The following is a 56,103-nucleotide window of genomic DNA, read 5'->3' on the forward strand; positions in this document are numbered from 1 at the left end:
TTGGGGATGAACTCCTTGGCCTGCCTATCATAACGCAATACTACAGGCATAAACACCTCTCCTGCGAGCATCCCCAAAAACGACAAACCCGCCGATAAAAATCGACGGGTTTGTCAGTAGTCTGAGGCCCGGCGCTCCAAACGCCGGGCCTTTCCATTGCCGGATGACAGCGATCTTAGTTGGTGCCCTGCAGGTTGACCTGGAAGAACAGCGTCTCGCCCGAGGAGTCGTCGACGCCGTCGTTGTCGGTCACGGCGTAGGCCTTGCCGCTCTTGTCGAAGGTGAAACCTTCGAGCTTGTCGACGACATATCCGTTGGTGGCCGACTTCAGGTCCGGGATGAAGTCGTGGACTTCCTGCTTGGCAACGACCGGCAGCTCGCCACCGATCGGGGCAGCCTTGAGGTCGGCGATGGCGACGCGGTAGAGCTTCTTCAGCTTGGCGGCATCGCCGATCTGGTTGTCACGCTCGATGATATAGACGTATTCGCCATGCGCGGTGATCTCGGAAAGACCGACCCAGCCGCTTTCCGCCTTTTCGAGCGGATAGTGCACGGCGCCCCACTCCTTCGAAGCAGGCTTGTACGATACGAGCTTGACGAAGCCCTTCTCGCTCTTGCCCCATTCGCGCTGGACGGCCATCCACAGCGTCAGATCCTCGCCCGTGCCGATTGCGGTGATGCCTTCGAAACCGAAGCGGGTCTCGCCCTTCAAAAGCTCGGCCGGAAGAGCGATTTCCTGCTTGATCTCGCCCTTGGCGTTGACGTTGTAGAGAGCATGCGGGACGAGCTTCTCGCTGTTGCCTTCCGACGCCAGCCAGTAGCCACCCTTGCCGTCCAGCGTGATGCCTTCGATGTCGAGCTTCTGGGCCGGCTGGCCGTCACGCTTGACGCGCAGGACATCGGTGATTTCGGCCGGCTTCCTGGTGGCGTCGATGGTGAAGATCGACGGCTGGTTGCCATAGACCGAGTCGCTGACGGCGTAGAGGATGCCGTCCTTCTCGGCGTCGCCGACGAGACCGGAGAGCGCGCCCCAGCCGATCGGAGCGCCGTCGACGATTGCCGACTGCAGCATCGGATAGGCCTTCTCGCCTTCGGCGAACTCATACAGCATCACGTGCGAGCGGGCACCGCCATCCTCGACGAGATCCACTTCGTTGGCGGTTGCCAGCAGGTTGCGGCCCGGAATGGCAACGGCGCCTTCCGGCGAAATGCCCGAGGGCAGCAGCTGGGTCAGGACGGGCTCGGCGCCGGTATCCTTGTAGACACCGACGATGGAGGCGCGCTCGGCCAGCACGAAGAAATACCTCTGGCCGCCGAACGTGCCGACTTCCAGGCCTTCCGGCTCGGCGCCCTTGGCCTTCGACCGCTTTTCCGGATAGTGGCCGAGCTGCGCGATGGCGTGCTCGAAGGTGTTGCCGGCTTCGTACAGGACCTTGCCGGTCTTGTCGAAGATGGTGAAGCCGCGCGAGCCGCCTTCATAGTCGCCTTCGTTGGCGACGACGATACGATCGTTGTCGAGCCACTTGACGGCGTCAGGCTCGCGCTTGCGGCCTTCCTGCTTGTCGGTGAACTTCAGTGCGCCATCGGTCTTGGTGTCGATGCCTTCCAGATCGACCGTGCCGGCCGAGAAGTGGCTCTTCACGTCGCCGGTCTTGCCGTCGATGATGACGATGTGGTTGTTTTCCTGCAGCGTCAGGGCGATTTCGCCGTTGTCGTTGATGGACACGAATTCGGGTTCCGGATCTTCCGGAGCGATTTCGGTCAGGCCGGTCAGCGTGACGTGCTTGATCGACGCGCAATCGGCAACGCCGTCCTTGACCTGGACGATGACGAGGTCACCGGCCGGCATCTGCGGCAGGATGCCGTCGTTGAGATCTTCGTCACGCTCGTTCTCGATGGCGATGGCTGCGAAGGTCTTGTCGTGCGACAGGGCGATCGAGTCCGGCTGGCCGCCGAGCTCGCAGCTTGCCTCTTCCTTCTGCGTCGCGATGTCGACGATGGAGAGCTTCCCGGACGGCTTCTGCTTGCTTTCGGAGGTGTTGACGGCAACGAGCGCCTTGGCGCCGGCGACGGTCACGGAGGTCGGCTCGCCGCCCATCTTCAGCGAACCGGCAGCCTTCGGGGCCTTTGCGTCGGTGATGTCGATGAAGCCGATCGACTTGAACGGGCTGTCGGAATAGATCAGCATGTTGCCGTCTTCGGTGGCCGTGATGATTTCAGCCGACGTGACGGATGCCTTGTCGGCATCGGCCGGGATGTTGTTGGCGACGGCAAAGGAAGAAATACGGTTGAAAACCTGCTCGGCGCTTGCCGGAACGGCGACCGATGCCAGGAGCGCGGCCGTCAGGGCTGCGTGGGAAAAACGGATCGTCATAGGGAAACCTCCTGTTTCCGTGAAAGGGAACGGGAGGCTTGTGCGCGATGCAGATGACAGGCGGATGACAATCGCGCAACGATGCCGCATGAACGGAAAAAGGCCCGACGCTGCCGGCCGGGCCTCCTTGACGATCCAGGGTTGGCTGGCAGTCGGCCCGCATGGCCGCCACCGCCCCCACCTTGAAATACCTTAGCTGTTGACAGCGTCCTTCAGGCCCTTGCCGGCCGTGAACTTCGGCACGTTGCGCGCCGGGATGTCGACTTCGGCGCCGGTCGAGGGATTGCGGCCCTTCGAAGCTTCGCGACGGGAAACGGTAAAGCTGCCGAAACCCGCGAGACGGAGATCGCCGCCCTTCTTGAGTTCCGCCTGCACGGTTTCGAAAACAGCATCGATGGCGGAAGTCGCGTCAGCCTTGGTCAGTCCTGCCTTTTCGGCGACTGCGGCTACGAGTTCATTCTTGTTCATGTTTCCACCCCTTTCTGATTGGTTGAAACGTCTTGGGTATCAGGGCGCGCAGAATAGCCAAGCATCGGCGCGCCGCAACTCTAAAGCCCCGCAAAACCCTGAAAAGCAAGCACATCCGGTTATTTTTCACAAAAAAAGGCCGGCAAAAATGCCGGCCTTCCGGGGTTTTGATGCCATTTTGGCATTAGTGTGGCCAAATGCCCGTCAATGCGCGATTAGCTGGCCGTCATCGGCGCCTTCGACGGTGGCGATGACGGGCGTCTCGACGACGCCGTCCCACTCGATCGGCTCGGGCATACGGGTCAGGGCATGCTGGAGAACTTCACCCATGCGCGACACGGGAATGATCTCCATGCTGTTCTTGACGTTGTCCGGAATGTCGGCCAGGTCCTTGGCGTTCTCTTCCGGGATCAGCACCTTCTTGATGCCGCCGCGCAGTGCGGCAAGCAGCTTTTCCTTCAGGCCACCGATCGGCAGGACACGACCGCGGAGCGTGATTTCGCCGGTCATCGCCACGTCCTTCGAAACCGGGATGCCGGTCATGATCGAGACGATGGCGGTTGCCATGGCGACACCGGCCGACGGACCGTCCTTCGGCGTCGCACCTTCCGGCACGTGCACATGGATGTCCGACTTGTCGAAGCGCGGTGGCTCGATCCCGAAATCGACGGCGCGGGAGCGGACATAGGATGCCGCAGCCGAGATCGATTCCTTCATCACGTCCTTCAGGTTGCCGGTCACGGTCATGCGACCCTTGCCCGGCATCATGACGCCTTCGATGGTCAAAAGCTCGCCGCCGACTTCCGTCCAGGCGAGACCGGTGACGACACCGACCTGATCCTCGCGCTCGGCTTCGCCGTGGCGGAAGCGCGGAACGCCGAGATAGTCGTGGATGTTCGCCGCCGTGACCTCGACCGACTTCGTCTTGCCCTTGATGATCTCCGTCACCGCCTTGCGGGCGAGCTTCATCAGTTCGCGTTCGAAGCTGCGGACGCCGGCCTCACGGGTGTACTGCTGGATGACCGCCATGAGCGCGTCGTCGCTGACCGAAAATTCATGCGGCTGCAGCGCGTGCTCCTTGATGGCCTTCGGCAGCAGGTGCCGCTTGGCGATTTCCTTCTTCTCTTCTTCGGTGTAGCCGGCAATACGGATGATCTCCATGCGGTCCATCAGGGGCGCCGGGATGTTCAGCGTATTGGCCGTCGTCACGAACATGACGTCCGACAGGTCGTATTCGACTTCCAGGTAGTGGTCCATGAAGGTCGAGTTCTGTTCCGGATCCAGCACCTCCAGCAGAGCGGACGACGGGTCGCCACGGAAGTCCATGCCCATCTTGTCGATCTCGTCGAGCAGGAAGAGCGGGTTGGACTTCTTCGCCTTCTTCATCGACTGGACGACCTTGCCGGGCATCGAGCCGATATAGGTGCGGCGATGGCCGCGGATTTCGGCTTCGTCACGAACGCCGCCAAGTGCCATGCGGACATACTCACGGCCGGTCGCCTTGGCGATCGACTTGGCGAGCGAGGTCTTGCCGACGCCCGGAGGGCCGACGAGGCACAGGATCGGGCCCTTGATCTTCGTCGCACGCGCCTGGACGGCGAGATATTCGACGATACGCTCCTTGACCTTGTCGAGACCGAAATGATCCAGCTCAAGCACCTTCTCGGCGGCATTGAGGTTGGTCTTGATCTTCGACTTCTTGCCCCACGGAATGCCGAGCAGCCAGTCGAGGTAGTTGCGCACGACCGTGGCTTCCGCCGACATCGGGCTCATGCTGCGCAGCTTCTTCAGCTCCGCATCGGCCTTTTCGCGGGCTTCCTTGGAGAGCTTGGTCTTGGCGATGCGCTCTTCCAGTTCGGCCATCTCGTCACGGCCGTCCTCGCCGTCGCCGAGCTCCTTCTGGATCGCCTTCATCTGCTCGTTCAGGTAATATTCGCGCTGGGTCTTCTCCATCTGGCGCTTGACACGCGAGCGGATGCGCTTCTCGACCTGCAGGACGGAGATTTCGCCTTCCATGAAACCGAGCGCCTTTTCCAGGCGGCCCTTGATGCTGGTGGTTTCCAGCATTTCCTGCTTCTCGGTGATCTTGATGGAGAGATGCGAGGCGACCGTGTCGGCGAGCTTCGAATAATCCTCGATCTGGCTGGCGGCGCCAACCACTTCCGGAGAGATCTTCTTGTTGAGCTTCACATAGCTCTCGAACTCGGAAACGACCGAACGGGCCAGCGCCTCGATCTCGACCGGATCGTCTTCCGGCTCTTCGAGAACCTGTGCATGAGCTTCGTAAAACTCTTCGCGTTCGCTGTAACCCTCGATGGTGGCGCGGGCGCGGCCTTCGACGAGGACCTTGACGGTGCCGTCGGGCAGCTTCAGCAATTGCAGGACGTTGGCGACCGTGCCGATCTTGTAGATTTCGGAAGGCGACGGATCGTCGTCACTCGCATTGATCTGCGTCACGAGCATGATCTGCTTGTCGGATCCCATCACCTCTTCGAGAGCGCGAATCGACTTCTCGCGGCCGACGAACAGCGGCACGATCATGTGCGGGAACACTACGATGTCGCGCAGCGGCAAGACCGGATAGGCGGCGCTTTCCTTGGCGACAGACGCTTTTTTCGTCATTATCATTTCCTTTCCATAGACCCGTTTCCGGGCTGCTTTGCCGAATGGTCGAAACCTCACCGGCAAAATTCTGTCCGCTTACAGGTGGAGTGCAGCTGCCCTGTTTTCAAGGCTCGCCCGACCCCTCGTCCGGTCTTTGTGACAGTCATTTTACAATGGGAACGCAAATTACAAATTACGCATAAAACCTGTCGCGTGGCTTACGGGAACGACTGAAAGACAAACAATTTTAGCCTTTCCTCATAAAAAGCGGAAATCCCTGCACTTCAACCGCCTGACTCGACGCAGGCCCGCGAGTCTAGCATCTCAGAAAAGCGAGCACCACGAAAAGGACGGAAGCATCAAAGAAAAAGGGCCTGCACAGGCAGACCCTTTCGGTTTCTCGTTCGATGCCGGGCGCGCAGGCGCCGCGATCAGGCCGAAGCGTTGGCCTTTTCTTCGAGGCGCTCCGCATAGATGTACAGCGGACGGGCATTGCCGCGCACGACATCCTCGGAGATCACAACTTCGCGCACGCCTTCCAGTTCCGGCAGTTCGAACATGGTGTCGAGCAGGATCTTTTCCATGATCGAGCGCAGGCCGCGCGCGCCGGTCTTGCGGATAATCGCCTTCTTGGCGATTTCGCGCAAGGCATCCTCGTGGAAGGTCAGCTCAACGTCTTCCATCTCGAACAGGCGCTGGTACTGCTTGACGAGCGCGTTCTTCGGCTCGGACAGGATCTGGATCAGCGCATCCTCGTCGAGGTCTTCGAGCGTCGCCAGAACCGGCAGACGGCCGATGAATTCCGGGATGAGGCCGAACTTGACCAGGTCTTCCGGCTCCAATTCGCGCAGCACTTCGCCGACGCGGCGATCTTCCGGTGACTTCACCGTAGCACCAAAGCCGATCGAAGTCTTCTCGCCACGGGCGGAGATGATCTTGTCGAGGCCGGCAAAGGCGCCGCCGCAGATGAACAGGATGTTCGTCGTATCCACCTGCAGGAATTCCTGCTGCGGATGCTTGCGGCCGCCCTGCGGCGGAACCGAAGCGACGGTGCCTTCCATGATCTTCAGCAGCGCCTGCTGCACGCCTTCGCCCGACACGTCGCGGGTGATCGACGGGTTGTCGGACTTGCGCGAGATCTTGTCGACTTCGTCGATGTAGACGATGCCGCGCTGCGCCCGCTCGACATTGTAGTCGGCAGCCTGCAGCAGCTTCAGGATGATGTTCTCGACGTCTTCGCCGACATAACCGGCTTCGGTCAGCGTCGTCGCGTCGGCCATGGTGAACGGCACGTCGATGATGCGGGCGAGCGTCTGGGCGAGATAGGTCTTGCCGCAGCCGGTCGGGCCGACGAGCATGATGTTCGACTTCGCCAACTCGACATCGCCGCCCTTGGAGGCATGGGCGAGACGCTTGTAGTGGTTGTGCACCGCCACGGAGAGAATGCGCTTGGCCTGCTTTTGGCCGATGACGTATTCATCGAGGACCTTGATGATGTCCTGGGGCGTGGGGACGCCGTCGCGGGACTTGACCATCGAGGACTTGTTTTCCTCACGGATGATATCCATGCACAATTCGACGCATTCATCGCAGATGAAGACTGTCGGTCCGGCGATCAGTTTCCGGACTTCGTGCTGGCTCTTGCCGCAGAATGAACAATAGAGGGTATTCTTCGAGTCCCCTCCGTTGTTGCCGCTGACCTTGCTCATATCACTTTCCTTCCAGCACGCCGTCGTTTCGCCTGTCGCGAAACGCGGTCCACTCTATCGCTTGCCGGCGAAACCTCGTTCCAAGCCGCCGGCAGAGCTATCAGGGAGACTGTTCGTCGGACCGGGCAACACCGCACGACCCATATCCAGCGACAATCAGCACCCACCGAATACGATGCTATGTCATAAAAATTCAACATAGCATTAATAGGTACTATTACAGCCCTTCCCGCCAGTTTAAACCCACCCATTCATCACAAATGGGATAGAACTGTGGCGGGCGGGACGCATTTCACATGCAATACTCAGGCCGAATCGCCTTCGAGTTCGACGCGTGACGTCAGAACCTTGTCGATCAAACCCCACTTCAGCGCCTCGTCGGCATCCATGAAATGGTCGCGATCGAGAGTCTGGTCGACTTCGTCGTAAGTGCGGCCGGTGTGCTTCACATAAACTTCATTGAGGCGGCGCTTCATCTTGAGGATGTCGCGGGCGTGGCGTTCGATATCCGAGGCCTGGCCCTGGAAGCCGCCGGAGGGCTGGTGCACCATCACCCGCGCGTTCGGCGTCGCAAACCGCATGTCCTTGTGGCCGGCGGCGAGAAGCAGCGAACCCATGGATGCGGCCTGGCCGATGCAGAGCGTCGAGACGGCAGGCTTGATGAACTGCATCGTGTCGTAGATCGCCATGCCAGCGGTGACGACCCCGCCCGGGGAATTGATGTAGAGCGCGATTTCCTTCTTGGGGTTTTCGGCCTCGAGGAACAGCAACTGGGCGCAGACGAGCGTCGCCATGTGATCCTCGACCGGGCCGGTGAGGAAGATGATGCGCTCTTTCAGCAGGCGAGAATAGATATCGTACGACCGTTCGCCGCGGTTCGTCTGCTCAACAACCATTGGCACCAGTGCCATGGCGGTATCGACTGGATTGCTCATGTCCATCCTTTGTATGCTCTTTCCCGCAGCGGCCCGCCGCAAAAGGAATCATTTGGAAACTATGTCAACCCTTACATAGAGTGTCCACGCACCGCACTTCAAGACGGAGCCGTCTTTATCGTTAAACCCCACCCCGGCCGGCCTGCCGGTGCAGGCGACGCATGCGCGCTTTGTGGCAGGCGCGACATTAATTCCCAGTTATGGCAAGGGATACCCCCATGTTTTCGTGGTGGTAAGGTGAAGGATGTATGAAGCGGCGGCTGCCGCCGTACCATCCCGGCGAAGGCGTCTTGACAAGCGTCAGGACAAAACTCCCGAACATTCAAAAAATCAGCGTCTTATCGCAACAGGAATTTAAGCACTGGCAGCGTACTGCTAGTCCGAACCGCACGCCAAGGGAGGCCCAGGACGGTGATAGACGTGAAGACCGGCCTGATATTTTGGTCGGTAGAATCCCTCGCCCTTTCCGCGATCCTGTTGTTCGCGTGGCTCCATGACCGTGGCGCCAGGGCCTACATTCTCTGGAGCGCCGCATTCACGGCGCATGCCGTCGGCGTGCTGCTTATCGCCGCGCGGGGGCAGATTCCGGATTTCCTTTCGATCGAGATCGGCAACGCTCTGGCCCTGGCGTCCTATTCCTTCGGCGTCTCCGGTATACGCAGCATCGACGGCCGGGCCATTCGGCCGATCGTGGCGCTGCCGACAGCCATCTGGATCGCCGGCATGTTCGTTCCCGTCATCCGCGAAAACCTGGGTTACCGCGTCAGCCTGTACAGTATCGCTTGCGCCAGCGGCTGCCTTTTGCTGATGCTTTCCTTGTTGCCGCCCGGCATTGGCACGCCGCGGACGAGACGCTCCCTCGCCAGTGTCTTCGCGCTGCAGGGGGCCATCTCCGTGATCGCCAGCATCGAGATGTCGCTCCGCCCGGCACTCACGCTGCAGGAAATCAGCACCGCGCCGCTTACCGGCTTCACTGCCGCCTTGAGCGTCGTGCTCAGCGTGATGTTCGGTGCCAAGATGTTGATCGAGCGCTCCGAGCAGCGGCTTCGCGACCTTGCCGCCGCCGACATGCTCACCGGGGTGCTGAACCGGCGCGGCTTCTTCGACCGCTTCACCTCCATCAAGGCGGAAGCCGAACGCGGCAACCGGCAACTTTCGCTGCTGCTTTTCGATCTCGACCATTTCAAGCAGATCAACGACCGCCACGGCCATCAGGCTGGCGACGAGGTCCTGATCGCCTTCTCGCGGCTGGTGACCCGCAGGCTGGCCGGACGCGGCGCTTTCGGACGGCTCGGCGGCGAAGAATTCGCGGCTGTCATGCCGATCGATGACGTGGCGGAAGCGAAACAACTGGCCGAAAACATCCGTGCCGAATTCGACGCCTCGCCGGTCCCCTGCATCGGCGGTGGCGTTTCCGCCACCGTCAGCACCGGCCTGATGTCCTGCGACGCGCAGGACGCAACGATAGACCGGATGATCCGCGACGCCGACAAGGCGCTATACGGTGCCAAGAATGCCGGCCGTAACCGCGTGGTCCTCGCCTCCGGCGCCGCCCCAGACATGGGAGAACCGCCGATGGACACGGATGCCCAGGTGGCCGCGCTGCAGCGGGTCGCGAAGGCAGCAAACAACACCAAGGTTTCCAGGCGGCGGACACGTTCCTCTTTAACCGGGCGTTGAAATCCGCTAGGGATGGCGATCATGTCGATATCCCCCTCCCTTCTCTCCATCGATCCCGCCACGCGACACGTTTCGCTCGACGGCCGGGACCCCGCATTCTATTCCGACCCGAACCGGGTCTATGCGGCATTGCATGCGCAATGTCCCACCTTCTATTGGCAACAGCAGCGCAAATGGTTCTTCACCGGCTACGACCATGTGAACGCCCTTCTGCGAGACCGGAGTTTCGGCCGGCAGATCCTGCATATCGCCACGCGTGAAGACCTCGGCATGCCGGCGCCGCTACCCCACACACGGCACTTCGATGCCGCCGAAGCCTATTCGCTGCTGGAACTGGAGCCGCCGGACCACACCCGCCTGCGCACGCTGGTCAACCGTGCCTTCGTGTCGCGGCATGTGGAAAGGATGAAGCCGGAAATCGCAGCGCTTTCGCACACCCTGATCGACCGCTTCGAGAAGGACGGCGAAGTCGAGCTGCTCTCGGCCTTCGCCGACGTCATCCCGGTGACGATGATCGCCCGGATGATCGGCATTCCCGAAGAGATGGGGCCGCAGTTGCTGAAGTGGTCGCATGCCTATGTGCGCATGTACATGTTCGGGCGCACCGAGGCGGATGAATACGCCGCCGACCAGGCTGCCAAGGAATTTGCCGACTATGTGCGCAGCATGATCGCCAAGCGCCGCGCCGATCCGCAGGACGACCTGCTCAGCCACATGATCCATACGGAGCACAAGGGGCAATATCTCACCGACGACGAGTTGATCTCGACGACGATCGTGCTGCTGAATGCCGGCCACGAGGCGACGGTGCACCAGATCGGCAATTCCGTCAAAGTCATCCTCGACAGCGATTATGATCCGGCAAAACTGTTTGCCGACGAACAGAGCACCGAGCGCACCGTGGAAGAATCGCTGCGGATCTGCGCCCCGGTGCACATCTTCCAGCGTTATGCCCTCGAAGACGTGGAACTGGATGGCATCAGCTTCAAGCGCGGCGACACGGCGAGCCTGATCCTCGCCGCCGCCAATCTCGATCCGCAGAAATTTTCCGATCCGCTGACCTTCAAGCCGGACCGCAAGGAAGCGCCGAACCTGTCCTTCGGCGCCGGCATCCATTTCTGCATTGGCGCGCCGCTCGCCCGGCTCGAGCTGAACATCGCCCTGCCGATCCTGTTCGAACGCCTGCCGGGGCTGAAACTGGCGGGTACGCCGACGGTCAAGGACGTCTATCATTTCCACGGCCTCGACCGGCTCGACCTTCGCTGGTAAGGCGGGCCCGAGCTCGGAAACCTCACCGCGAACGTGACCGGCTCTACAGCCGGATGACGTAGTCCTTGCGAGTCGTTTCAATGACTTCCCAGGTTCCCTTGAAGCCGGGCTTGACGATGAGGCGGCTGCCTGCCTTGAGGTGGATCGGCTCGCCGCCCTCCTCGGTCAGCACCGAATGGCCTTCCATGACGTGGAAATACTCCCATTCGTCATAAGAGACATGCCATTTGCCGGGGGTCGCCTCCCAGATACCGGCATAGACGCCGCCTTCCGCTTCGTCGATGTTCCAGGTGCGGAACTGCGGCGTGCCGGAGATCACTTTTTCCGGCGCCGGCGCACCGGCTTCGACGGCAACGCCGGCGAGGTCGAAAGTCAGGAACGTGGTCATGAAAACTCCATCGGGATGAGGCGGGCGGGATGAGGCGGGCGGGATAAGGCGGGCGGAACTGCTTCGCGGATCCGCCCGCGATTGGGGATCAGAGCTTGCCGAGGGACTGCTCCAGGTCGGCGATGATGTCGGCGGCATCCTCGATGCCGATCGACAGGCGCACCACGTCGGGGCCGGCGCCGGCGGAGGTCTGCTGGTCCTCGGTCAACTGGCGATGGGTCGTGGAGGCCGGATGGATGACCAGCGACCGCGTGTCGCCGATGTTGGCAAGGTGCGAGAACAGTTGCAGGCCCTCGACCAGCTTCTTGCCGGCCTCGTAACCGCCCTTGACACCGAAGGTGAAGACGGAACCGGCGCCGTTCGGCGAATAACGCTGCTGCAGGGCGTGGTTGGGATCGTCTTCGAGACCGGCATAATTGACCCAGGCCACCTGCGGATTGCCTTTCAGCCATTTGGCTACGGCGAGCGCATTGTCGCAATGGCGCTGCATGCGCAAGGGAAGCGTCTCGATGCCGGTCAGCAGCAGGAAAGCGTTGAACGGCGAGATCGACGGCCCGAAATCGCGCAGGCCCAGCACCCGGCAGGCGATGGCGAAGGCGAAGTTGCCGAAGGTGGCATGCAGCACCATGCCGGCATATTCCGGGCGCGGTTCCGACAGCATCGGATAGTTGCCGGATTTCGACCAGTCGAAGGTGCCGCCATCGACGATGATGCCGCCCATGGAATTGCCGTGGCCGCCCATGAACTTGGTCAGCGAATGCACGACGATGTCGGCGCCGTGTTCCAGCGGACGGATGAGATAAGGGCTTGCCATGGTGTTGTCGACGATCAGCGGAATGCCGTGCCTGCGCGCCACCTCGGCGATCGCCGCGATATCGACGAAGGTGCCGCCGGGATTGGCGAGGCTCTCGATGAAGATGCCGCGGGTGCGCTCGTCGATCTGGCTTTCGAAATTGGCCGGATCGGCGGGGTCGGCCCAGCGCACCTGCCAGCCGAAATTCTTGAAGGCATGGCCGAACTGGTTGATCGAGCCGCCGTAGAGCCTTCGCGCCGCGATAAAATTGTCGCCCGGCTGCATGATCGTGTGGAAGACGAGCAACTGCGCGGCATGGCCGGAGGCGACGGCAAGCGCCGCCGTGCCGCCTTCGAGCGCCGCAACGCGCTCTTCCAGCACCGCCTGCGTCGGGTTCATGATCCGGGTGTAGATGTTGCCGAACTGCTGCAGGCCGAACAGCGCCGCCGCATGGTCGGCGTCGTTGAAGACGAAGGACGTGGTCTGATAGATCGGCGTCGTCCGCGCGCCGGTCGTGGGATCGGGCTGGGCGCCGGCATGGATGGCGAGCGTGCTGAAACCCGGACTGTCTTTCGGCATGGAATCCTCCCTTTTTGTCGGGCGGATATTAGCCAATTCGATCCGGATGTGAATCGCTAAGTTGCCGGCATCCGCCGCCGCTTCCCCGTCAGTTCACGAGGCGCGGATATTCGATGGCCGGGCAGCGGTTCATGACCACCTGCAGGCCGGCAGCTTCCGCCTTTGCGGCGGCAACGTCATCACGGACGCTCAATTGCCCCCAGATGACTTTCGGTTTCTGCGGCAGCGCCAGCACGTCGTCGACGATCGCCGGCAAGTATTCCGCCGCCCGGAAGACATCCACCATGTCGACCGGTCCGGGAATATCGGCGAGCGTCGCATAGACGGTCTGGCCGAGGATTTCCTTGCCGGCCTGCCCCGGATTGACGGGGATGACCTTGTACCCGCGGCCGAGCAGGAACTTCATGACCCCGTAGCTCGGGCGCTCGGCATTCGGCGATGCGCCGAGCAAGGCAATCGTCTTCACCGACGTCAGAATGCCGCTGATATAATTATCGTCATAACGATCATGGTTCATGAAACTTTTTCCTCGCCGCCTTCGTTGAGTCGCAACCTTGTGGAGATATAAGTGCCTCCCCCCGGGAAAAGGACCCGTCCAATGAAAAAAATCGCCGTTGCCAGGGCGTTTGCCGTCGCCGTCTCCGCTCTCTCCGTCTCGGAACAGGCGCATGCGATTTCCCGTTACAATTCACTGTCGATGAGTTGCGCCGAGGCGCGGGCGACGGTGCAGCGCGAGGGTGCGGCGATCCTGCGTTATCCGTCGAAGCGTGTCGCCGGCATGACGCTTTACGATCGCGCCGTGCGCAACAGCGCCCAATGCGGCAACTACGAGTTCGCCGACCTGAAATCCCTGCCGACGTCGGACGATCCCAAATGCGTGATACGCGTCTGCGTTCCGAAGACCGACGATGACTGGTGGCTGCGCCCCTGAGTTGAAAGTTCTATGTAAGTCCTGTGTTTGTATCCTTATTGTTCCCTGCATTATTAGAATCATCTTATGGTTGCCCTCAGGAAATTAGATCGACTTATGGATGTATTTTCATTTTGATTCTAAGGTAGCGTGCAGCGAATCGCCCCCTGGCCCGGCAGTAAAACTGGTGGTTCGGCGAGATCCTTAGAAATCCGATTGCGCCCGTACAGATTTTAGGCCAAACCTGCGCCGATTTTCGGCTTCCGGGCGTTCGCCCCCTTGAGGTTTTCCCTCCATGTCTGCGGACGTCATCGTTCTTGTGCTGTTCGGCGCATTGTTGCACGCGACGTGGAATGCCATCGTCAAGGCTGGTAGCGACAAGTCGCTGGGCGCTGCGATGATCTCGGCCGGCGCCGGCGTCTCGGCATTGCCGTTCGTGTTTTTCCTGCCGCTTCCGAATGCAGCGGCGGTGCCGTTCATCCTCGCATCCGCCGTGCTGCAGTTCGCCTATTTCCAGCTTGTGGCTGCCGCTTACAAGGCCGGCGATATAGGCCTCGTCTATCCGCTGATGCGCGGCGTCGCACCCTTGATCGTCGCCGCCACCAGTGGGCTGATCCTGAAGGAACATCTGAGCCTCGGCACCTATGTCGGCATCGCGACGATTTCCGCCGGCATCCTGACGCTCGCCTTCGAAGCACGCGCCGGCGGCCGGACGGCGATCCTGCTGGCTCTCGCCAATGCCGTCGTCATCGCCACCTATACCTTCGTCGACGGCATCGGCGCCCGCGCCGCCGGGAACGCGGTGTCCTATACGTTGTGGATGTCGCTGCTGCCGCCGGTGCTGCTGTTCGCCTGGGCCTTCTCCCGGCGCGGCGTCGGCCCGGTGCTGATCTATGTGCGCTTCAACTGGGGGCGCGGCCTGCTGGGCGGCGCCGGCTCCATCGCCTCCTACGGGCTTGCCCTGTGGGCAATGACCAAGGCGCCGGTCGCCACCGTCGCGGCGCTGCGCGAAACCGCGATCCTGTTCGCCATCGTCATCTCCGTCGTCTTCCTGAAGGAGAAGGCGAGCATCTGGCGCTACGTCGCCGCCGGCGTCATCGCCTGCGGCGTGCTGATCATGCGGCTCGGCTGATCATTCGCCTTTCCATTCCGGGTGCCGCTTTTCGAGGAAGGCACCGATGCCTTCTTCCGCATCCCGGGCCAGCATGTTCTCGACCATGACGCTGGCGGCGTAGTCGTAGGCCTCCTCCAGCGGCATGTCGATCTGGCGGTAAAAGGCCTCCTTGCCGATCTTCAGCGTCAGCGGCGACTTGCCGGCGATCACCGAGGCATATTTGTTCACCACCTGCGTCAGGTACTGCTTCGGCACGATGCGGTTGACGAGGCCGAAATCCTTGGCGGTGGAGGCGTCGATCGTCTCGCCGGTCAACAGCATCTCCATCGCCTGCTTGCGATGGGCGGCACGCGACACGGCCACCATCGGCGTCGAGCAGAACAGGCCGATATTGACGCCCGGCGTGCAGAAGGCCGAGGTGTCGGTGCAGATCGCCAGGTCGCAGGAGGCGACGAGCTGGCACCCCGCCGCCGTCGCCAGCCCGTCGATCTCGGCGATCACGGGTTTCGGCAGGTGGGTGATCTTCAGCATCAGCGCGGCGCACAGGCGCATCGTCCGTTCGAAGAAGGCACGACCGCGATCGGCATCGTCGCGATGCGCCGTCATCTCCTTGAGGTCATGACCGGCCGAAAACAGTTTTCCCGCAGCGGCGATGATCACCACCCGGACCTGCCTGTCGGCGCCGGCACGGTCGAGTTCGGCGGACAGGGTTTCCATCAGCGCGATCGACAGGACGTTGGCCGGCGGATTGTTGAGCGTCAGCCGCAGGATGCCATCGGCAAGATCGGCCGTCACCAGCGCCCCGATCGTTTCCGATGCACCATCCTTCTTGAACGAAACAACTTCGGCCATACCGTCTTCCTCCTTGAGCTTTGCCTTTCTTACTGCCATGGAAAGCCGAAAGGAAGCCAGAACGGAGCCGCGGCATGATACCGGTGATGACCATCGACGAACTCCACGCCTTCCTGGAGACGGATTTTCCGCAGATCCACACGGACGGTCGCGTCTTCACCATCATCGCTATCGAGCCCGGTGTCGTGCGCATGCGTTTCGACCCGGCCGAACGCCACCTGCGCCCCGGCGGCACGGTGTCCGGCCCGGCCCTGTTCACGCTTGCCGACGTCGCCGCCTATGCCGCCGTGCTCGCCCATATCGGCCCGGTGGCGCTGGCGGTGACGACAAACCTCAACATCAATTTCCTGCGCCTGCCGAAGCCGGAACCCGTCACCTGCGCATGCCGCATCCTCAAACTCGGCAAACGTCTGGCCGTACTGGATGCCTCGATCTACCAGCAAGATGCCGGCAAACTGGTGGCACATGCCACCGCCACCTATTCGATTCCGCCGCGATAATTTGTGGTATCAATATACCATACATTCAAGCCATTGATTTTACTTGTTTAATTTTTCGACATGCAAAATCGGCAAGCTTGACGGTTCCAAGCCGCACCAGTATAAGCCGCGATGAATTGCTAACCCTCGCCTTCGGGCGTCGTCGCATTCGTTTTGGATCGGTTCTTCCCTCCAATCAAGCAACAAGAAACGCCCCTCGCCTCGCGGTGACGGGGTCCAGATAGAGAGTAACACAATGGCTACCTTCGTTCAGAAGCCCGCTGAGGTGGAAAAGAAGTGGATCATCATCGACGCCGAAGGCCTCGTTGTCGGTCGCCTCGCCACCATCATTGCCAACCGTCTGCGCGGCAAGCATAAGGCAACCTACACCCCCCACGTCGACGACGGCGACAACGTCATCGTCATCAACGCGGAAAAGGTTGCTCTGACCGGCAACAAGTATGCCGACAAGAAGTACTACTGGCACACCGGTTATCCGGGTGGCATCAAGGAGCGCACGGCTCGCCAGATCATCGAAGGCCGCTTCCCGGAGCGCGTCATCGAGAAGGCCGTCGAGCGCATGATTCCGCGCGGCCCGCTCGGCCGTCGCCAGATGAAGAACCTGCGTGTCTACGCCGGCACCAATCATCCGCATGAAGCCCAGCAGCCCGCCGTCCTCGACGTCGCCAAGCTGAACACCAAGAACGTAAGGAGCGCCTGATCATGGCCGATCTTTCTTCCCTGAAGGACCTTGCCTCGACCGAGACTGCCGCTCCGGCTCACGTCCGCAAGGTTGATGCACAGGGCCGTTCCTATGCGACCGGCAAGCGCAAGAACGCCGTCGCCCGCGTCTGGGTCAAGCCGGGTTCCGGCAAGATCACGGTCAACGGCAAGGAATTCGCCGCTTACTTCGCACGCCCGGTGCTGCAGATGATCCTGCGCCAGCCGATCGTCGCTGTTGCCCGTGACGGCCAGTTCGACATCGACGCGACCGTTGCCGGCGGCGGCCTTTCCGGCCAGGCCGGTGCCGTTCGTCACGGCATCTCCAAGGCACTGACCTACTTCGAGCCGGGCCTGCGCTCGGTGCTGAAGAAGGGCGGCTTCCTGACCCGCGACAGCCGCGTCGTCGAACGCAAGAAGTACGGCAAGGCCAAGGCCCGTCGTTCGTTCCAGTTCTCGAAGCGTTAATCGCTTCAAGACTATGGACTATCGAAAAGGCGGGGCTCGGCTCCGCCTTTTTGTTTTGGGCACCGCCGCTTGCGTGTCCTGCATCGCTCGCTTAACAAATCTCCGACCATTCGTTTCGAAGAGAGTGAGAAGCCTGATGGCCAAGACCATTGATCACGCCTTCACCGCCAAGACGCTGACCTCGGCGGCCACGGACCCCACCTATGCCGGCACGCTGTCCTTCATGCGGCGGAAATATTCCAAGCAGGTGAAGGGCACGGATGCCGTGATCTGGGGCATACCCTTCGATGCCGCCACCTCCAACCGTCCCGGCGCCCGTTTCGGGCCGCAGGCGATCCGCCGTGCTTCGGCGATCTTCGACAACGATCCGCAATATCCGTTTTCGCGCGACCTGTTCGAGGCGATGTCGGTGGTCGACTACGGCGACTGCCTGCTCGACTACGGCAACCACTGGAAGACGCCCGCGACGATCGAGAAGGAGACGGCCAGGCTGCTCTCCGGCACCGATTTCCTGCTGACGCTCGGCGGCGATCATTTCATCACCTGGCCGCTGCTGAAAGCGCATGCGGCCAAGCACGGTCCCCTCGCCCTGGTGCAATTCGATGCCCATCAGGATACATGGTTCGATGACGCCAAGCGCATCGACCACGGCTCCTTCGTCGCCCGCGCCGTGCGTGACGGCATCATCGATCCGGCCCGCTCGATCCAGATCGGTATCCGCACCCATGCTCCGGAAAATTTCGGGGTGAGGATCGTCTACGGCCACGAGGTCGAGGACATGTCGGCTGCCGATATCGCCGCGACGATCCTGTCGCACACGGCGGGTGCGCCCGCCTACCTCACCTTCGATATCGACTGCCTCGATCCGGCCTTCGCGCCGGGAACCGGCACGCCGGTCGCGGGCGGGCCGTCCAGTGCCAAGATCCTCTCGGTGCTGCAGCGGTTGAAGCAGCTCGATATCCGCGGCGCCGACGTGGTGGAGGTGGCACCGGCCTACGACCACGCCGACATCACCGCCATTGCCGGGGCGACGGTGGCGATGTATATGCTCGGCCTGCGCGCCGAGCGGCTGGCCCGCTTCCGGTGACAGCGTTAAGAAAATGAATCAGAGGCTTGTTATCCTGATTCCGGAACCTTTCCCAAACCCTTGAAAAGGCAGGAGCTCATATGAAACCGAAGATCTTCATCGATGGCGAACACGGAACCACGGGCCTGCAGATCCGCACGCGCATGGCCGACCGCCGCGATGTCGAACTTCTGTCGATCCCGGAAGCCGAGCGCCGCAATGCCGCCTTGCGGGAAGACCTGCTGAACAGCGCCGACATCGCCATCCTCTGCCTGCCCGACGACGCGGCGAAAGAGGCCGTCGGCATGTTGTCGGGCAACAACAAGGTGCGGATCATCGACACGTCGACGGCGCATCGTGTCGATCCGGACTGGGCCTACGGGTTTGCCGAAATGGACAAGGCGCAACCGGCGAAGATCCGTGCGGCCCGGCTGGTCGCCAATCCCGGCTGCTATCCGACCGGCGCCATCGGCCTCCTCCGGCCGCTGCGTGCCGCCGGCCTGCTGCCGGCCGGCTATCCGGTGACGGTCAACGCCGTGTCCGGTTATACCGGCGGCGGCAAGCAGATGATCGCCCAGATGGAAGACCCGGCAAACCCGGACGCGATATCCTCGCCGCATTTCCTCTACGGCCTGCCCTTGAAGCACAAGCATGTTCCGGAGATGACGACGCACGGGCTTCTGAACCGAGCGCCGCTGTTTTCCCCTTCCGTCGGGCGTTTCCCGCAGGGCATGATCGTGCAGGTTCCACTGTTTGCCGGTGATCTCGGCGAGGATGCCACGCTCGAAAAGCTGCATGCTGCCCTTGCCGACCATTATGCCGGCCAGAACATCGTCACCGTCGTGCCGCTGGCCGAAAGCGCCGCGATGCCGCGCGTCGATGCCGTCGAACTGGCGGGCAAGGATACGATGAAACTTTTCGTCTTCGGCACGCCGGGCGGCGCGCACATCAACCTCGTCGCCCTGCTCGACAATCTCGGCAAGGGTGCGTCGGGTGCGGCCGTGCAGAACATGGACCTGATGCTGTCGGCGTAATACGAAGGCGGCCGCGACGGGGCCGCCTTTTTCTCTCACGAGCGCGGATATTCCCCGTAAAAGCCGCGCCAATGTGCGACGGCAAAGCCCAGAACCAGCAGCGCCCCGCCCTGATGCAGCAAGGCCCAGTGCAGCGGCACCTGCATCACCAGCGTGACGATGCCGATTGCGGCCTGTGCTGTCACCAGCAGGAACAGCACGACGGAGCGGCGGGCATGCGTCGTCTGCGGCGCGGCCCGCAGAGAGCCGATCATGTGCAGCAGCACCAGCGCGAACAGCACATAGGCGCCGAGGCGATGGACGTATTGCACCGTCTTCGGGTTTTCGAACAGGTTGATGAAAGCAGGTTTCTGGATGAACAGGTCACCCGGAACGATGGCGCCATCCATCAGCGGCCAGGTATTGTAAGCGAAGCCGGCATCGAGGCCGGCCACCAGCGCGCCGAGATAGATCTGGAACATGGCAAAACAGGCAATAACCATCGCCATCGTCCGTGAACCGCCGGTCGGTGCCCGGTCGGCGCTGTGCGGTGAAAGCCCGCGCATGATCCACATGCAGCCGGCAAAGATCAGGCAGGCGATGACCAGATGCGTCGCCAGCCGGTACTGGCTGACATCGGTGCGCACGGCAAGCCCGGACGACACCATCCACCAGCCGATGAACCCCTGGAAACCGCCCAGCGCCAGAAGGCCGACCAGCGGCCAGCGCAGCCGGCGCTCGATGCGCCCCGTTGCCCAGAAGAAGATCAGCGGCAGGGCGAAGACGACGCCGATGCCGCGTGCGAGCAGCCGGTGCGACCATTCCCACCAGAAGATCGTCTTGAACTCGTCGACCGTCATGCCCTTGTTGATTTCCTGGTACTGGGGAATACGCTGGTAGAGCGTGAATTCCTCGTCCCATTCCTCAGCCGACAGAGGCGGAATGACGCCGTGGATCGGTTTCCATTCGGTGATCGACAGGCCGGACTCGGTCAGCCGCGTCGCGCCGCCGACCAGCACAAGACAGAAGAGCGTCATCAGCACGACACCGAGCCAGATGCGCACGGCCAGGCGGCCGCGCGGCTGCCGTGCGTTGACGTCCAGAATGGGGCTTTCGTTTGCCGGATGTGAGACTGCCATGATCTTCCTCGTTTCTGGCGGTTGATTTGCCTGACCCGCCTGTGCAAAACAAGGCCCAAGCCTTTGCGGCATCCCGTCGCGGCCGGTTTCGGGCGCTTCAATGGCCGCCGTTCCTGACGAAAGATAGACCATGCCCCTTCGCCTGCGCAAATTCATCGGCACAATCCTGCTGATCGTGCTGGTTCTCGGTTACGCCCTGCTGGCGACGACCTTTGCCTCGCTGCTGCTCGGCCGGTCGCCGTGGTGGGTGCACCTTCTCTATTTCACGCTCACCGGCTTGTTGTGGATTCTTCCCGCCATGGTCCTGATCAAGTGGATGGCGGGGCCGATCAAGAAATAGACCTCTTTAACCGTGCGATAACTGCATTATGCGGAAAAGACGGCCTGGCCGGTCGGCTTAAACCATTTTTCCGGCATCCCTGCCTAGCATCGCGCCACAAGCGCCAACGCCAGGGATGTCCGCCGTGCAGCCAGACAGGATCGACCTATCGCCCATGGGATCGCAAGAAAGCACCATGCCGGCTGCGCCGCAGGGCGCGAGCGGACCGACGCTGCCGATGATAGTCGAGGTCCACCACCGCATGGAGCCGCTGGAGCGTGAATGGCGCAGCCTAGAACGCAACAACGGCAACTCGCTTCACCAAGGGTATGACTGGTGCGCGGCCTGGATCAAAACCCACGACACGCAACCGGCCATCGTCCGCGCCACCGATGGCGACAAGACGCTTTTCATCCTGCCGCTCGAAATCGTCCGCCACAACATGGTGCGCACGGCGCAATTCATCGCCGGCCGTTTCAGCAACATCAACACCGGCCTGTTTTCGCCCGAGTTCCGAAGCCTCACGGATGAAATCACAATGCGGTCGATCGGCGGCCGGCTGATCGAAAGCCTCAGGGACAAGGCGGATATCGTCACCTTGCGGAATGTGCCGCTGCTGTGGCGCGACGAGCCCCACCCGTTTCGATACCTGCCGTCGATCGTCAACCAGAACCACGCCTTCCAGCTGCCGTTGCTCGAGACCTTCACGGCGACGATCGCGCAGTTGAATGCCAAGCGGCGGCGCAAGAAATTTCGCTCACAGGTCAAGCGGCTGGAGGTCTCGGGTGGTTTCGACCACATCGTCGCCCGAACGCCGGTGGAACGCAGCGCACTGATGGAATTGTTCTTTCAACAGAAAGCGGTGCGGTTCAAGGCGCTCGGCCTGCCCAATGTTTTTCACGCGCCGGAAACGCAGGCCTTCTTCCACCTGCTGCTGGAAACGGATGGCGGTGGCCGGGACACGCCGCTGCAACTGCATGCGATCAGGCTGAAAGGCGAGCATGAGGGAAAGATTGCCGCCATTGCCGGCCTGTCGCGCAAGGGCGATCACATCATCTGCCAGTTCGGCTCGATCGACGAAAGCGTGGCGGCCGAGGCGAGTCCGGGCGAACTGCTGTTCTGGCTGATGATCGAGCAGGCCTGCGCCGAAGACGCTACCCTGTTCGATTTCGGCATCGGCGACCAGGGCTATAAACGCAGCTGGTGCCCGGTGGAAACGGTGCAGCACGATATCCTGCTACCGATCAGCGCCGTCGGGCGGTTTGCGGTGGTGGCGCAACGCGGCGTCACGCGGACCAAGGCCGCCATCAAGGGCAATCCGCGCGTCTATGCGCTGTTGCAGCGGCTGCGTGCCAAGACAGGCCCTTCGGAAAGCACCGACGACTGAGGCTGGTCAGGCGGCCTCAGGCCGCCTTGTTCTGACGTCCCGCCTGCGGCAGTTCGCCCGACAGGAAGACGAGGTCGCCGAAACCGGCCTTTTCGAAATCGCCGACGACCGTCATCATCAGGTCCTCGGTCGGCTGCGGGATCGACAGGATGATCTCCGCCTTCCGGGAGCCCAGCAGACGCGCCACTGCCGGCGCCGGAGCAGGGCCGCATTCGACGAGGACGAGATCGTAGACCTCGGACAGCGAGTCGATCACCATCGACAGCCGGTCGGCTGCCCGCATGGCCTTGCGGATGTCGGCGCCGCCCTGCGGGATCAGGTGCACTTTCGAGGCGCGGTCCGAATGGATCGTGTCGGCGAAAGCCACCTCTCCCGTCAACAGGTTGGTGATGCCGGCCAGGCCGGTCGACGACGCCATCAACCGCGTCGGCCATGCCGAGCCGGTCAAATCGATCAGGATGACGCTCTGGCCGCTCTCGGAAATCTTGCGGGCAAGATGCACGGTCGCTTCCGAGCCGTCGTCGCCCGTCGGCGAGATGCTGACGGCGATCAGCGGCATGCGCTCAGCCAGGAACGCTGCAACGGTATCCAGGGAATATTCGTTTTCCGTTGCGGTCGCCGCGGCAGGTTCATCCGCTGTCTCGGGTGCTACCGGCTGCAAGGCGAGCAGGCTCTGCGCGACATTGGTCGTTGGCGCCGGGTTTTCACGCCTGACAGCCGGTTTTTCCCCGGCCTGCGCCGGTTGCACCGGTTCTTCTGCCACGATCACGTCTTCCTGCCTCGCCGTGACGACGGTTGCGGTCGCACCGGTGACGACAGGTCGCAATGCCCGGCCGCTGAAAAGCTCCATCAGCATGATGACCACGGCGCTGACGACGAGCGCCGCCATGGCCGCGACGATGACGATCGGGACAACTTTCGGGAAATACGGTTCCTGCGGCAGGATCGCACGCGAGATGATGCGCGCATCCGCCGGGCTGGACCCCTTGTCGATGCGGGAAGCCGCCTCGCGGTAGCGGGAGAGATAGGTTTCGAGCAGCTGACGCTGGGCAGCAGCCTCGCGTTCCAGCGACTTCAGCTCCACTTCTTCTCCGCCGGCCCGGGCGGTATCCGCCTTGGCGACGTTCAGCTGCTGCAGCAGCTGCTGTTCGCGCAGCTGCGACACGCGTGCTTCGTTTTCCAGGCTGGAGAGGATTTTCTGTGTTTCCCGCTCGCGCTGCGCGCGGATATCGGCCAGTTGCGCCCGCAGGCCCTTCAGGCGCGGATGCCCCTCGAGCATCGAGGTCGACAGATCGGAAATCTGCGCCTGCACCGCCGATTCGCTTTCCTTCAGCCGCTGGATCATCTGGGAACCGACGACATCGGTCAGCGTGTCCAGAGAACGGCCGTCCTTCAACGCGGCACGCACGCTCTGCGCCCGCGCTTCCGCCGTCGCACGCTCGCCGCGCACCCGGGCCAATTCAGCGGAAATGTCGGTAAGCTGCCGGTTGGCGAAAGTGCCGCCCTGCTCCTCGCCGACCAGCAGCAGGTCGCGGGAGGCGCGGTAGTCGGCGACCTTCTTTTCGGCGTCGCGAACCTTTTCGCGCAGGTTGGCGATTTCCGGCTCCAGCCAGCGCGTCGCGTCGGAATTGGAATCGAGCTTGGCGCCGCTCTGCAACGCCAGATAGACGTCGACGATCGCGTTCGGCACCTCTGCCGCCAGCTTCGGATCCTTGGAGGTGAACTGGATACCGATCACCCGGGATTTTTCCACCTGGTAGACGACGAGCTTCTCGGTGAATTCCTTGATGACGCGTTCTTCCGGCAGCAGGTCCAGCGGGTTCTTCTTCAGCCCGAAGAGCACCATGACATCGGAAAGGATGGAAGGATTGACGGTCGGATCGAACTCCTCGCGCTCATAGAGCTTCATGTCACGCGCCACCTGCTTGATCAGGTCGACGGATTGCAGCACCTGCACCTGGCTGGCGATGTTCAATTCGTCGAGCAGCGGCTGGTTTTCCGGCGTGGCGCCCTTTTCGGCGCCGGTATAGGCCGGCGTGCGCTGTTCGATGAGAATGCGCGTCTCGCTGCGGTAGGTCGGCGAGATCAATTGCGCGGCGCCGAACGCCAGCGCGGCGGCGGCGGCGGTGATGAGCAGCACCCTGCCCTTTCTCTGCCAGATCGCGCCGAACAACTGGCCGAGATCGATATCCACATCCTGCTGGTGATTGTTTACGCTCGCCATACCCGCACTCCGAATACTCGTTTGAAACAAGCGTAAAGGAACATGGTAACCCAACCGTTAAGAGCAAAAACGATGGGACCGGGCCGCGACCGCTGCTTTTTTCGAATTCCCCGCCCGGCATTTACCGAGCATTAACCCTAACGGATCGATAACAGCGACATACGAACCGAGTTGGAGCGGCCGACGGATGTCATTCGCGAAGTCAAAACATGTCATGGCACTGGTGTTCGCTGCATCCGCAGCGATCCTGCCGGGCTGCTCGACGTACAAACCGGCACCGAAGGCCTTTCACGAAGTGACGATCCAGCCCTACACGCTGGATGCCGGCGACCGACTGCGCGTCACCGTGTTCGAACAGGAAGGACTGACCAACACCTATACCGTCGACCAGGCCGGCTACATCGCCTTCCCGCTGGTCGGACAGATCCCGGCGCGCGGCCGCACGCTTCAGCAGCTGGAGGGCCTGCTCGCCCAGAAGCTGAAGCAGGGTTATCTGCGGGATCCGGACATCTCGGTAGAGGTGGATCGCTACCGGTCCGTCTTCGTCATGGGCGAAGTGGGACAGGCCGGGCAATATTCCTACGTGCCGGGCATGACCGTCCAGAACGCCATCGCCATGGCGGGCGGCTACAGCCCCCGCGCCTATCAGGGGAATGCAGATATAACACGAAGAATAAACGGAGAAATTCTGACCGGCCGGGTCCCGATCTCGGACCCGCTGATGGCCGGTGACACCATCTATGTCCGAGAGCGGTTCTTCTGACCGTCCATGCAGACCCCCCATCGCCCGCTACGCATCCTCCACTGCTTCAGGTCCCCCGTCGGCGGAATTTTCCGCCACGTGCGCGATCTTGCGGAAGAGCACAGCAAGGCAGGCCACGAGGTCGGGATCCTCTGCGACAGCTCGACGGGCGGCAGCTACGAAGATCGGCTTTTCGATCAGATCCGGCCCTATCTGGCGCTCGGGCTGACACGGCTGCCGATCCAGCGTTCGGTAACGCCCTCGGACATTGCTGCGCTCTGGCACAGCTACAAGGAGATCAAAAGTTTGCGGCCTGATGTTTTGCACGGGCACGGCGCCAAGGGTGGCGCTGTTGCCCGCATCATCGGCTCAGCCCTGCGGGTGAACAGGTATAGCGTAGCCCGCCTCTATTCGCCGCACGGCGGCAGCATGCATTTCGACCGGCGTTCGCTCGCCGGCCAGTTCGTGCTGCGCCTGGAGCGGTTCCAGGAAAGACTGACCGACGCCCTGGTCTTCGTCTGCAACTACGAGCAGAAGACCTATGAAGCGAAGGTCGGCAAGCCGCGCCCGGTGGCGCGGATGATCTATAACGGCATCGCCGACAGCGAGTTCGAGACCGTTCCGACCCGATCGGATTGCGTCGATCTCCTTTATATCGGCATGTTGCGAGACCTGAAGGGGCCGGACGTCTTCGTCGAAGCCTTCGCCGGGGCGGAGCGGCTTGTCGGCCGGCCGCTTTCCGCGCTGCTGGTCGGCGACGGCCCGGATCGCGACCGGTACGAACAATTGATCGTCCAGAGCGGCCTCGGCCGGCGTATCCATATTCTGCCGGCGATGAAGGCGCGCGATGCGTTCACGATGTCGCGCATCGTCGTCGTGCCGTCGCGGGCCGAATCCATGCCCTATATCGTGCTGGAGGCGCTGGCCGGCGGCAAGACCGTCATCGCCTCACGTGTCGGCGGCATTCCGGAAGTGCTGGGAGTGGAAAGCCAGGCACTCGCCGCGCCCGGCGACCCCGGCGATCTCGCCCGCATCATGGCGACGGCGCTGACCACGCCGGGCTGGCATGATGCCGTCATGCCGCGGCCGGAAGCCTTCAAGGCGGCCTTTTCCGCCAAGGTGATGGCGGAAAACGTGCTGAAACTGTACGGCGAGTTGCTCGGGGACGATCAGCCTTCACCCCACTGACGGCTCAGCGTAAGCGTTTTTTAGGGCCTTTCTGGTATTCGCTATTCACTCGAGGGCAGGGTGAACGCGATGAACCATTTTCACAGACCGGAAAACTTCGACCTTGAAGCCGTCCGGCGGAAGGTTTCCGAGATCCAGTCACGCGATCGCGCCGCGGCGACTGACGACGAAAATTCCGGAAGTCCCGAACTGAATTCGTTCGCCCGGCGCATCGCCGCCCAGTTCCGCGAAACCAGCTATTCGCCCAGCATGATCCTCGGGCAGATCAGGTTGCTGGAGTTTCTCGTGCTTTTCGCGATCGGCCTGGGCGTGCACACCTTCTACTGGGGCCGCGATGTCCTGGGGTCGCCGGTTTCGCTGGGCGTGATGGCGCTCGGGACCGCGCTTGCCGTGCTCCTGCTGCAGATCGTCGATGCCTACCAGGTGCAATCCTTGCGCGGGCCGCTGCGCGCCCTGCCACGCATCCTCGGCGCCTGGGCGATCTCGTTTGCCTTGATGGCGTTGGCGCTGTTCCTGCTGAAATCCGGCGACCAGTATTCGCGTCTCTGGTTCGTGACCTGGTTCGGTGTCGGTGCGGTCTATCTCATCGTCGAGCGCAAATTGCTTGGCGACGCTTTTTGTCGCTGGGGCCGCAACGGCATCATGGAGCGGCGCGCCGTCATCATCGGCGGCGGCGATCCGGCGAAAAACCTCATCCGGGCGCTGGAACAGCAGCCGGACAACGATATCCGCATCTGCGGCATCTTCGACGACCGCGACGACAGCCGCTCGCCGTCGATGGTCGCCGGATACCCCAAGCTCGGCACCATCGCCGAACTGGTGGAGTTCGCCCGGCTGGCAAGCATCGACATGCTGATCATCTCGCTGCCGCTCAGCGCCGAAGGCCGCATCCTGCAGATGCTGCGCAAACTCTGGGTGCTGCCGGTCGATATCCGCCTGGCGGCGCATGCCAACAAGCTGCGTTTCCGGCCACGCTCCTATTCGCATGTCGGCGCCGTGCCGATGCTGGACATCTTCGACAAGCCGATCCGCGACTGGGATTCCGTCGCCAAGCGCATCTTCGACATCACCTTCAGCCTGATCGCGCTCGCGCTGCTCTGGCCGGTGATGATCGGCGCGGCGATTGCCGTGAAGGCGACCTCCAAGGGGCCGGTCTTCTTCATCCAGAAGCGCCACGGCTTCAACAACGAGATCATCAACGTCTTCAAGTTCCGCTCGATGTACACGGACATGGGCGATCCGACCGCCCGCAAGGCCGTCACCAAGGGCGACCCGCGCGTCACGCCGGTCGGACGTTTCATCCGCAAATCCTCGATTGACGAATTGCCTCAGCTCTTCAACGTGCTGCGCGGCGAACTGTCGCTCGTCGGCCCGCGTCCGCATGCGGTGCTGGCCCAGACGCACGACCGGCTGTTCGTCGATGTCGTCGAGGGCTATTTCGCCCGCCACCGCGTCAAGCCGGGCGTCACCGGCTGGGCACAGATCAACGGCTGGCGCGGCGAAGTCGACAATGACGACAAGATCAAGTTCCGCACGGCCTATGATCTCTACTACATCGAGAACTGGTCGCTGCTGTTCGACCTGAAAATCCTGTTCCTGACGCCGATCCGGCTGCTCAACACGGAAAATGCCTATTGAGCGCGATCGTTCACCAGAATGTCGTTCTTCGGCCGCAGCTTGCGACCCTGCGGCTGCTCGGTTCGGCGCTGACGACCTTCGGCGTCTTCCTGTCCGGCTTCGTGATTTCGGAACCTGCGCCCTACGAAGTGGTGATGGTGGTGCTCGTCGCCATCAGCTTCCTCTGCGGACTGAAGATCTCCCGCAGCGTCGGGCCGCTGCTCGCCCTTCTGCTGCTCTTCAATGTCGGCGGCATCTTCTCGCTAACGGTCATGTCCGATCTCAACGACGGGCCGATGTATCTGGCCGTGTCGCTGTTTCTGGCGCTGACATCGGTCTTCTATGCCGCGGCGATCGAAGACAACGCGTCACGGTTGCGGCTGATCTTCCGGGCCTGGGTAGCGGCGGCGGTGATCACCTCCGCGCTCGGCATCCTCGGCTATTTCCATGCGGTGCCCGGCTTCGAGGTCTTCACGCTCTATGACCGCGCCAAGGGTGCCTTCCAGGATCCCAACGTCTTCGGGCCGTTCCTGATCGCCCCCTCCCTCTACCTGATGCACGGGCTGCTCAACGACAGGATCTCGAAATCCCCCCTGAAGATCGCCGGACTGCTGGTCATCGCGCTCGGGGTGTTTCTCTCCTTCTCGCGTGCGGCCTGGGCGCTGTTTCTGTTTTCGGCCTGCGCCCTGGTGTTCATCATGCTCCTGAAGGAGCGTACCGGCGCCTTCCGCCTGAAGATCCTGGTCCTGTCGCTCGCCGCGGTGCTGATACTGGTCGCAGCGCTGATCGGCGCCCTGCAATCGGAAAAAGTGTCGAGCCTGTTTTCCAGCCGCGCGCAGCTGGAGCAGGATTACGATGCCGGCCATCTCGGGCGCTTCGATCGCCACCGCATCGGCTTCCTGATGTCCATGGAGGCACCGCTCGGCATCGGCCCGATGGTCTTCAGCCAGATCTTTCCCGAAGACGAGCACAACATCTGGCTGAAATCGCTCACCACCTACGGCTGGCTCGGCTTCGTCACCTATGTGTCGATGATGATCTGGACCCTGTCGATGGGTTTCCGCAACATGCTGCGCCACCGGCCATGGCAACCCTACCTGATGATCGCCTGGATCGTCATCGTCGGCCACGTCGCCATCGGCAATGTCATCGATACCGATCACTGGCGGCATTTCTATCTGCTGCTCGGCATCGTCTGGGGCTGTGGCGCACTCGAAAACCGATATCAAAGAACGGTACGGCAATCATGATGCAAAGGGTCTCTCCCAACCGTCTTTCCATTCTGCAGGTGCTGGAGCCAAGTGGCGGCGGATCCGGACGGCATTTCATCGACCTGTGCGGCGCGTTGAAGGAGCGCGGCCATCGCGTCACCGCGGTCTATTCGCCGCTGCGTGCCGAGGATCGTTTTCTCGATGAGTTGCAGGCGCTGGGCCTTCCCGCTGTCCATGCCATAAGCATGAGGCGCGCGCCGGGATTGTCGGATCTCCACAGCTGGCAGCAGCTTGCCGGCATCCTCCGCCGCGAAGGACCGTTCGACGTCGTCCATGCGCACAGCTCGAAGGCAGGCGCGCTCAGCCGCATCCGCCTGCCGGGGTCGCATGTACCGCGTGTTTATACGCCGCACGCCTTCCGCACCATGGATCCGACGCTCGGCCGGGCCGGCCGGCTCGTCTTCGGCGGGATCGAATCCCTGCTCGGCCGCCATCTCTCCGACTGCATCATCTGCGTCTCGCAGGATGAATACGACCATGCCGTTTCGCTCGGCATCCCGTCCAGGCGGCTGCGGACCGTCATCAACGGCACGACCCCTCCCCCGGAGGGCCGGCGCGGCGACCTGCTGCAGCGCTTCGACATTCCGCAGGAGGCCCTGGTCTTCGGCTTTATCGGCCGCCTCTCGCAGCAGAAGGCGCCGGAGCGGCTGATCGAGGCCTTTGCCAGGATGGCCGGGGCCTTGCCGGCCGCCCATCTGCTGATGATCGGCTTCGGAGAGCTGGAAACGGAGGTGCGCGCCATGATCGCCGCCAGCGGCTTTGCCGACCGTATCCGCCTGACCAGCGAGATTACCGGACGGGATGCAATTTCCTGTTTCGACGTGCTGGTGATGCCGAGCCGCTACGAGGCGATGTCCTACGTCATGCTGGAGGCCGCCGCTGCCGGCAAGCCGATGATCCTCAGCCGTGTCGGAGGCGCCGGCCGCGTGCTCGAAGACGGGCGCAACGGCATCCTCATCGAAAACAACGACGACCCTACGGCGCTGGCGCAGGCGATGGCCAGCTTTGCCGACGGCGAGCGCCGTCGCGCCTTCGCCGAGGAAGCGGACACCCGCAAGGACCGCTATGCCCTCAAGACGATGGTCGACGGCATCGAAGCGATCTATTGCAACCTTATCGATCCGAAAGGCGCACGCCGGACATTGAACACGTCCATCGGCGCACTAGCTTTCGAATCATGACCACACCAGCACAGATCCGCGCTGCCCGTGCCATGCTCGGGCTCACCATCGGCGAAGTTGCAGCCATAACCGGCCTCTCGGAAGCTTCGGTCGAAGAGGCCGAACGGCCAGGCGGCAGTGGCGACCCCGCAGTCCTGCGCATCCTCACCGATGCACTGGAAGGCAGGGGCGTGCTGTTCCTGTCGGCGGGCGACGAGGAAGGCGGCGGCCCCGGCATCCGGCTGAAGCGTCCGCCGCATGCCGACGACGGAACCCGGCCGGAAAATCTCAACGCCGCCAACGACGACTGAAGCGCGCCCGCAAAGCGATCCCCGGACGCTGCTTTCGCTTCATGCCGGCCGGCGCGGGCTCGATGGGCGCTTCAACCCCCACAATTGCATCAATTCCAGCGGCGCCGAAATATCCGTTTCCAGAATGAAGCGGTCGGATTTTACGCCTTTACGGCGATCGGCCGTTCGCACCGGCAGGCCGTGCCCCATGCCGTGGATCCGATAAAAGCTCAAAGCCGGCCGTCCAGCGGCGCTCCAGCGGCGGATTTCCCCCCATGAGCGGCTGATGGTGGTGCCGTCCTCCAGCTTGAGGCCGCGAACGTCGAGCCATTGATCGCGGCAAGCCACGGCGTTGACGGGACTGACGACCCTGTCGTTATCACCCTGCCAGATGGAGAGATCGGGCCAGCGCCGCGGCTGCGGCGAAACCGCCCTGACGAGGTCACCCCATTCCTGCGGGGTGCGGTTGGCGCCGGAATTCATCACCGAAAGGGCGGTCATCGCATCCCGGGCGGAACCGACCGGCAGGCCCGCGACGATCGCGCCGGCGGCAAAACTCTCCGGATAGGTCGCCAGCAGCGCGTTGGCCATCGCCCCGCCCGCCGACAACCCGACGATATAGACCCGCGCGGCATCGAGCCGGTATTCGGCACAGGCATGGTCGATCATCTGCCGGATCGACAGCAGTTCGCCGCGGTCACGGGCGACGGCGCTCGGGCGGAACCAGTTGAAACAGAAGTTGGGGTTGTTGCTGTGCGTCTGCTGCGGATAAAGAACGGCAAACCGCCGCTCCGCCGCCAGCCTGGCAAAACCGCTCGCATCGTCGAAACCCTGCGCCGTCTGCAGGCAACCGTGCAGCACCACCACCAGCGGCGCGCGGGCCGGCAATTGCGACGGACGGTAGAAGTGCATGGCCAGCCGGCCCGGATTGCTGCCGAAGCCGTCGATCTCGACCAGTTTTCTCGGCGTGACGCTACGCGCCCGGTGCACACGCTTCGGTTTGATTGCCGGCCGGGTCGCGCGCACGGCCTTCTCGATCAGGCGGCGAAGCTGCTTCTGGCGTTTGAACAGGCGGGAGAGCGAAATCGGCAATTTCAGCGTCATCGATGGTTCCTTCACACATTCGGTATCGACGCTCGCTCCTGCGGCCTCCCAACCACCCATCGATGCAATTCTGCTTAGTTCAATAGCGTGGCAAAGCCTTGACAGCCACTCACGATTTCCGGCGCAACGGCGTTGTGGATCGGTTCGATGCAGCCACGGACAGCGTGAAATCGTAAGGCACATCGTCCGGATGCAGACTGTCGATACCAGCGACCGGCATGGAAAAACGGCGGGCTGCGCCCGCCGTCTCATTAAGGAATTTCAATCGCTTAGTACGGCGAATTGCAGCGATGGCGACGACCGTCGTTACCGAGATAGGTGTCGGTGCGAACACTGTACGAACGATAGCGGTTAGCGCACCATTCCTGATGCGAACCGCCGTCGTTCCGGCCATTTGCGATGGCGCCGCCGATAATCGCTCCGGCGCCGAAGGCTGCCAGCGGATACCAGTAACCATCGCTGTGGCGGCGATAGCCGCGGCGGCGTTCGCGATAGCCGCGATGCCCTCTCCAGTGGCCACGGCGCTCATTGTACTGAACACCCTGAACATCCGAGCCGGTACTAAAGGATTTGACGGCGATCGGCGCCGCTTCGACCGGAAGCAGCGAAGTCAGGCCGATGACGGCGCCCATGGCGCAGGTGGTGAAGAATTTCATGATATAACCTTTCACGAGACCTTTCCGTTTCTCAGGAGTGACGGAAACGTCATATTTCCTTGTGTTTACAGCGGAGCTTTGGCGCATGCCGGCGGTGCTGCAGACCAGTGTTAACGTCGTCTGGAAGGGATTGTTCCTTGCCTTGTTGATGCCTGCAGCATATCGATCACCACAGCGCTACCGGTTTGCGCGACGATCTTCAGTTCTGCTGCTTGGTACCGGCGCTCTTGCCGTCGGAGCTTCTGGAACGTTCCTCGAAACGGTCGGCGCCCTTTGCGAGGGCCGACCCCTTCTCCGCCTCGACCTTGCGCTCCTCGGCGGCGGCTTCTTTCCGAAGACCCCTGGCGCCTTCCTTGCCCTGCGGTGTTGGTGCATTCTCGATACCCATGGCTGTTCCTCCGTGAAATAAACGGACAAACAGCCGGGACCGCGGATTTGTTCCGCCGGCAGGCGACATCACGCTGCCGATTCGACGAGGGGGATACGTATCACGATGAAGATATTGAAGAAAATGGTCGGAATGGCGGGATTCGAACCCACGACCCCTTGACCCCCAGTCTTGTTGAGTACGTTTTATAGCCATTCCTCGCGTTGCACAATACGCCCACAAGCCGCATGTTTCCAGCACTGTCTAACCGATGCCCGCTTGACTGATTAAATCGCTCGCCTACTATGCTGGCTATATTCTGGCTACAAAGGAATGGGCATGGCTAAAATTCGTATCACCGCGGCGACTGTGACAAGCCTTATGGAAAGTCCCTCACCGCCCAAGACGACTTTTTATTTCGATGCCGATCTTGCCGGCTTCGGCCTCTACAGAACCTCTGGTGGGACCGGCACGTATTTCGCCGAATTTCGCCCAATCGCTGGCGGATCAAAGAAGAGAATCAAACTTGGCCGCGTTGGAACCCTCAAGCCTAGCGAAGCTCGCGAAGCGGCGCGGAAAGCCATCGCCCACGCGGGCCTTGGGAAAGATCTTTCCAAAGATCGCTCGGACGCACGCGCTAGCTTAACGGTAAAGGATCTGGCTTCTAGATATATCGAGGAGTTTGTCGCGACGAATAAGAAGGAGTCGTCGGCGGAATTCTATCGGATGATGCTCCGGAAGCATATCGAGCCCCATATCGGCACGAGCAAAGCTTCAGTGCTTACGCGCGTTGAAGTGCAGCGAGCGCACTCCGCCATGTCCAAGGTCGCTCGCATATCCGCGAATCGCTCCATGAAGCTCCTCGGCGCCGCGTTTGTCTGGGGGGCAAAGAATGGATTGGTGCCAGAAAATTTCAATCCTGCATCAGGCGTTGATTTGAACAGGGAACAAGGTCGCGAGCGTTTTTTAACGCAGGACGAAATGGCTCAACTTGGTGAGGCGATGCGAGAAGCTGAGACTGTCGGCTTCCCTGCCAAAGTAACCGAAGCCAAGCACGCACCGAAGGGGCAGCTGCATGTTATGCATCCGTCCATCACCGGCGCCATCCGACTTTATATGCTGACTGGCATGCGGCTCCGAGAGGTTCTTCATCTGCGATGGGACGACGTCGATGTAGATCGCGGCTTCTTGTTTCTGCCCGATTCAAAAACTGGCCGAAAAACAGTGGTGCTTTCTGCTGCGGCCACCGAAGTCTTGAAGGCCATCCCGAAAGTCGGCGTGTATGTCATTGCGGGTGAAAGTGCCGGTCTCGATAATGAGAGGCCAAGAGCTGACCTTAAGCGGCCCTGGGCGGCAATAACTAAGCGGGCCGGCCTGGATGGGCTACGCATACACGATCTGAGGCATTCGTTCGCGTCAGTCGGGGCCTGGTCGGGGCTGGGGTTGCCAGTGATTGGAAAGCTACTCGGTCATGCTGATGCGAAGACAACCGCTCGATACGCGCACGTTGACGCTGAGTCTTCGCGGCGGGCGGCAGACGCCATAGCGTCCCAAATCGCTATTGCGATGGGAGAAAAATAATGGCTCCCTTGCCGAAACCGATGAGTAGAGCAGCATTTGTTATCGAAGCTGCGATAGCTGAAGGCCGGACAGCCGAGGCGCTGCAAAAGCTCGTTCATGCTCTCCGCCAAGATCAAGACGACAAGGCGGTCAGACGATTGGCCGCGGATTGGATCGAACGCATAGGCCTTCCACCTGGCGCCCCGAAGGCATTGCGCCAGGGAGCGCCAGCACTTCGGGAAGAATGGCTAGAAATCGCAGACATGGTCGCCGGCCTTCAGGCGCAGAGCAAAACTTACACGGAGGCTGTGCAAGAGACTGCTGCGCATTTTGGTTATTCTGAGCGCCACGTCCAGGCCTGCGTTGCCGACTGGAAATCGGCTGTAAGCCAAAGTCAAACAGACTAGCCGCACGAAGTTCGAACTTCGTGCGGCTGATAACTAGGTCGGGTTTGGCTATCTACCGTCATGCAACAACGAACATGGAGGTAAGATGGCAAACTATCGAGTAAAGCAGGCTGCGGAATACATCGGCGTATCGAAATCCCTGCTCGACAAACTAAGGTGCTATGGGGGTGGGCCGGCCTATGCCAAACTCGGATCGAGCGTGATTTATTCGACAATCGACCTCGATGCGTGGGTCGCATCGAAACGAGTTGCGGCGAACAGCAATGAAGCAGCCGCACGCGCATGACCATGCTGGCCCCTCTTTTTGAAATTCCGGTCGCTGCGAACCAGAATTCAGCAAGCTTAAATCCACATTCAAAATCTGCAGAATTTCAATTCGAGCGACCTGATTGGGCGCTTTTCCGTTCCATCGGAACCCTCTCGCAAAAGGCTGGAGTGCCAACAAAACTCTTGCGTCGTCTGGTCCTGAAAGAGCTTGTCGATAATGCCTTGGACGCAGGCGGCGACTCGATGATTGGGCAGAAGGGCGAAACCTACTTCATAGTAGACACAGGTCCGGGCATCGATGGAGGCCCGCAAGACATCGCCCGTATGTTCTCGATCAATCGTCCCATGGTCTCCTCGAAGCTCTGGAGACTGCCGAAGCGCGGCGCCCTTGGTAACGGTCTACGCGTCGTCGCCGGCGCCGTACTTTCATCTGGCGGTAGGCTAGTCGTCACCACCCGGAACACGCGACATGTGCTGACCCCTCGCGAAGATGGCGGCACGGACGTCATGCCGGAACAGGTGGATTTCCCCGTCGGCACGATGATCGAGATTGAATTTGGCTCGGACATGCCGGCCGATCCTCTTGCTATGCGCTGGGGCGAGGATGCAATCCGCATGGCATCCGGCGAAACTTACATCGGGAAGCCTTCACCCTTCTGGTATGACGCTGACCATTTTTTTGAACTGCTTCAGGCAGGCAAAGATCGGCCCGTCCGGGAACTGGTGGCTCAGCTCGACGGTTGTACGGGAGCCAAGGCGGGTCAGATATCGGAAGCATTCAAAGGAATGTCCTGTCAGGCTCTCGACCGTGACCAAGCTGTCGCCTTGCTCGGCGCTGCACGGGCGCATGCAAAGCCGGTTTCGGCCCGTCGACTTGGATCAGTCGGCAAGTCGTCATTCCTACCAGAATGGTACGCCTCCGAAAGCGGCAGCGTGCAGATCGGCGTTCGGAATCCAAAAGCCGAAATTCCGTTTGTGATCGAGGCATGGTGCGACTTTCACGGAAGCAGAGATGACGATGTTAGCATCAGTTCATAGCCTGGCTTGACGGCAAGATGGAGGAGCATGGCGTTTGCAAGGTCGTTCCGCCCGTCGACGTCGTCCGGGAAACCTTGAAGGCCGATATGGAGGAAAACATCCGGACGGCCCTCACACTCGAGATCCTTTTCAATGCGGGCCTGGAAGATAAGGTTACGGCAGCGTCTGACCAACTCGTTCTGCCAGATGACGATGAGATCCAGACCCAGTTGCCGGCTTACCTCGACGAGCACCCTGTTGATCACTGGACGGACTGGGTATCGCGGACCGCCAAGGACATCGCAGCTTAAAATTCGAGGATTTCGCATCGCGAAATAAGCAAGCTGAAGAACTGACTGAAAATCTCAGAATTTCAATATCAGCTCCGATTGGATACATCCATGCGCATCAGATCAGCGCGGCCGGTGCATTTCGCGCCATCGCCGCGGGGATTTCGCACGCTCGCGAAGTTTAACATCCAAATCAATGACGACGTCATGGTCTGCGACTGCACGCTCGTGCAGGCGCCAGACGGGCGCATTATCCTTTATGGGCCAGGGCGCGAGGGAAACACCCTTTCCTGCTCGCCTGAGACCCGCCGTGAAATCGTTGAGATGGCGCTCGCCGCCGTGGAGTTGAAAAATGAACGTGCAGCCGCAGCCTGAACCCGTCTATCTCAACCCGCACGCCGTCGCGAAAGCGATCGGTGGTAAGGTCATCACCGGCACCAACAAGGTCGTCGCACATGCCCCAGGCCACAAGAAGGGCTCGCCCGAGATTTCCATCACCGTCGATCCGTCCGCTCCTCGCGGGCTACTGGTCAATTGTTTCAGCGGCGAAGATCCGGTGGCTATGAAGGACTGGGTTCTTGAGCGTTGCGGCGAGCCAGCCTTTACGCCCGGTCAGAAAGCCGAGGAACCGATCGCGCATGCCGGCCTGCTGAAATCCAAGGATACCCCGAAAGCGTTCTACGACGGTCACCTGACGCGACAGGGCTATTCGACCGTGGCGGAATACGACTATGCCACGCCTGATGGCGAGATCCTTTTTCAGGTGCTGCGCTACGAGGGCGCGGGTCTTAGCAAGACGTTCCTACAGCGGCAGCCTGACGGCAAGGGCGGCTGGCTCTCCGGCCGTCCGGATCCAATCATCTATCGCTGGCCGGAAGTTGCTTCACGGCCTGGCGAGCCGGTTTATGTCGTCGAAGGTGAGAAGGACGTCGACACGTTGATCATCGCTGGCCTGCTTGCAACGACCGCGCCTAATGGCTCATGGCCGACGGACCTATCATCCTTGAAAGGTCGAACGGTCTTCGTCATTCCAGACAACGATGCCCCCGGTGCTGAGAAGGCCGACAAGGTGATCGCGCTCCTGCAGGGCATCGCCACGGTCAAGCGCGTCGTGCTTCCGGGGCTGCCGGACAAAGGCGACGTGACCGACTGGCTGGCGGCCGGCAACGCGGTTGAGCAGTTGCAGGCTCTCGCCAAGGCCGCGATGCCTGCACCGGCCAATGATAACCGTCCCGCTGGTCCCGAACTCATCCACAGTGGTGATTTCGTGAGGGGATTCGTTCCGCCCGACTACGCGGTCGACGGCATCATGCAGTCAGGGTTTCTGTATTCGCTCACCGGCCAGACCGGGTCCGGAAAGACGGCCGTGGCGCTGCTGCTTGCCCTCTGCACCGCTCTCGGATCGCCGTTTGCAGGGCGTGAGACCAAGGGCGGCAGGGTGTTCTACTTCGCCGGCGAGAACCCCGACGATGTCACAATGAGGTGGATCGGCCTCCTTCACGAACACGCTCTCGATGCAGACGAACTCGATGTGCACTTTATCCGTGGCGTGTTCTCGGTGTCGGAATTCCTCGGCCATATAACCGAGCGTGCCCGCGATCTTGGTGGCGTCGATCTCATCGTCGTGGATACCACGGCCGCCTACTTCACCGGTTCCGATGAAAACTCGAACGTGGAGATGGGGAACTATGCCCGCCAGCTCCGGGAACTTGCCAAGATGGAGTGGCGGCCAGCCGTGCTGGCGGCCAGCCATCCGGTCAAGAATGCCGGTGCCGATAACCTGCTGCCTCGAGGTGGCGGTGCCTTCCTGAATGAAGTCGACGGCAACCTCACCCTGGCGAAACGTGGCGAGATGTCGGTGCTGCATTGGCAAGGGAAACATCGCGGGCCGGATTTCCTGCCACTGACCTTCGACTTGAAGACCATCAACGCCCCAGCGCTGGTGGACAGCAAGGGGCGGCCGATCCCGACCGTCATGGCGGCACCAGTCGGCGACGATGAGGTGGCGCAGCGTGCCGATTCCGACAACGGCGACGACAAGGTCATGCTCCTCGCCATCCGGCAGAACGGCAATCGGTCTCTGCGGGACCTTGCTGAATTCCATGGCTGGACGAACACAAAGGGGGAGCCCGACAAGAAGCGGGCGCAGAACTCCACCGATCGGCTGAAACGGGCGCAATACGTCTTGTACGAGCTGCAGCAATGGAAGCTGACCAAGAAGGGAGAGGAAGCAGCGTCATCAGCCGCCGCCGATCTCCACGAGCAGCGAAAGTGGGCGGGTGTCGTCCAGGGCATGGCCGAGAAGGCTGGTCGAAAACAACGCCGTACTGGCTCAGATCGTACCGCGAGGGAATGAGGGCGGTACGGCATTCAGAAAAACATATGAATATCAATGACTTGTAATCGTACCGGGCCATTTTCGTAACAAAACCAAACCAAATTACTTGGACAGAGGGGGGACTTCGTCCCCTCCTGTCCAATGGTCGAAATCATACCGTACCGTACTTACCCTTTCTCTAGGGGGGTGGCTTTCATGGTACGGCATTGATTGAGCAATATTATCAATTAGATACGCCGTACCGCATCAGGATTTTGACGGTACGGGTACGGACATGAAGGGAGCACACCATGATGCAGATCGTACCAACAGCCCCAGGCTATTCGGCTCTTGTCCTCGAGGCCGACTTCGCTGCCGAGTTGCCTATCGTAGCATGGGAGCACTCGGCCGGCGCCACGCTTCCTCTCGTCATCGGCCATCTGCCCGGGGGCGAGACGTCGTTCGATGCAGTTAAGCTGCCCGATGGCCGTGTCTACGATTGCTGGAAGAGGGAGATGTATCGCGATCAGGTTGAGTGGACCCGCGTCGTCGGCGAGTCGAAGGGTCTTAGCATTTTTGGCACGACGGAGGCAGCATGATCACCATCGGAAACGCCAGATTCGCATCCAGCGCCACCCATACCGGCGAACCGTGGCACGGCTGGCCGATCTCGAAGACCCTTCAGCCCTACCGTCCCAAACCGGCCAACGACAACAAGCCTGAGCGCTTCCGCGGCGGCTATCCGGCACTGTCCTGGCTCGCCGAACAGGACCCAGACGCAGTCGTGGCCATCGCCACCATCATGGCCGACTTCCGCCCCGTCTATCGGGATAAGGACGATCAGGGTGACGACTTGGACAGCAGCGACGATCGCATGCGCATCCATCCGGATCCAGACGACCTCGTGGAAGCAGCCAGCGATGGGCGGGCTATCGGCCCCAAGGGCAGGCTAGCTGCCCGTACCGGTGCATTGCGGTCCGGCTTCCCGGCAACGGAGAAGCAATACCGTCTCGGTGGCACCCGCTACCGTCTCGGCCGCGCCGTGTTCACAGTGGACTCCTCTGAAACGCAGCAGGGCCTGCTAACTTACTGGCTCGACGAGAAAGGCACCGTCCAGATTCCACGCGAACAGAGTTCCCAGCGGAAGGGCAGCCGAATTCCCATCGTCTGGGCCGTCGAGCGCTACATGCGATTCCGGAACGACCGTCCGCGCAACGATCGCGATGCGGCGATGGAGAAGCTCTACGACTCCGAGTGCCTGGCGTTCCACCTTCGTCGTCGCGGCACGCCACTGCCTGCACAAGTGTACGGCCCGGCCGGCCATTCTCGCATTGATATCTCGGAAGAGAAGGCGACGCTGCGCGCCTGGCTGGCGGAGCAGACGGACGGCCACGCTTTCACTCGCCTTCCGGATGGCGTTGCTAGCTCAACGACTTGGCTCGGCCGCGTCGGTGGCAACAAGCAAGGCCTTTCGGTTCCGGAAATCTGGCGTGAGCCGGAGGCCGCGCCAGAACTACCGGTTGATGTCTTGCTGACAATCGAGACCATGCTCGCGCGCGGTGACCTGACTGACGTCGCCGAGGCCCACAGGGTCGAGACCACGCGTCCCGATCGTGTTGGCAAGCGTCTGGTACTCAAGGCTGGAAATGCCGCGCTGGCCCTGATGCCGGCCAACGACAACAAAAAAACGAAAAAAGTTGCGGCATGAGTCCATATCGTGGCGCGCCGTTCGCTTTCTGTATGAAGAGATAGTTTCCCAATCGCCGCCGGTTTATCCTTTGTCTGGCGGTGGTCTCCCTGTTGGCGCTGCACAGCGACGCGGGGCCAGTTTCTGAAATTCTGGGGTTTAACACCAACGCTACCCAGAACTCCTGGCCGTCCTTCGGGACGGTCATTTTTTATCACCACAATCGTGACGCCCATCGCCCGTCACCAAACGAAAGGAGGCCGAATGACCTTCGCCACCAGCGACCTAGCAGGCCTCCTCGGCCTCTCGGAAGCTGCCATTCGCCAATGGCTTTGCCGCGCACCAGCATTCCATATCGGGGCAGTTCGCGGTCACGCGCGCATCTACAACCGTGTCGAGGCCCTCTGCATCGCCATCGCAGCCGAACTCTTCCGCCATCGTCTCGGTCGACCGCATGAGGTTCTACCCATCGCCCGCCAGATCGCTGCGTCCGGCGCCGACGCCATCTGGGTTTATCGCCCGCAAGGCGGCCCGATCACCACCGCTACCGACCAACCCGCCGATACTGCCGTACATCTTCCGCTCGCGGAACTGCGGCGCCGGCTCTCGAAGCAATGAAAGGAATCCCGTTGGGAAAACTGATCAATAAAATCCTCGGCAAGCAGTCGTCCAGCGACATTGCCGCCGCAATCACCAAAGCCCAGGCCGAGCTAGAGGCTGCCGAAGCGGCCGTCGCTGCCGCGGAAGAGCAATACGACGCCCACTTGCTGACCGCCGACAAGAAGTCATTGCGCGGTTTTCTGGACGCGAAGACGGAAGCGGGCATTGATGTAGACCAGGCGCGCGCTCGCATCCAGCGTCTCGAGCGGGACCACGAGGCCGCCGTTGAGTCCGAAGCCGAGTCCGAGCGCCAGGCCGCCTACGATCGTGCGAAGGAACTGGCGGCTACTGCCCGGAAAAAGCTCGGAGACTATGAGAAGGCGGCCATGGCGATCCGCGACGTTCTGCGCGCCATCGCCGAAGCCGACGTGGCCGTCGAAGCCGCGAACGCCGATCTGCCCGACGGCGCGGCCCGCATCGAGAAGCCGGAGGAATGCCGGTCTTCGCCAAATTTATATAAGAAAGTCCTGAAGGAAGAGGTCGTCGAACTCTGGGCCGGTATCGGCGACCAGTCCCGGCCCGTCGAGCATCAACACCGTGTACGTGTTGAGCATGTCGGCAAGCGCGTCCGAAGCCGATGGAGCGAGGAAGACTTCGACGAGGGCGGCTGGGAGAAGGGCTACTACGCCACAGACGGCGGCGGGACGATCGAGGTGGTGAAACGCCGGTTCATCAAGCGCACGTACCTTCCGGACGACACGGGCCAGTATGCTGTTTCTCTGGCGAGCGCCGTCAGCCTGCCGCCAGCCATCGTAGGTGGTCCCGTGTTCTTCGAGCCGGGCAGCTACCATGCCCCCGGTCTCCTAGCGAAACTGGATCAGCCCCTGCCACCCTGTCGTATCCGTGCGGAGCGCAAGCCTGAGATCGAATATGTGCTTGCCCCCAAGGAGGTTGCCCTTGCGTCTTGATCTGTTTGGCGTCGTCGGGGAGGACTTTACCCCGACGACCGTCCGCGCCGCGCTGCCGTACAGCGGGGACATCACGGTCACCATAAACAGTGGTGGCGGCATCGCCGTCGATGGCAGCGCCATATACAACATCCTTGCCGCTCACCGCGGCAAGGTTGCGGTCGAAATTATCGGCATTGCAGCTTCGGCCGCAAGCCTGATTGCCATGGCCGGTCACACCATCACAATGCTGGACGGATCGATTTTAATGATCCACGAGCCGCAGAACATCACGGTCGGCGACTCGGCGGCGCATCAGAAGACGGTGGAGCAATTGGAAGCACACGCGGTTGCATATGCCAAGGTGTATGCCAAGCGCGCCAGAATTTCCGAGGCAGCGGCCCGCCAGGTCATGAAGGCCGAGACCTGGTATACGCCGGACGAAGCAGTAGCCGCGGGATTCGCAACCGCCGTGGTGGACCGCCGCGCCGTGCCTTTCGCCTCCGTTGATAAGCGATATGAGGCGCGGATGCACGCCGTGCATGCTCGCGCCGCAGCCTCGCCTCGTGGCCTGAAGAAGGTTGCGGACGCCAAGGCGTCGTGGGCTCGGGTTGTCGCCTCTATGAATAAATCGATGGGCTACGCGCCTGCCGTGAAGCCGGAGGAGGCGAAGCCGAGAGTCGAGCTGACCGGTTGGTCGAAGGTCATCGAGGAGCACAACTCGTTCGTCCGACGGCACCGGTAGGCCCCCATCATAGGGACCGTACACCGCAAAACAGTACCAGCGGGTACGCAGCCGCGAAATCTCCGACATTGCGCAGTCAAAAAACAGGTTGACAGTGCGGACAGGTAACAAATTGGAGTAAAATCTATGGTTGCACAGTTTCTGTCGCAAACAGACTACGCCGAACATCAGCATGTTAGCAAGCAAATGGTAACCCATTGGAAAAAAAAGGGTTTAGTGTCTTTTGGAGTAAATGGGCTTGTCAATGTCCAAGCCACCGACAAGCGCCTTAGGGATTATTATGGACCTGTTACCCGCACCCGGAACGGTGTTACCCGGTCGCTTTGAGGTAACAGATTGCGGACACCTATTGTCCGCACGGCGTCCGCGCTGCGGACACCCATTCCTACCATCTACCCAGCCGCTCGGCGGGCGCCGGCGGCTTTTTCATATGGAGAAACAAAATATGTGGACTGGATCAATGATGATGTCGCCGCAGCCGAGCGGGCCGACGATCGCAGATTATTTTTCTGCCACGACATACGCCGGCACAGGAGCGGGCCGCAATCTGGTGACCGGCATCGACGCCGACCTGCACTGGATCAAGCGCATGGATGTTACGGCCAACCACGGTCTCTACGACAAACTACGCGGCACGACGAAGGCGCTCGCTACCAACAACATCTCAGCAGAGACTACTCTGGCGCAAGGCGTGACTGCGTTTTTGACGGATGGCGCCACGCTCGGGACCGATGCTACGGTCAATGCGAGTGGCGGAACTTATATCGACTGGGCATTTAAGAATGCGCCCGGTTTCTTCGAGGCTGTCGCGTACACTGGTAACGGGGCTTCCGGCCGAGCTATTGCGCATTCTCTGGGTGTGGCTCCTGGTCTGGTCATTATCCGCGAGCGTGGCGGCGGCCCGTGGCTTACCTATGCTCCGGCGGCAACGAACAAGTGCGGGGTTTTGAGCAGTAATGTCGCCTTTACGGCTTCTGCGACCAGCGCTGTAACGGCTGTTTCGAGCAGCACGTTCACTGTGAATGGCGGTAGCGAGATCAACCAGAATGGCCAACAATACATAGCCTACCTCTTCGCCCACGACACGGGGCCGGACGGTATGGTTCGCTGCGGCATCTATACTGGTACTAGTGGTACCCAATACATTGATATTGGTTGGCAGCCACAATTTGTGATGATCAAAGGCACCAGTCTGACTGCCCACTGGTACATTTCCGATGCGGCTCGAGGCTTTTTCCCAACGGCGAGCTATGGCGCCTTACAGGCTAATTCTGATGTGGCTCATCCAACTAGCGGGGCAGCACGAACGGATGGGACGCCGACCAGCTTCGGGGTCACCACGAATGTCGTCAACACCTCCGGCGCTGAGTATTTCTACCTCGCCATAAGGAAGCCCTGACCATGGCGATTACGGCGCGGCCAGATGGATCTGAGTGACGCGTCAGAACGGTGCCGTCCCCGCACCCATTGATGTACGGCAGCACTGATAATAACTGAGGCACACCGTGATAGTGATGCCGGAAGCGTGTTGACCTGGTAAGGCGGGTGCGGGCTTTTAGGGGGCACTAGCCCGCACCCTTACCGCGTGGGGAACCGATATGAACCACCGCGGCATTACGGCGATATCCGGCAGATCAAATGGAAGCAACCCTAAACAGTTAGGGAAGCGCGAGGCTAAGCGCGTCAAAATACCTTACCGTGAGCACTGACGCCAAAGCCAGCAAAGCGCTGCTGGTGATGACTACCTTCGCAAGCATCTTGCGTCTCGTTTTTCTTCCAGTCCAGTCGTAAACCATAAGGCAGGCAAAGCATTCGAAGCTTGCGTCAAACTGAAGCCGGCAAAAAAAGAGGCGCCCGAAGACGCCTTTAGTCTGTGCCGCCCAGATGGATCCAGGGACGGATGACTTCGATCTAACGTCACATCCTTGCGCAGGGCTGACCTGCCCACTGCAATTCCAACCACCCAGCCGCCAGCGACACCGAGCGGGTGGGCGTCTGCGGCTCGCAACGGCAGCACTGATAGTAATTAAAGTCAGCCGCCTACGCTTGTGAGGGCAGCATGAACGTATGGGATGACTGCCCCTACAGCTGACAGCGAGAGACATGCGGCGGCAAGAAGAAATCTGGCTTGGTCAGACACATTACCCATCCCTGATGAGTGGTCCCCCTTATATGTCAATTTTGTAAAAAATTGGGCGGCCCAGCGTTCAGCCGATGGCGCTCACGACCATCCAGACCGGCACGCCTGATGTGACGATTGTCGCTATAACAACGAGACAGACCCTAAACATATAAGAGCGCCGCGCTCGATCGCCATCCCATTCATAAGCCATCATGCTTCCTCATTTCGAATCGGATCACCCGATTGGGGAATGCTGCGTGGTTCGCGCTGAGTTGTCGACTGCAAAATCTTGTCATTTATCATTGCTCATGCGCAGGTATCGATAGATAGATTGCGCTAGTCGAACTGCTAACTCAATGTCACCTTCGCCGAGATAAGCTCGATCAGCAATTCTGGGATTACCTTGGGGCGAAGATCCCGATCAAAAGGGAGAGATGTGAGTTTGCGAATTTATTTCATCCGCAACTTTTGCAAAATGCGCATTTCATGAGCCGCCGGCTCAGTAATAGGATAGGATGACTCCGGAACAGACCCACCACTCCGGAGTCAAAATTCACTTAGACAAAGTCGTCATTTGCCAATTCAGCTACGCCTGTCAAAACCAGCGTCGCGTCTGGAGAAAGCAACCATGTTATGGTTCCGCCAGAGACGGAGACGTTGGTATCGCCAACGCCAATAACATTGTCGTTATTGGAATCGGCTGCGCCGAAGTCGAAACCGATAGCACGGAGATCGAGTTTATCGGAGCCACGAGCAAACCCGGAAATTGTGTCCGTGCCATCAACTAGATTGCGAACGACGAAGATATCCGCACCGGTGGTCCCATTGAGATTGTCGGGGCCTGCGCCTCCAGATATTTGATTCTCGTCGAAGAATATATCCGTCGAATCCGACTTAACATTGAAGGGACCAGTGAATTTCGAATTATTGTTGTCGAATACAACGTTGCCGATAATATCGACATTGTTCACTTCTTTGCTTGCTACCGGTTCATACCCGTTCTCACCTACGGAAATTCCATAGAGTTTGGCCCCCGACACCGTATTGCCGCTGACAGTCACATCCGATTGAAAAACAGATATACCGGTGTGACCCACTCTTTCAATCGTATTGCCTGTAATGGTGCCACCGTCTCCAACATTGTTATCAGCGCCTTTACGCTCACCAAGCATTATACCGCTTCGGACGTAGTCGTGAATGTAATTGCCCTCGATAGTCGTGTTGGTCGAGTAATACGCATAGACACCGCCGTGCCCGTCGCCCTTGCCGTTGTGCATCTCGTTGTTTGAAATCGACGTGTCGTTCGCCCCTTCACTAACGGTGACACCATCCTGGGTATCGTAAATTCTATTGAATTCAACAACAGCACCCTCGTGGTTCTGAATCACGATCCCATCGTCGTTTGCATTATGGACAATATTGAATCGTATTTGCGCGCCTGAGTTCGAAGTATCACCATCGGTAATAATCATGTCGGCCTTGTCGCCTGTCGCGCCGGTCAGTTCAAACCCATTTATTTCCACATTGTTTGCTTGGATCTTGATGAAACCCGTTGCGCCATCGGCATTTACGATACTCTCTTCTCCTCCGCCTTGGGTTCTCAAATGCGCCGCTTGTCTTGGATCAATGTCCATTTGCGCGCCGAGCAACCTTAAACCATCTTGGTCGATTACGATGGGCGCGCCTGCAGTATGATAACTTCCGGAACCAACCACGATAGTATAGTTTGCGCTGGCGGCATCGACCGCGGCATTGATGGGATTAGCGTTTTGGTGCCACAGCGGATTGTCATTAGGGTTTGCTTTAGCGCTGTAGATGGCCACGAGCGTACCAGTCGCGTTGAAAACGTGCACCTCATCGGCCGGCGGAATGACGACGATGTCCAAGCCTGTGGTTGGTGCGATGGTTGCGGCATTGCCTGCATTATCCTCAATTGTACCGCTGTACCCCGCAACCTCAAGATCGGATGCTGACTCGGCGCCTACAGTATATGAGAATTCAAGTGTATTTGTACCGGTGCCGCCGGTCAATTCTGCTTCACGACCACCAGTCAAAAGTAGCTTAGCGTCCGCTCCAGCGTCAACCGATTCTGCAAAGGTCACGGTAAAGACAATTGTTTCGCCTGAGCTAAACGAACCATCACCAGAAGCAGCGACCGCTCCCTCTGGAGCGATAGTATCAATAACAATGTCGAGATCTGTCGTAGGGGTGATACTTCCGACATTACCAGCTGTGTCTTTTATCTCCCCGCTACCCACGACAATACCCTGGATTTCCACATCCGTGGCATTCTCTGAAGCCGGTGCGAAATAGGAAAAGGTAACATGTTGGGTACCAGACCCACCTTCATAATTTGCGGTTCCACCGTTTGATAGCGATAGCTGAAGTGTCGCGGGGACAATTACGTTTTCTAAAAAGTCCACGCTAAATGTGATCTTTTCGCCCGCTTTAAAAGTATGGTCTCCGGCTGAAGAGGGATTGACGGTCCCGATTGGTGCTACAGTGTCTGGGTTGGACCCGCCGCTGCTACTTCCACCGCCAGGTTGCTGACCTTGATCGGTAAAGAGTTGGAGAATAGCTGCATCCGCTTCTGTTTCTGTACCCGGGTCGTCCTTGGTAACCGCGTCCAGGAAACCTCGACCGATCTCTGCAGCTTCGTCTCCACGATACGCTTCTATCTCAATGTCGAGGTCAAGATGTGACGTAAAGATATTGGCAGCGGCAATCTTTGCGTTGACTGTGTCGAGATCTTCGTTCTTGGCACCATCAAGGATGGCAATCGCGATGTTGTTGATGGTCAGACGGCCGGCTTCAAGTTCGCCGACATAGAAGTCAACGCCTTCAGCTTCGCCGTCGCGCTCGAACAGAGACTGGTAAATCGAGTTGATGATCTGCTCATTGGTCATGCCGGTAAAACGGCTCTGGTATTCTGTGGTAGAAGCCAGATCGCCGATTGCCGTCAGGTCGGCGCCATTGTTCGTGGCTTCATTGAAGAATGCAAGGCCGGCCGGGTCGGCCGGACGACCGAAGAGCGCGACATAAATGCCTTGGATGGTAGCCATGATTTACTCCCTCTTACACCTTGATCATGCGAAGTCCAACTTAACCTTATTTTTACCCTTCAATGCAAATCGAAAGTTAATGAAAGGTTAATTTCGTAACTCCTTCCAATAGGCACGCTAACTCTCATGCGTGCGCCGTCCGCAGTTCCGGAGCAGCGCTTCAAATACATCCCTATGCCACGAAGGCCGTGCTTTCAGAACGGACGGCGCAGATCATGAAGGCGATTGAGGTGGTCGGCACGAAAATCGACCGCACCAACGAACGTTTCGACAACCTGATGTCGGCAAGTCGGGTGGCGGATCAGGTTCCGGGGTGGGCACCGGTGCCGCGGCGAAAGACAACACGACGGCAGCTGACAAGGTAGCGCCGAATATAGTCGAGGGCACGCCGGCCACGCCATCGACGTGGACCTTGAATGTGCGCAACGGCAGGCTGCCGGGTCGGGTGTGATGAAGATTACCGTTGCCGGCGCGCAGGATCGAGGCGAACACCAGCTTCTTGCCTTCGAGCAACGGTCGAAAGAAGCGGGGCTTCCGCCCCTCACTATCCCGCAACGGCAAGGGCGACGGACATCGCCCGCCGGCGCTGCCACCAGCGAAGGAGCAGGAGCTAATCTGCGCCACTGTCACCGACCTTACGACCCTCTTCCTCAAGCACTCGACGCACCAACTAGCTCGTTACGCCGCAGATTGCATTTCAGGTCTTACTGAGCGTGAGTTAATCAGCCTGCATGATCGAATGTTCGGTACGAACGCGGGGTCGGTCTTGGATCCGATCGTGCGCTGGACTTTCTCGGCTAACGCCTAGCGATGGCCGCGTGCAAGTTGGCGTGAGCAGCTCGTCGAGCAGGAAGTTCTACGCAGCCTCGCCAAGTGTTCTGCCTTAAGATAAGGCGGGCTTAGAGTCGCCGCTTCCCACCATGCCAGTCGTTGACGCACGCCATCTCTTCGCGGCCGACGTCCGTCACGGTCCAAGTCCGATCGTCTTGAGTGTCCTTGCGGCCTTCCACGACTGCTGCCTTTGCCGCCAGTTGCTCTAAGGTGAAGTCCCTTGCGCCCGGTATTTCAGCGCTCGTTCGGACCTCGGTGTGCTCTACCATGTAACGTAGAGCGCTTAGACAACGTGAACTCAGATCCAACTGCGGCCTACGATCACGTGAAGGCGATCGACACGGTCGGCGCCAAGATCGACCGGACCAATGAGCGGCTGGACAATCTGATGTCGGCGCGGGCGAGGGAGTAGGGGCACTGAAAGGGACGGGAGGGGGGGGCTCCAATTTTGGGGAACCCCCCGTGTGCCGGAAATCCGGCATACCCCCTGTCCTTAAAATTAAGGTATCCTTGCGGATCAAGCACTTAGGTCGACCAACGCATTTTTGAGTTGGTTGTTCACCTGAAAAGTAAGGTGAGCGCGTGAACGCAAAATTGCGTTCACGGACTTGGCCCATTTATGCGTTCAGTGCCGGTTCTCACTTGCAGCTTTTAGGTCCCCGTGGTCGGCTCGAAGCACTTCACCTTTTGCGATAACGCGTCCGTAAACCAGGAGGTCTTCGGAATCGGTAACGCCTGAGGCGTAGGCGCTCAAAATAGAGCGAGCGATCCTCAGAGAGGACACAGTGTCTGCTTTGATGCTGGACTCGGCCAGGAGCGAATCCAAAACGGCCTTTACCTTGTTCAGATCGGAATTGGTGAGCGGCCATGCAGAAAGTTGACGAAGGTTTTCCATTCCATCCTCCTCCATGAATGACCAGAAAGAAATGGGTGCGGGAGGATAAAGCTTCAAGATGCGAGATATCGCCCCCTCGATTGAGGGCACTGTGTTAACCCTGCCACGTCCGAATTTTGCCAGAGTGCGCCGCGAATTGGTAGAAAATCGTGATTCTATTTAATTATATCTATATATATTGAAATTTGACCATACAGTTCTTGGAGCTTCTCGGTAATTATATCGTAATTATTTTCGACGAATTTGCCTGCGTACGCATCAAAGAATGGCTTAGTATAATGGTCGATCGTACTAATTATTGCGCCGAGCGCAACCAATAAGCCTGTCAAAACTTTCTTTTTTGAAGTTTTCGAATTTAATTCTGTTTTGATTTCTCCGACTACTTCCGTAGTTTTGACTGCTGTGCGCTCATTCGTGTCCGGCAGAAGCTCAGGGGGGCCGTTGTGGTTCCGGCGGCGAGCAGCCCGTTCGCGCCTCTTCCACTCTCTTAAGAGTGGTTCTAGTTCCGCAATAGTTTCTAAGGCGGCGCTTTTCGCTTCCAACCTGCGGAGTCGGGTTTCCAAGTCCGTGTCATCTATCCGATCACGCCCATTCAACACAATCTTCGAAACGGGAAGCCGTCGTTTCTTTTTCCTCTGGATTGATCTCGGAATCACCTCAGCCACGAACTCTGCTTTAGCGACAAAGCCTGTCACATTGATGGCTGCTTGCAGCGGAGGCTCGGCGACATTTAGAAGACCATCCATCTCGACACCGCCGATAAAGCCACCCTGATCGGCGACATAATGAGCGTCAACGTAGCCCTCTTCCGAAAAACCGTTGGCCGACCGCTGGGGTTTGGTTTGAAACGCACCACTCTGGAATGCGGATGCGGAAAATGCGCCTGTTGTACTCGTCGTTCCGTTCGGAGTTGATGATGTCCCCGCTCCGTTTTCGACTTCGTCACTCATATTGCCACCTAAAACCGCTGAAAAATGATATCGTTAGAAGTGATATCAAGTGACAGGTCACGATCGACTACGACGAGATTAAAAAAATCTGTTTTTATTGCTACCCGACTTTGCGTCTTTTTTAAGTTTAGCGATTTCGTTTTTCACAGCATTTAAGTTGTTAGTGAGCGCTTGTGGCGGAAGTGGATGTTGATAATGACTGTACAAATCTTGAATTAACCGCTTGTTTGCCGGTTGTTGTGGCCGGCGCTCTTCATGACGTCCGTCTCTGTGGCGCCCAGGTTATAGGCCTGCGTGATGGCGCCGGCACGGGCATCCATGTTCCAGACCGTCTTCGGGATACCGCCCAGATTTGCAACCTTGCGCCAGCGCTCGGTGAACTTCCGGTTCTTGTACGGAACGCTGGTAGCCTCTGAGATGATCGTCGGGCCAATGCGTTTGTCCGCCTTCACCATCTCGCCTTGCTGCGACCGGACAGGGCGCCGGACGAGCTAGCGCACCTGCACAAGGTCGCCGGGCTTGTATATCACTTCGTCTGCCATCGCCCCTCCATTAAGTGCAATATCCTCGCATCGCCCCGCATGGTTGTCGAGAGAATATCTTCGTGCATCGTTCAAGTCGCAATTGTTGCGACTTGATCTGGCCTCGGCCTACTGCCCCTCTGCCTCGCGCTTCTTGCGCTCGCGGCTTCGCTGCCGAAAGATCTTGAGCGCCTCCTCCGTACTCAACCGGTCATACGCCGCTGAGGCCCGCTTTCCTAGCGGCGGCCCGGGGGCCAAGAGCAACGGGATATCGTCGATCGCGATAAACATAGATCGTCCCAGTTTTTTGGCGATTCCCAGGCGTCGTGCCTTCTCCCAGACGGTGCGTCCTGTCATCGTGACGCCTGTGGCGCGAGAGATATGCTCTGCAATGTCTTCCGGCGTCCGGAGGGTATCGAGAAAATCGGTCATATCAGGTCCATGCCTGCTAATTGTTTTCTTGCTCGAAGCGTCTTGCCTGCAGCACTCATGGTCACTTTCCATGGTGCCAAAAGCTGATGAGCTTGGCCTCCTCAATGCCTGCCTCTGTGACTTTCCATTCCGTATCGCCATCACGATCAACGCCATCGGCAACGATAGCACCTTTCTCTGCCAAGCGGTTCATGGTGAAGGCTCCGGCATTTGGTATAGCCACATGCGTCTGCGCGTCGGGATGTGCGACCATGTATAGCAAGACGCTTTGACATCGGCCGTCGAGCCCCAATTGGGGTTTCCTAGCATTTCGCTCTTCCCGTTTCAGCCGCCAGGCCTCCCAGTTATCTTTGCCGATTTCCTGCGTCGATTGGACATAACTCTTTTCCAACCCGAGATAGAGATTGTACCATTTTCGGATGAGGGGGACCGGCCTGCCTCCATGCACTGCGTCTACCCGCGGAAAGCCGCGCGCCTCGAGGATGATTAGCGCGCCTCGCTTCCAATGCGACGCACGTTTTTTTCCCACAATAGCTATCGCGATTTCGTCGTCAGTCGCGAACATTGGAAGTTTGGATAATGGGTCCATCAGCAACCATACCTTTAGAAAAAACAAGATGTTGCCGCCGGCAAACTGCCGACCGCATTCTTCTGGTCTCCTCAGTGTGGTGATGCGTTGGTGAAGCGCATTGGCAGATTAAAAATGTGGCCTGGCTTGGTCAAGGCGTATGAAGATCTGGCTGCGCACAAGCTTTGACTTCGACGAGGGCCGAACCTGCCGATGCTTGCCTTGGATTTAAGGGCAGTAACCTGTCGATTCCAAACGGCCGAAATTCCTCGACGCAAAAATGCGTTCAGCCCGGTTTTGGGCGCAGCAGCACAACAAACAAAAAAGCCCCCGGCGCAGGGCGGCGCGACCGGGGGCAAATGGCGCCGCATGCGGTCGGCGCCGGGAAAATGCTCGCCGCAACCCATACGGCGGGCGCCAGTGGCCGGTGGTGCAACGGCGTGGATGGGGAGCTAGGCGGCCTCGGCGAACTCGATGACACGACCAGCAACGGTCAGGTCGAACTGCTCGACGCTGAAGGCGCATATCCGATCACCGGTCTCCTGATCGGAAAGAACAAACCATTCGTCGTCACTGTCCCATTCGACAAGCACGACCCGCCGGCCGATCGAGAAATTGAAGAGGTACGCGCCGGGACCAGAGAATTTGGTGCTGCCGAAATCGTTTGCTGGAAACGCGACGCCGGCCGCTCTCAGAACTTGTTCTGCTCTGGTGCTCGGCTGGGGAACGTCCTGCCAGCGATTGTTCCGGGGAAAATGAAAGGCTTTGGCGAAAGTATTACAGGGCGCGAATTCTAGCTCGGGATCGAGATTCGGGCAGAGCTCCATCTGAAGAAGTCTGGCCTCCATCCGAAGCCACTCAAGGTACGCCCATCGCGGATCGGTGCGGAAAGTGTCGGCGAGAAAGGTGCTGTGGTCGATGGCGTTCATTGGCAAGCCTCCGCGCGCAGGATCAACGACTGGAGCAGGCTTTCGAGCAGCCCGCACTCGACCACAGTGTCAATCAGGGCATCGCGCTCGCCTACCGTGCCGTGCACGATATACGCCAGTTTTGCCTGTACTTCATCCTCAGTCTGGCAGCGCGCGCCGACCAGCTTTTTGAAGCGCTTATGTTCCTCGGCCAGCGTGTCGCCGGCGCCCTTCTCGTCCAGGACGTTTCCATCCTCGTCGAACATAGCGTCGTCCGCCAGCACGGCCTGGCGATGCAGGTCTATCAATTCACTTATTGGCCGTCTTCTGGGGACCAGGCGGCGGGGAAGTACAAGTCTGTCGGGCAGGTGGGCAAGCGGCGTCGTTCGCATTGTGTGCGTTCTCCGGTTGATTAAAATCGCTCAATGCGATAACTATTACCATCAACTGGGGGCGCGTCAAGCGTAAATAATCACCGTGAGCGAAATTAATCAAATATCGGGCTATCAGCTCGCAGCAGCGCGTGCGCTCATCGGAATCGGCCAGGTGGAATTGGCGGAGAAGGCCAGCGTATCTGCCCCTACCCTTCGACGGATGGAAAGCAGCGAGGGTGAAGTTAAGGGGATGAAAAATAATGTAGCCGCCGTCGTTCGAGCGCTTGCCGACCTTGGCGTTGAATTCATCGAAGATGGCGTTCGGTTGAAGCGATAGACCAGTGCCCACGCCATATTCGGCGTCTCTGGCTACATTGAGGCTATAAATTTTTTAGCCAGTAAAATCAGGGAGAGCTATGCCTTTGATTTTAATGGTCGGAATGGCGGGATTCGAACCCACGACCCCTTGACCCCCAGTCAAGTGCGCTACCGGGCTGCGCTACATTCCGACCCGGCCTAAAAGGCTTGGGTTGTTTATGGTTTTCGGCCCCGGAGCGCAAGGGGGAAAATGCAGCGGGACAACAATAAAATGGATTTCCGCCAACCGCCGTAGGAAGGATTACCGCACCTGATCGAGCAGGCGTTTGCATTCCAGCAGGTCGTAGAGGGCTTCCTGCAGCAGGGCGCGGTCCTCCTTGTTGACGCTGCCCTTGCCGATCGACACTTCCGGCACCGCATCGTCATCACCGGCCATGAACGAAAAGAAGCGGCGGCTTGTCGGCGGCTTGGCGCGGCCGACGATCTGGTCCTCTTCGGCATGGCTGATCTTCGGTTCCGCGTGCGGTTGCGGCTCCTCTCCGGCGGCGGCCAGCGCCTCGACGGTGGCGAGATCGCCGGTGGCGATGGCGGCGCCGAACTTGTTGCCGTTGGTCTTCAACAGCTTCTGCACGCCCTTGATCGTATAACCGTGGTCATACAGCAAATGGCGGATGCCCTTGAGGAGATCGACATCCTCCGGCCGATAGTAGCGGCGCCCGCCGCCACGCTTCATCGGCTTGATCTGCGGGAACCGTGTCTCCCAGAAACGAAGCACATGCTGCGGCAGGTCGAGATCGTCGGCAACTTCGCTGATGGTGCGAAAGGCATCCGGGCTCTTGTCCAAGTTTTTAGATCTCCCAACGCAGCGAAAACATCATGCCGAAAACGGTGCATTCAAGATCCGGCAAAATCCGCTACGGCGCTCCTTCGCTCGAAAGGCCGCCCGGCATTGTCCACATCAAGGTGCATGGATCGAGCCCGGAACTCGAATCATCCATATTTCAACGGCTTATAAAGACAAATTCAAGTCCCCCAGCGCCTTGTCTACGGGTTTCACCGCTCGGTCGGCTGTCAGGTCGCTGGATTAACCGGCTTCTGCTTGGTCTTGCGGACATTGTGCGCCTTGAGAACGCGCTGCTTCAGCACGTTGGATGCCTTGAAGGTCATGACCCGGCGCGGCGAAATCGGAACTTCCTCGCCGGTCTTCGGATTGCGGCCGATACGCTCGTTCTTGTCGCGAACCTGGAACGTGGCGAAGGAAGAGAGTTTTACGGTTTCGCCGCGCACGATGGCGTTGCAAATCTCGTCGATTACCGTCTCGACAAGTTCCGCCGATTCCGTTCGCGAAAGCCCGACTTTCCGGAAAACCGATTCCGCCAGATCCGCACGCGTCACTGTCTTCCCCGCCATGAGTTCCCGCCCATTATCTCAAATGATTTTGAAAGCCGGCAGAGAGTATTGCCCTTGGCCCGAGCGGTCAAGCTCTTGTTTGGTGTCGATTTTTTCGGTTCGCCACTACCAGCGCACCAGAACGGCGCCCCAGGTGAAGCCGCCGCCCATGGCCTCCAGCATCACCAGATCGCCTTTCTTGATGCGTCCGTCGCCGGCGGCTACCGCCAATGCCAGCGGAATGGACGCCGCCGAAGTGTTTCCGTGCTGGTCGACCGTGACGACGACCTTTTCCAGCGGGATGCCGAGCTTCTTTGCCGAACCATCGATGATGCGGCGATTCGCCTGGTGCGGCACCAGCCAGTCGAGATCGTCCGGCCCGGTTCCGGTTGCCTGGAAGGCTGCGTCGATGACGTCGGTGATCATGCCGACCGCATGCTTGAAGACCTCGCGGCCCTCCATGCGCAGGTGGCCGACCGTGCCGGTGGTCGACGGGCCGCCGTCGACATACAGCTTGTCGCGGTGTGCGCCGTCGGAGCGCAGGTGCGATGTCAGCACGCCGCGATCGGCTATGGTACCCTCGCCCTCCGCCGCTTCCAGCACGAGCGCGCCGGCGCCATCGCCGAACAGCACGCAGGTGGTGCGATCCTCCCAGTCGAGAATGCGCGAAAAGGTTTCGGCGCCGATGACGAGAACGCGCCTGGCCAGGCCGCCGCGGATATAGGCGTCCGCCGTCGTCACCGCATAGACGAAACCGGTACAGACGGCCTGCACGTCGAAGGCGAAGCCGTGATGCATGCCGAGCCGGTTCTGGATATTGACCGCCGTTGCCGGAAAGGTGTTGTCGGGTGTCGACGTGGCGACGATGATCATGTCGATATCGGCAGATGTCAGCCCGGCATTGTCGAGGGCGGCGCGGGCCGCCTGCTCTCCGAGGGACGCGGTCGTCTCCCCCTCGCCGGCGATATACCGCTGGCGGATGCCGGTGCGCTGGATGATCCATTCATCGGA

57 protein-coding genes and 1 tRNA gene (1 of these 58 only partly in view) are annotated in these 56,103 nt (G+C 60.2%); 32 read left to right on the forward strand and 26 right to left on the reverse strand.

The genetic code is table 11. The features are described 5' to 3' along the window. Positions 1-175: 175 nt before the first annotated feature. From DEM27_RS30975 to clpP, 5 genes are all read right to left on the reverse strand, one after another. On the reverse strand, positions 176-2,374 hold the full coding sequence (locus tag DEM27_RS30975) for an esterase-like activity of phytase family protein (protein WP_109462105.1): 2,199 nt from the start codon (positions 2,372-2,374) through the stop codon (positions 176-178). Positions 2,375-2,566: 192 nt separating this feature from the next. Further along, entirely contained in the window at positions 2,567-2,842 is a 276-nt protein-coding gene (hupB, locus tag DEM27_RS30980; RefSeq protein ID WP_109462106.1) for a DNA-binding protein HupB, read from the reverse strand. 204 nt (positions 2,843-3,046) lie between these two features. After that, complete coding sequence (lon, locus tag DEM27_RS30985; protein ID WP_109462107.1) at positions 3,047-5,464, reverse strand: endopeptidase La; 2,418 nt, start codon at positions 5,462-5,464, stop codon at positions 3,047-3,049. Positions 5,465-5,877: 413 nt separating this feature from the next. Beyond that, complete coding sequence (gene clpX / locus DEM27_RS30990) at positions 5,878-7,155, reverse strand: ATP-dependent Clp protease ATP-binding subunit ClpX (protein ID WP_109462108.1); 1,278 nt, start codon at positions 7,153-7,155, stop codon at positions 5,878-5,880. Positions 7,156-7,460: 305 nt separating this feature from the next. Then, entirely contained in the window at positions 7,461-8,090 is a 630-nt protein-coding gene (gene clpP, locus DEM27_RS30995; protein WP_109462162.1) for an ATP-dependent Clp endopeptidase proteolytic subunit ClpP, read from the reverse strand. 411 nt (positions 8,091-8,501) lie between these two features. Here clpP and DEM27_RS31000 point away from each other — a divergent pair, with 411 nt between their 5' ends. Continuing rightward, a complete protein-coding gene (locus tag DEM27_RS31000) occupies positions 8,502-9,770 on the forward strand; it encodes a GGDEF domain-containing protein (RefSeq protein ID WP_128755606.1) in 1,269 nt (422 codons plus the stop codon). Between the two features lie 21 nt (positions 9,771-9,791). After that, entirely contained in the window at positions 9,792-11,039 is a 1,248-nt protein-coding gene (locus DEM27_RS31005; protein ID WP_109462163.1) for a cytochrome P450, read from the forward strand. Positions 11,040-11,082: 43 nt separating this feature from the next. On the opposite strand, the gene DEM27_RS31010 is transcribed toward DEM27_RS31005, so the two are convergent. The 3 genes from DEM27_RS31010 to DEM27_RS31020 all read right to left on the reverse strand — a co-directional run bounded on the left by DEM27_RS31010 (position 11,083) and on the right by DEM27_RS31020 (position 13,316). Then, on the reverse strand, positions 11,083-11,427 hold the full coding sequence (locus DEM27_RS31010; protein WP_109462110.1) for a cupin domain-containing protein: 345 nt from the start codon (positions 11,425-11,427) through the stop codon (positions 11,083-11,085). Positions 11,428-11,515: 88 nt separating this feature from the next. After that, positions 11,516-12,799, reverse strand: coding sequence for an O-acetylhomoserine aminocarboxypropyltransferase (locus DEM27_RS31015; RefSeq protein WP_109462111.1), 1,284 nt, complete (start codon positions 12,797-12,799; stop codon positions 11,516-11,518). Positions 12,800-12,887: 88 nt separating this feature from the next. After that, positions 12,888-13,316, reverse strand: a complete 429-nt coding sequence (locus tag DEM27_RS31020; RefSeq protein ID WP_109462112.1) for a CoA-binding protein — start codon at positions 13,314-13,316, stop codon at positions 12,888-12,890. Between the two features lie 81 nt (positions 13,317-13,397). Between DEM27_RS31020 and DEM27_RS31025 the strand changes: the two genes are divergently transcribed. Together DEM27_RS31025 and DEM27_RS31030 are read left to right on the forward strand one after the other, a co-directional pair. Continuing rightward, positions 13,398-13,730 carry a hypothetical protein gene (locus DEM27_RS31025; RefSeq protein WP_245446250.1) on the forward strand — a complete coding sequence of 111 codons (333 nt, stop codon included), beginning with the start codon at positions 13,398-13,400 and terminating at the stop codon, positions 13,728-13,730. A gap of 274 nt (positions 13,731-14,004) precedes the next feature. Beyond that, a complete protein-coding gene (locus DEM27_RS31030) occupies positions 14,005-14,841 on the forward strand; it encodes a DMT family transporter (protein WP_109462113.1) in 837 nt (278 codons plus the stop codon). Here the strand turns inward: DEM27_RS31030 and DEM27_RS31035 are convergent, their stop codons facing one another. Beyond that, the gene (locus tag DEM27_RS31035; protein ID WP_109462114.1) at positions 14,842-15,675 is read right to left on the reverse strand and encodes an enoyl-CoA hydratase; all 834 of its coding nucleotides are present in this window, start codon (positions 15,673-15,675) and stop codon (positions 14,842-14,844) included. A 74-nt stretch (positions 15,676-15,749) separates the two neighbouring features. Between DEM27_RS31035 and DEM27_RS31040 the strand changes: the two genes are divergently transcribed. The 5 genes from DEM27_RS31040 to argC all read left to right on the forward strand — a co-directional run bounded on the left by DEM27_RS31040 (position 15,750) and on the right by argC (position 19,442). Continuing rightward, positions 15,750-16,175 (forward strand): PaaI family thioesterase, encoded by a 426-nt coding sequence (locus DEM27_RS31040; RefSeq protein WP_109462115.1) that lies wholly within the window; start codon positions 15,750-15,752, stop codon positions 16,173-16,175. A gap of 235 nt (positions 16,176-16,410) precedes the next feature. Then, entirely contained in the window at positions 16,411-16,875 is a 465-nt protein-coding gene (gene rplM, locus DEM27_RS31045; RefSeq protein WP_109462116.1) for a 50S ribosomal protein L13, read from the forward strand. A 2-nt stretch (positions 16,876-16,877) separates the two neighbouring features. After that, complete coding sequence (gene rpsI, locus DEM27_RS31050; protein WP_109462117.1) at positions 16,878-17,342, forward strand: 30S ribosomal protein S9; 465 nt, start codon at positions 16,878-16,880, stop codon at positions 17,340-17,342. A gap of 136 nt (positions 17,343-17,478) precedes the next feature. Beyond that, complete coding sequence (gene speB / locus DEM27_RS31055; RefSeq protein ID WP_420028873.1) at positions 17,479-18,429, forward strand: agmatinase; 951 nt, start codon at positions 17,479-17,481, stop codon at positions 18,427-18,429. An 80-nt stretch (positions 18,430-18,509) separates the two neighbouring features. Next, positions 18,510-19,442, forward strand: a complete 933-nt coding sequence (gene argC / locus DEM27_RS31060) for an N-acetyl-gamma-glutamyl-phosphate reductase (protein ID WP_109462118.1) — start codon at positions 18,510-18,512, stop codon at positions 19,440-19,442. 35 nt (positions 19,443-19,477) lie between these two features. Here argC and DEM27_RS31065 read toward each other — a convergent pair whose 3' ends face one another. Beyond that, complete coding sequence (locus tag DEM27_RS31065; RefSeq protein WP_109462119.1) at positions 19,478-20,560, reverse strand: COX15/CtaA family protein; 1,083 nt, start codon at positions 20,558-20,560, stop codon at positions 19,478-19,480. Positions 20,561-20,690: 130 nt separating this feature from the next. Here DEM27_RS31065 and DEM27_RS31070 point away from each other — a divergent pair, with 130 nt between their 5' ends. Next, on the forward strand, positions 20,691-20,900 hold the full coding sequence (locus tag DEM27_RS31070; RefSeq protein WP_109462120.1) for a DUF2842 domain-containing protein: 210 nt from the start codon (positions 20,691-20,693) through the stop codon (positions 20,898-20,900). Positions 20,901-21,054: 154 nt separating this feature from the next. Continuing rightward, a complete protein-coding gene (locus DEM27_RS31075; protein WP_245446252.1) occupies positions 21,055-22,266 on the forward strand; it encodes a GNAT family N-acetyltransferase in 1,212 nt (403 codons plus the stop codon). A gap of 16 nt (positions 22,267-22,282) precedes the next feature. Here the strand turns inward: DEM27_RS31075 and DEM27_RS31080 are convergent, their stop codons facing one another. Continuing rightward, on the reverse strand, positions 22,283-24,490 hold the full coding sequence (locus tag DEM27_RS31080) for a Wzz/FepE/Etk N-terminal domain-containing protein (RefSeq protein ID WP_109462122.1): 2,208 nt from the start codon (positions 24,488-24,490) through the stop codon (positions 22,283-22,285). Positions 24,491-24,677: 187 nt separating this feature from the next. Between DEM27_RS31080 and DEM27_RS31085 the strand changes: the two genes are divergently transcribed. From DEM27_RS31085 to DEM27_RS31110, 6 genes are all read left to right on the forward strand, one after another. Then, positions 24,678-25,253 carry a polysaccharide biosynthesis/export family protein gene (locus DEM27_RS31085; RefSeq protein WP_109462123.1) on the forward strand — a complete coding sequence of 192 codons (576 nt, stop codon included), beginning with the start codon at positions 24,678-24,680 and terminating at the stop codon, positions 25,251-25,253. 6 nt (positions 25,254-25,259) lie between these two features. After that, complete coding sequence (locus tag DEM27_RS31090; protein ID WP_109462124.1) at positions 25,260-26,420, forward strand: glycosyltransferase family 4 protein; 1,161 nt, start codon at positions 25,260-25,262, stop codon at positions 26,418-26,420. 69 nt (positions 26,421-26,489) lie between these two features. Then, complete coding sequence (locus DEM27_RS31095) at positions 26,490-28,058, forward strand: undecaprenyl-phosphate glucose phosphotransferase (RefSeq protein ID WP_109462125.1); 1,569 nt, start codon at positions 26,490-26,492, stop codon at positions 28,056-28,058. Beyond that, positions 28,055-29,287, forward strand: a complete 1,233-nt coding sequence (locus tag DEM27_RS31100; RefSeq protein ID WP_109462126.1) for an O-antigen ligase family protein — start codon at positions 28,055-28,057, stop codon at positions 29,285-29,287. The genes DEM27_RS31095 and DEM27_RS31100 overlap by 4 nt, the downstream gene beginning before the upstream one ends. Continuing rightward, positions 29,284-30,489, forward strand: a complete 1,206-nt coding sequence (locus tag DEM27_RS31105) for a glycosyltransferase family 4 protein (RefSeq protein ID WP_109462127.1) — start codon at positions 29,284-29,286, stop codon at positions 30,487-30,489. Before DEM27_RS31100 ends, DEM27_RS31105 begins: the two co-directional genes overlap by 4 nt. Then, complete coding sequence (locus tag DEM27_RS31110) at positions 30,486-30,779, forward strand: helix-turn-helix domain-containing protein (protein WP_109462128.1); 294 nt, start codon at positions 30,486-30,488, stop codon at positions 30,777-30,779. The genes DEM27_RS31105 and DEM27_RS31110 overlap by 4 nt, the downstream gene beginning before the upstream one ends. Positions 30,780-30,818: 39 nt before the next feature. Here DEM27_RS31110 and DEM27_RS31115 read toward each other — a convergent pair whose 3' ends face one another. The 3 genes from DEM27_RS31115 to DEM27_RS31125 form a co-directional block, all read right to left on the reverse strand. Beyond that, positions 30,819-31,862, reverse strand: coding sequence for an extracellular catalytic domain type 1 short-chain-length polyhydroxyalkanoate depolymerase (locus DEM27_RS31115; RefSeq protein ID WP_109462129.1), 1,044 nt, complete (start codon positions 31,860-31,862; stop codon positions 30,819-30,821). 269 nt (positions 31,863-32,131) lie between these two features. Beyond that, positions 32,132-32,518 (reverse strand): BA14K family protein, encoded by a 387-nt coding sequence (locus tag DEM27_RS31120; RefSeq protein WP_109462166.1) that lies wholly within the window; start codon positions 32,516-32,518, stop codon positions 32,132-32,134. Positions 32,519-32,717: 199 nt separating this feature from the next. Further along, positions 32,718-32,906, reverse strand: a complete 189-nt coding sequence (locus DEM27_RS31125) for a hypothetical protein (protein WP_109462130.1) — start codon at positions 32,904-32,906, stop codon at positions 32,718-32,720. A gap of 318 nt (positions 32,907-33,224) precedes the next feature. On the opposite strand from DEM27_RS31125, the gene DEM27_RS31130 reads away from it, so the two are divergent. From DEM27_RS31130 to DEM27_RS31190, 13 genes are all read left to right on the forward strand, one after another. After that, positions 33,225-34,466 (forward strand): tyrosine-type recombinase/integrase, encoded by a 1,242-nt coding sequence (locus DEM27_RS31130; protein WP_109462131.1) that lies wholly within the window; start codon positions 33,225-33,227, stop codon positions 34,464-34,466. After that, a complete protein-coding gene (locus DEM27_RS31135; RefSeq protein ID WP_109462132.1) occupies positions 34,466-34,852 on the forward strand; it encodes a hypothetical protein in 387 nt (128 codons plus the stop codon). The genes DEM27_RS31130 and DEM27_RS31135 overlap by 1 nt, the downstream gene beginning before the upstream one ends. An 85-nt stretch (positions 34,853-34,937) precedes the next feature. Next, on the forward strand, positions 34,938-35,138 hold the full coding sequence (locus tag DEM27_RS31140; RefSeq protein WP_109462133.1) for a helix-turn-helix transcriptional regulator: 201 nt from the start codon (positions 34,938-34,940) through the stop codon (positions 35,136-35,138). Continuing rightward, entirely contained in the window at positions 35,135-36,157 is a 1,023-nt protein-coding gene (locus DEM27_RS31145; RefSeq protein ID WP_128755608.1) for a hypothetical protein, read from the forward strand. The genes DEM27_RS31140 and DEM27_RS31145 overlap by 4 nt, the downstream gene beginning before the upstream one ends. A gap of 17 nt (positions 36,158-36,174) precedes the next feature. After that, positions 36,175-36,447, forward strand: coding sequence for a hypothetical protein (locus DEM27_RS31150; RefSeq protein ID WP_109462135.1), 273 nt, complete (start codon positions 36,175-36,177; stop codon positions 36,445-36,447). A 90-nt stretch (positions 36,448-36,537) separates the two neighbouring features. Continuing rightward, complete coding sequence (locus tag DEM27_RS31155) at positions 36,538-36,801, forward strand: hypothetical protein (RefSeq protein WP_109462136.1); 264 nt, start codon at positions 36,538-36,540, stop codon at positions 36,799-36,801. Continuing rightward, positions 36,779-38,782: an AAA family ATPase gene (locus DEM27_RS31160; RefSeq protein ID WP_109462137.1), complete on the forward strand. Its 2,004-nt coding sequence runs from the start codon at positions 36,779-36,781 to the stop codon at positions 38,780-38,782. Before DEM27_RS31155 ends, DEM27_RS31160 begins: the two co-directional genes overlap by 23 nt. A 272-nt stretch (positions 38,783-39,054) precedes the next feature. After that, on the forward strand, positions 39,055-39,342 hold the full coding sequence (locus DEM27_RS31165; RefSeq protein ID WP_109462138.1) for a hypothetical protein: 288 nt from the start codon (positions 39,055-39,057) through the stop codon (positions 39,340-39,342). Further along, entirely contained in the window at positions 39,339-40,451 is a 1,113-nt protein-coding gene (locus tag DEM27_RS31170) for a hypothetical protein (RefSeq protein ID WP_109462139.1), read from the forward strand. The genes DEM27_RS31165 and DEM27_RS31170 overlap by 4 nt, the downstream gene beginning before the upstream one ends. A 243-nt stretch (positions 40,452-40,694) precedes the next feature. Continuing rightward, entirely contained in the window at positions 40,695-41,048 is a 354-nt protein-coding gene (locus DEM27_RS31175; protein ID WP_109462140.1) for a hypothetical protein, read from the forward strand. Positions 41,049-41,059: 11 nt separating this feature from the next. Further along, entirely contained in the window at positions 41,060-41,998 is a 939-nt protein-coding gene (locus DEM27_RS31180; protein ID WP_109462141.1) for a hypothetical protein, read from the forward strand. Then, a complete protein-coding gene (locus tag DEM27_RS31185; RefSeq protein ID WP_165823702.1) occupies positions 41,988-42,722 on the forward strand; it encodes a head maturation protease, ClpP-related in 735 nt (244 codons plus the stop codon). The genes DEM27_RS31180 and DEM27_RS31185 overlap by 11 nt, the downstream gene beginning before the upstream one ends. A 430-nt stretch (positions 42,723-43,152) precedes the next feature. Continuing rightward, positions 43,153-44,121 carry a DUF7483 domain-containing protein gene (locus DEM27_RS31190; protein WP_165823703.1) on the forward strand — a complete coding sequence of 323 codons (969 nt, stop codon included), beginning with the start codon at positions 43,153-43,155 and terminating at the stop codon, positions 44,119-44,121. A 1,280-nt stretch (positions 44,122-45,401) separates the two neighbouring features. Here the strand turns inward: DEM27_RS31190 and DEM27_RS31195 are convergent. Next, positions 45,402-47,906: a right-handed parallel beta-helix repeat-containing protein gene (locus tag DEM27_RS31195; RefSeq protein ID WP_109462144.1), complete on the reverse strand. Its 2,505-nt coding sequence runs from the start codon at positions 47,904-47,906 to the stop codon at positions 45,402-45,404. 215 nt (positions 47,907-48,121) lie between these two features. Here DEM27_RS31195 and DEM27_RS34260 point away from each other — a divergent pair, with 215 nt between their 5' ends. After that, positions 48,122-48,271 (forward strand): hypothetical protein, encoded by a 150-nt coding sequence (locus tag DEM27_RS34260; protein WP_165823704.1) that lies wholly within the window; start codon positions 48,122-48,124, stop codon positions 48,269-48,271. A gap of 1,091 nt (positions 48,272-49,362) precedes the next feature. Here the strand turns inward: DEM27_RS34260 and DEM27_RS31210 are convergent. From DEM27_RS31210 to DEM27_RS31240, 7 genes are all read right to left on the reverse strand, one after another. Continuing rightward, positions 49,363-49,632: a hypothetical protein gene (locus DEM27_RS31210; protein ID WP_109462147.1), complete on the reverse strand. Its 270-nt coding sequence runs from the start codon at positions 49,630-49,632 to the stop codon at positions 49,363-49,365. Positions 49,633-49,787: 155 nt separating this feature from the next. Further along, the gene (locus DEM27_RS31215; RefSeq protein ID WP_109462148.1) at positions 49,788-50,582 is read right to left on the reverse strand and encodes a hypothetical protein; all 795 of its coding nucleotides are present in this window, start codon (positions 50,580-50,582) and stop codon (positions 49,788-49,790) included. Positions 50,583-50,797: 215 nt separating this feature from the next. Further along, positions 50,798-51,037 (reverse strand): hypothetical protein, encoded by a 240-nt coding sequence (locus tag DEM27_RS31220; RefSeq protein WP_109462149.1) that lies wholly within the window; start codon positions 51,035-51,037, stop codon positions 50,798-50,800. Positions 51,038-51,232: 195 nt separating this feature from the next. Further along, positions 51,233-51,535, reverse strand: a complete 303-nt coding sequence (locus DEM27_RS31225; RefSeq protein WP_109462150.1) for a hypothetical protein — start codon at positions 51,533-51,535, stop codon at positions 51,233-51,235. Between the two features lie 61 nt (positions 51,536-51,596). After that, a complete protein-coding gene (locus tag DEM27_RS31230; protein ID WP_109462151.1) occupies positions 51,597-52,151 on the reverse strand; it encodes a hypothetical protein in 555 nt (184 codons plus the stop codon). A gap of 404 nt (positions 52,152-52,555) precedes the next feature. Beyond that, entirely contained in the window at positions 52,556-53,032 is a 477-nt protein-coding gene (locus tag DEM27_RS31235; protein WP_109462152.1) for a hypothetical protein, read from the reverse strand. Next, on the reverse strand, positions 53,029-53,403 hold the full coding sequence (locus tag DEM27_RS31240) for a hypothetical protein (protein ID WP_109462153.1): 375 nt from the start codon (positions 53,401-53,403) through the stop codon (positions 53,029-53,031). Before DEM27_RS31240 ends, DEM27_RS31235 begins: the two co-directional genes overlap by 4 nt. Positions 53,404-53,488: 85 nt before the next feature. On the opposite strand from DEM27_RS31240, the gene DEM27_RS31245 reads away from it, so the two are divergent. Continuing rightward, on the forward strand, positions 53,489-53,722 hold the full coding sequence (locus DEM27_RS31245; RefSeq protein ID WP_109462154.1) for a helix-turn-helix domain-containing protein: 234 nt from the start codon (positions 53,489-53,491) through the stop codon (positions 53,720-53,722). Positions 53,723-53,817: 95 nt separating this feature from the next. Here the strand turns inward: DEM27_RS31245 and DEM27_RS31250 are convergent. From DEM27_RS31250 to DEM27_RS31265, 4 genes are all read right to left on the reverse strand, one after another. Then, positions 53,818-53,894: transfer RNA gene (locus DEM27_RS31250), tRNA-Pro, on the reverse strand. Between the two features lie 110 nt (positions 53,895-54,004). Continuing rightward, a complete protein-coding gene (locus DEM27_RS31255) occupies positions 54,005-54,547 on the reverse strand; it encodes a MerR family transcriptional regulator (RefSeq protein WP_109462155.1) in 543 nt (180 codons plus the stop codon). Between the two features lie 227 nt (positions 54,548-54,774). Then, a complete protein-coding gene (locus DEM27_RS31260) occupies positions 54,775-55,113 on the reverse strand; it encodes an integration host factor subunit alpha (protein WP_109462156.1) in 339 nt (112 codons plus the stop codon). 105 nt (positions 55,114-55,218) lie between these two features. Next, positions 55,219-56,103, reverse strand: partial view of a beta-ketoacyl-ACP synthase III gene (locus DEM27_RS31265; RefSeq protein ID WP_109462157.1) — the 3' portion only. The gene runs 87 nt beyond the window's last position; only the last 885 of its 972 coding nucleotides appear in the window; the start codon falls outside the window, past its right edge — the gene reads right to left on this strand; the stop codon is at positions 55,219-55,221.

Origin of the sequence: Rhizobium album (assembly GCF_003122325.1) — a bacterium.
In the GTDB taxonomy this organism is placed as follows: Bacteria; Pseudomonadota; Alphaproteobacteria; order Rhizobiales; family Rhizobiaceae; genus Metarhizobium; species Metarhizobium album.

What these genes read in the sequence shown, in the direction of transcription:
- DEM27_RS31115 (WP_109462129.1), bottom strand. Translation starts at nt 31,862, where the DNA reads ATGACGCTGAAATTGCCGATTTCGCTCTCCCGCCTGTTCAAACGCCAG.
- DEM27_RS31010 (WP_109462110.1), bottom strand. Translation starts at nt 11,427, where the DNA reads ATGACCACGTTCCTGACTTTCGACCTCGCCGGCGTTGCCGTCGAAGCC.
- DEM27_RS31215 (WP_109462148.1), bottom strand. Translation starts at nt 50,582, where the DNA reads ATGAGTGACGAAGTCGAAAACGGAGCGGGGACATCATCAACTCCGAAC.
- argC (WP_109462118.1), top strand. Translation starts at nt 18,510, where the DNA reads ATGAAACCGAAGATCTTCATCGATGGCGAACACGGAACCACGGGCCTG.
- DEM27_RS31035 (WP_109462114.1), bottom strand. Translation starts at nt 15,675, where the DNA reads ATGGCCGAAGTTGTTTCGTTCAAGAAGGATGGTGCATCGGAAACGATC.
- DEM27_RS31065 (WP_109462119.1), bottom strand. Translation starts at nt 20,560, where the DNA reads ATGGCAGTCTCACATCCGGCAAACGAAAGCCCCATTCTGGACGTCAAC.
- DEM27_RS31145 (WP_128755608.1), top strand. Translation starts at nt 35,135, where the DNA reads ATGACCATGCTGGCCCCTCTTTTTGAAATTCCGGTCGCTGCGAACCAG.
- DEM27_RS31150 (WP_109462135.1), top strand. Translation starts at nt 36,175, where the DNA reads ATGGAGGAGCATGGCGTTTGCAAGGTCGTTCCGCCCGTCGACGTCGTC.
- hupB (WP_109462106.1), bottom strand. Translation starts at nt 2,842, where the DNA reads ATGAACAAGAATGAACTCGTAGCCGCAGTCGCCGAAAAGGCAGGACTG.
- clpP (WP_109462162.1), bottom strand. Translation starts at nt 8,090, where the DNA reads ATGAGCAATCCAGTCGATACCGCCATGGCACTGGTGCCAATGGTTGTT.
- DEM27_RS31020 (WP_109462112.1), bottom strand. Translation starts at nt 13,316, where the DNA reads ATGAACCATGATCGTTATGACGATAATTATATCAGCGGCATTCTGACG.
- DEM27_RS31225 (WP_109462150.1), bottom strand. Translation starts at nt 51,535, where the DNA reads ATGACCGATTTTCTCGATACCCTCCGGACGCCGGAAGACATTGCAGAG.
- DEM27_RS31070 (WP_109462120.1), top strand. Translation starts at nt 20,691, where the DNA reads ATGCCCCTTCGCCTGCGCAAATTCATCGGCACAATCCTGCTGATCGTG.
- DEM27_RS31190 (WP_165823703.1), top strand. Translation starts at nt 43,153, where the DNA reads ATGGAGAAACAAAATATGTGGACTGGATCAATGATGATGTCGCCGCAG.
- DEM27_RS31015 (WP_109462111.1), bottom strand. Translation starts at nt 12,799, where the DNA reads ATGCCGAAAGACAGTCCGGGTTTCAGCACGCTCGCCATCCATGCCGGC.
- DEM27_RS31120 (WP_109462166.1), bottom strand. Translation starts at nt 32,518, where the DNA reads ATGAAATTCTTCACCACCTGCGCCATGGGCGCCGTCATCGGCCTGACT.
- DEM27_RS31080 (WP_109462122.1), bottom strand. Translation starts at nt 24,490, where the DNA reads ATGGCGAGCGTAAACAATCACCAGCAGGATGTGGATATCGATCTCGGC.
- DEM27_RS30975 (WP_109462105.1), bottom strand. Translation starts at nt 2,374, where the DNA reads ATGACGATCCGTTTTTCCCACGCAGCCCTGACGGCCGCGCTCCTGGCA.
- DEM27_RS31085 (WP_109462123.1), top strand. Translation starts at nt 24,678, where the DNA reads ATGTCATTCGCGAAGTCAAAACATGTCATGGCACTGGTGTTCGCTGCA.
- lon (WP_109462107.1), bottom strand. Translation starts at nt 5,464, where the DNA reads ATGACGAAAAAAGCGTCTGTCGCCAAGGAAAGCGCCGCCTATCCGGTC.
- DEM27_RS31005 (WP_109462163.1), top strand. Translation starts at nt 9,792, where the DNA reads ATGTCGATATCCCCCTCCCTTCTCTCCATCGATCCCGCCACGCGACAC.
- DEM27_RS31025 (WP_245446250.1), top strand. Translation starts at nt 13,398, where the DNA reads ATGAAAAAAATCGCCGTTGCCAGGGCGTTTGCCGTCGCCGTCTCCGCT.
- DEM27_RS31130 (WP_109462131.1), top strand. Translation starts at nt 33,225, where the DNA reads ATGGCTAAAATTCGTATCACCGCGGCGACTGTGACAAGCCTTATGGAA.
- DEM27_RS31220 (WP_109462149.1), bottom strand. Translation starts at nt 51,037, where the DNA reads ATGGTGAAGGCGGACAAACGCATTGGCCCGACGATCATCTCAGAGGCT.
- DEM27_RS31175 (WP_109462140.1), top strand. Translation starts at nt 40,695, where the DNA reads ATGACCTTCGCCACCAGCGACCTAGCAGGCCTCCTCGGCCTCTCGGAA.
- DEM27_RS31110 (WP_109462128.1), top strand. Translation starts at nt 30,486, where the DNA reads ATGACCACACCAGCACAGATCCGCGCTGCCCGTGCCATGCTCGGGCTC.
- clpX (WP_109462108.1), bottom strand. Translation starts at nt 7,155, where the DNA reads ATGAGCAAGGTCAGCGGCAACAACGGAGGGGACTCGAAGAATACCCTC.
- DEM27_RS31095 (WP_109462125.1), top strand. Translation starts at nt 26,490, where the DNA reads ATGAACCATTTTCACAGACCGGAAAACTTCGACCTTGAAGCCGTCCGG.
- DEM27_RS31210 (WP_109462147.1), bottom strand. Translation starts at nt 49,632, where the DNA reads ATGGAAAACCTTCGTCAACTTTCTGCATGGCCGCTCACCAATTCCGAT.
- DEM27_RS31260 (WP_109462156.1), bottom strand. Translation starts at nt 55,113, where the DNA reads ATGGCGGGGAAGACAGTGACGCGTGCGGATCTGGCGGAATCGGTTTTC.
- DEM27_RS31030 (WP_109462113.1), top strand. Translation starts at nt 14,005, where the DNA reads ATGTCTGCGGACGTCATCGTTCTTGTGCTGTTCGGCGCATTGTTGCAC.
- DEM27_RS31105 (WP_109462127.1), top strand. Translation starts at nt 29,284, where the DNA reads ATGATGCAAAGGGTCTCTCCCAACCGTCTTTCCATTCTGCAGGTGCTG.
- DEM27_RS31125 (WP_109462130.1), bottom strand. Translation starts at nt 32,906, where the DNA reads ATGGGTATCGAGAATGCACCAACACCGCAGGGCAAGGAAGGCGCCAGG.
- rpsI (WP_109462117.1), top strand. Translation starts at nt 16,878, where the DNA reads ATGGCCGATCTTTCTTCCCTGAAGGACCTTGCCTCGACCGAGACTGCC.
- rplM (WP_109462116.1), top strand. Translation starts at nt 16,411, where the DNA reads ATGGCTACCTTCGTTCAGAAGCCCGCTGAGGTGGAAAAGAAGTGGATC.
- DEM27_RS31155 (WP_109462136.1), top strand. Translation starts at nt 36,538, where the DNA reads ATGCGCATCAGATCAGCGCGGCCGGTGCATTTCGCGCCATCGCCGCGG.
- DEM27_RS31075 (WP_245446252.1), top strand. Translation starts at nt 21,055, where the DNA reads ATGGGATCGCAAGAAAGCACCATGCCGGCTGCGCCGCAGGGCGCGAGC.
- DEM27_RS31040 (WP_109462115.1), top strand. Translation starts at nt 15,750, where the DNA reads ATGATACCGGTGATGACCATCGACGAACTCCACGCCTTCCTGGAGACG.
- DEM27_RS31135 (WP_109462132.1), top strand. Translation starts at nt 34,466, where the DNA reads ATGGCTCCCTTGCCGAAACCGATGAGTAGAGCAGCATTTGTTATCGAA.
- DEM27_RS31170 (WP_109462139.1), top strand. Translation starts at nt 39,339, where the DNA reads ATGATCACCATCGGAAACGCCAGATTCGCATCCAGCGCCACCCATACC.
- DEM27_RS31235 (WP_109462152.1), bottom strand. Translation starts at nt 53,032, where the DNA reads ATGAACGCCATCGACCACAGCACCTTTCTCGCCGACACTTTCCGCACC.
- DEM27_RS34260 (WP_165823704.1), top strand. Translation starts at nt 48,122, where the DNA reads ATGAAGGCGATTGAGGTGGTCGGCACGAAAATCGACCGCACCAACGAA.
- DEM27_RS31090 (WP_109462124.1), top strand. Translation starts at nt 25,260, where the DNA reads ATGCAGACCCCCCATCGCCCGCTACGCATCCTCCACTGCTTCAGGTCC.
- DEM27_RS31140 (WP_109462133.1), top strand. Translation starts at nt 34,938, where the DNA reads ATGGCAAACTATCGAGTAAAGCAGGCTGCGGAATACATCGGCGTATCG.
- DEM27_RS31160 (WP_109462137.1), top strand. Translation starts at nt 36,779, where the DNA reads ATGAACGTGCAGCCGCAGCCTGAACCCGTCTATCTCAACCCGCACGCC.
- speB (WP_420028873.1), top strand. Translation starts at nt 17,479, where the DNA reads ATGGCCAAGACCATTGATCACGCCTTCACCGCCAAGACGCTGACCTCG.
- DEM27_RS31240 (WP_109462153.1), bottom strand. Translation starts at nt 53,403, where the DNA reads ATGCGAACGACGCCGCTTGCCCACCTGCCCGACAGACTTGTACTTCCC.
- DEM27_RS31165 (WP_109462138.1), top strand. Translation starts at nt 39,055, where the DNA reads ATGATGCAGATCGTACCAACAGCCCCAGGCTATTCGGCTCTTGTCCTC.
- DEM27_RS31195 (WP_109462144.1), bottom strand. Translation starts at nt 47,906, where the DNA reads ATGGCTACCATCCAAGGCATTTATGTCGCGCTCTTCGGTCGTCCGGCC.